This is a genomic window from Marseilla massiliensis (assembly GCF_023336985.1).
In the GTDB taxonomy this organism is placed as follows: domain Bacteria; phylum Bacteroidota; class Bacteroidia; order Bacteroidales; family Bacteroidaceae; genus Prevotella; species Prevotella intestinigallinarum.
This window is the reverse complement of sequence record NZ_JAMBLP010000011.1, coordinates 57,672-115,342: the sequence shown is the minus strand read 5'-3', so window position 1 is coordinate 115,342 and position 57,671 is coordinate 57,672. Positions and strand designations below refer to the sequence as shown.

The window sequence follows — 57,671 nt, the reverse complement described above, 5'->3', positions numbered from 1 at the left end:
GACTATTCGCTAAGCGTTGAGTGTGTAGGACGTTACAATGTCACTGGTTTTGAGTGTATATTTGAGTTGGCTGGCAAGTACCCTACGCTTGGACGTTTTGTGTATAATGGCAGAGATTGGTATGTACAAAATGAGAGGGTAACTCGTGTGGTTCCATCAATTGGCAACAAATATTGCAAGTATGATGATGGCCGTGTGTATTCGAAAGATGGCACCGTGTTGTATTTTTCACCGATATCCTATTATGAGGCTGGTACATACTCATATTTGGCTAAGGATGGAACCCGTACAATTTATGCAAATTGTTATGAAGGGATGCTCATGTCTGGCAAGTTGATCATTCCTGAGTCTGTTGATTCAATTGGTGACAGGGCTTTTGCCTATATTAAGTGGAACCTGCCAACGAGATATAGTAGGGAGTGGTATGCGCCTGAACCATCCTTGGTGTGTATGGCGTCAGTACCTCCGCGATTGGGAGACGATGTGTTCTTGACTGATGGCGACCCTCAGGCAGTCTATGTTCCTCTGGAGAGTATCGGTCTTTACGAGCAGGCTGAGGGTTGGAAGGAGCTTTCAATAAATCAAATAATATATGCAGATATTAAAGACTTGCAAGGTGATCCAGGTGATTTGTCTGTTGTTGACGGTGGCGAGGCATACACCCTTCAATCTTCCAAGCCCATCTCCCGCGTCGTGTGCTACAGCGTGGGCGGGCAAATGCTGAGAGACGTGCCCGTGATGGCAGAAACAGCTGTAATCGCAAAGAGCGAAATCCCTGGCCCGTACATGCTCGTGCGCATATACTTTGATGACGGAACGGGGCAAGTGGTGAAACTAAGTCGTTGAACGACAGTATGGATGTTGCCCACAGGCGATTTATGTGATGAAATAATAGATGAAATAATAGCTGAATGTAAAACTTAAACCAATTTGTTTATGAAAACCAGACACTTAGTGCGAATTGTGGCTGTGGCACTATTCGCAAGTTTATTTACCGCTTGCAGCAATGACGATGCTGTCAGGGGAGTGGTAGAGATCGGAAAAATGGATGGCGTGGATTTAAGCCAGTCACAGTGCCGAACGACATTAAACGGCGAGGAGGTGGCAATAAAAGGCGTGGAATTTGCCTGCGACGGCGCCGGTGGGGCGGTGACCATGACAATAAGCGGGCTCACTGCCGAATTGGCGAAGAGTTTCACCGTAGACATCGATGCCGTGCCCGGCGAAAGGACTGTCGGCTTCACCGGCAAGAGCGATGCGCCGGGATACGAGATGACCGTGAGAGGCACATACACCCCCGCCGAGAAATATGTGACCGACGGCTATGTGGTCTTGGACATTGCCTATGCGCCGAAAGGCATTGAGACGGGCCGTACATTTGTGTTCAAGACGGGCGAGGGATTTCTCAACGTGACCAAAGACATCTTGGGAACTACAAAGTATGACGGTATTGTTTACCCCAACGAGATGACCATAAGAAACGCATTGGTAAGCATAGGCAATATCTTGGAACCAAGCACGACGAGATAGGCATGAGGTTTAACGAAGACCTCACGCTCGACATCTGGATAAAGCCCGCCGGCGGCGATGAACCGGCGCATTGGATGACAACGAGATACTGGTTTACGGAAAATGACGGCGAGCTGATACTGGAACTTACCGACGAGCAATGCGACGCCTTCTGCGAGGCGTGGACGGGCATACCGCAAGGGCCTTATACCCCGATATTCATCTTTGGCCTCGACGACCGCGTGCCGTTGGCCATGTTTTATGAAATGGACGGCGGGCGATTGAGCATAGGCATTGCAAACACGCAGAATGCGGCTGCGCTCTCAATGTTTGCCGACGGCTTTGGGAGGACATGGCCCGAAAGCCAGGCCAAGACCGAGCTTATGGTGGCCAGGGACGCCATGTGGAATGCCATACGCGACGGGCAGCAAGTGGAGATAGCCATGACATCCGAGCCCGGAGATTGACGTGGGTTGCCGGCCCTGTTGGCGTTAGTCAGGGCCGATTGCCTCCCCTTGGCGCAGACTGTGGCGCAGGCAGCCGTGCATCCGATTTTTGCGTTGATTTAAATCAATAAATTGTGAGGGCGTCGAAAAAACATGCCCCGCAATTTTGTTTTCCTTTATATATATTGTATCTTTGCGCTACCATTGCGACAATGGTACTGTTATTCATTAGGTTAGTAGTTAATAGATTTAAGGTAAAGATTATGTTATTAGATTTTCATGACGACGGTTGTGCCTTTGTGGGCATTGATATTCAATGACTTCAACGGCATCCGTCCGAGGGAATAGCGCGGGGTGAGTGATTCATACCGCGCTGTTTCATTATGGGCTCGCCCCGCGCCGGCATGCGTTTGCCGTAACGATGCGGAGCACAGCCTTTTGCCGCTCTGCCTGCGGGTCGGCAAGGGGCCTTGGCCGGTACGTCGGCATAAAACGGCTATTTTGAACTAACAGAACTTAAAATGCCCCGTTTTAGTATGTTTTTTATTTAATAAAGACAGAAAGATGCCGCTATTTACGGAAATGTGATTAAATTTGCAGCTAAAAATAAAAATAAATACCGAATGAGTAAGAACATTGGTCATCTGTGCCTGCTGTTCGCGGCGGCAACATTACTTGTGTCGTGCTTAGACACCGACTATACCGATGATGTGACGCTTTATGATGATATTGCCATTACCCAGTTTCAGATAACAAGCGCTAAGATAACCAAGCACACCACTTCCTCGACGGGGGAGGACTCCACGTATGTGGTCGACGACCAGAGCGTGGCCGACTATCCGTTTTACATCGACCAGCTCAAGGGCGAGATTTACAATGTAGACTCGCTGCCCGTGGGGGTCGACGCCACCAAGCTGCTCTGCGGCGTTTATACCAAGAACAACGCCATGGTGTATATCGAGAACGCCGCCCGCGACTCGATGAAGTCGCTCTCGTCGACCGACAGCACCGACTTCAGCAAGCCCCGCTACCTGAGGGCATACGCCTCTGACGCCCGCTCGTACCGCCTGTACAAGGTGACGGTGAACATTCACCGCGAGGTGGCCGACGAGTTCCGCTGGACGCGGATGGCCGACAACGCCTCGCTCGCAGCCATGGGCGGCATGCGCCTTGTGGGGCTTGGCGGCAGGATGGTGCTCTTCGGGCTTGAGGGCGGCTCGACGGTGGTCTACACCACAGAGGCCTCCGACGGCAACACGTGGACTGCTACGGGGGCGGCCTTCGGTCCCGACGCTTATAATAATGTGGCGGTGAAGGGCGACACGCTCTTCGTGCTCGACGGCGGCACGCTGCGCCGCACCACCGACGGCACTGCCTTCGAGGCCGTGGCGGCACAGGGGGCACCGCAGCGGCTCGTGGGGGCCAGCACTACAGAGCTCTATGGCATCGACGCCAGCGGCGCGATGGTGGTATCGGCCGACGGTGGGCGCTCATGGCGCAACGACGCCACCGACGCTCCCGGCACGCTGCTGCCCGCGCAAGACATGACATCGTGCACGGCGCCCTACGGCTATGTCGACAGCACCGACTACGTGATGCTCGCCGGCAACCGCTCGATAGAGGCCTACCCCGACGACTCTACGGCCGTGGTTTGGCGCAAGATAGTGGAATACTCGAATGGCAGCGAGCAGGGCAAGTGGGTGTACATGGACCAGGACAGCCGCAACAACTACCTGCTGCCGAGGCTCGCCGGCCTCACCGTCATTGCCTACGGCGACAGCGAGCTGGCCTTTGGCGGCGCCGGCATAGGCGGGTGCAAGGAGCAGCCGTTCTCGCGGATATACGAGAGCCGCGACGGTGGCATCACATGGAAGGCAAACTCTTCGTATGCCTACCCCGATGCGTTTGACACCTCGGCCACGGCCTTTGCCGCGGCAACCGACGCCGACGGGCATATATGGATAGTGTGCGCAGGCACCGGCCAGGTGTGGCGCGGACGGCTCAACAGCATGGGCTGGCAGCAGTGACGGGAGGGGCCGATGAAGAAGCTGCTCGTCATAGCCATGGCCATGGCCGCCGCCATCACGGCGGGGGCGCAGACCGACCCCGAATACAGGGCCGAGATAGGCGGCGGGGTGGGGCTGCTCTCTTACCAGGGCGACTTCAACGGCAGCATCCTGGCCAACAACCAAGTGGCCGGCGGCCTGGTGGCCAAATATCGGTTCAACCCACGCATGGCCCTGGGGCTCGACATTACATACGGCAAGCTGAAGGGGTCGTCGGCCGATGTGAGCACGTGGTATCCCGGGCTGCAAGACTCGGTGGTGTCGTTCAGCAACACGCTGGTCGACGCCGGGCTGCGGTTTGAATACAACTTCTGGCCCTACGGCACCGGCCGCGAATACTTCGGGGCAAAGCGGCTCACGCCATACGTGGCCATAGGCCTCGGGCTGACATACGCCAAGACACCGTCGGGAAGCGTGGTGACGGGCAACCTGCCAATAGGCGTTGGCGTTAAGTACAAGGTGGCCACAAGGCTCAACCTGGCCCTGGAATGGGCCATACACTTCTCGCTGAGCGACAAGCTCGACGGCACCGACGACCCCTACGGCATCGACAGCAGCGGGATGTTCAAGAATACCGACAGCTACAGCATGTTGCGGCTATCGCTCACCTACGACGTGTGGGCAAAATGCCGGACATGTCATAACGATAGATATTGACTCTATGACAGAACAATTGGATATGAAACGCATACCACGCCACATTGCCATCATCATGGACGGCAATGGACGGTGGGCCTCGGAACGGGGGCGCCAGCGCAGCTACGGCCACCAGGCCGGGGTGGAGTCGGTGCGCCGCATAACGTCGGAGTGTGTGCGGCTCGGCGTTGAATACCTCACGCTTTACACCTTCTCGACCGAGAACTGGAACCGTCCTGCCGACGAGGTGGCGGCCCTGATGGGGCTGGTGCTGTCGTCGCTCGAAGACGAGATATTCATGAAGAACAACGTACGCTTCCGCGTCATAGGCGACATAGGGCGGCTGCCGCAGGAGGTGCAGGACAAGCTCAGGCAGACCGAGGAGCACACGGCGGCCAACACGGCCATGACCATGGTGGTGGCGCTGAGCTACTCGGCACGGTGGGAGCTGGCCAAGGCCGCACGGCAGATTGCCGTCGACGCCATCGAGGGGCGCATAGATCCGGCGAGCATCACCGACACCGACATAGAGGCGAGGCTCGAGACGCGTTTCATGCCCGATCCCGACCTGCTGATACGCACAGGGGGCGAGTTGCGCATATCCAACTTCCTGCTGTGGCAGATTGCATATTCAGAACTGTATTTCTGCGATACCTACTGGCCCGACTTCGACGAGGCGGCCCTGCGCCAGGCCATTGCCAGTTACCAGGGACGGCAGCGCCGGTTCGGCAAGACCGAGGCTCAGGTTGAAGGGGATGAACATTGAACGAAACTCATACATTATCATATTTGGGATGGAATATATGAAGAGGATGCTTGGGCTGCTTGCCGCGGCTTTGTTGGCTGGGTTATACGCCACGGCACAGGACAAGATTGTCAAACCGGAGATATCGTACGCCGGCACACCGCGCTCGTGCGAGATAGGAGGGCTCACCGTCAAGGGGGTAGAGGGCTACGAGGACTATGTCCTCACGGGCATCTCGGGCCTGTCTGTGGGCCAGCGCGTGACAGTGCCCGGCTCGGAGATAACTGAGGCGGTGAAGCGCTATTGGAGGCACGGCCTGTTCTCGGATGTTTCCGTCACGGTCGACTCCATTGTGGGCTCCAAGGTCTACCTGTGCTTCAACCTGTCGGTCAGACCCAGGGTGAGCACCATCAACTACAACGGCTTGAAGAAGTCGGAGCGCGAAGACCTCGAGGCACGGCTGGGCATCATGCCCGGAAGCCAGATCACGCCTAACGTGATAGACAGGGCTAAGATACTGGCCAAGAAGTATTTCGACGAGAAGGGATACAAGAACGCCGAGATAGACATACAGCAGCGCGACGACGTTGCTGCCAAGAACCAGGTGATACTCGACATCAATGTCGACAAGAAAGACAAGATGAAGGTGCGCCACATCTACCTCGTGGGCAACAAGAACCTGTCGGACAAGAAGATAAAGGGCAGCCTCTTCACCAAGGGTGCCTTCGCCAAGACGCACGAGGCTGGCAAGCTGTCGTCGTTCCTCAAGTCGAAGAAGTTTACCGAAGAACGCTACGAGGCCGACAAGCAGAACCTCATCGACAAGTACAACGAGCTGGGATACCGCGACATGGTCATCGTCAAGGACAGCGTGTGGAACCACGACCACAACCATGTAAACATCTACGTCGAGATTGACGAGGGGCAGAAATACTACATACGCAACATAACATGGGTGGGCAACACCGTGGTGTCTACCGACAACCTCAACATGCTGCTCGGCATGAAGAAGGGCGATGTGTACAACCAGAAGCGCCTGAAGAAGCGCCTCGAGGAAGACGAAGACGCCGTGGGCAACTACTATTGGAACAACGGCTACCTGTTCTATCAGCTTACGCCGACCGAGGTCAACGTGGTGGGCGACTCCATCGACCTTGAGATGAGGATATCCGAGGGGCAGCAGGCCCACATCAGCAGCGTGCGCATATTCGGCAACGACCGCCTCTACGAGGAAGTGGTGCGCCGCGAGCTGCGCACAAAGCCCGGCGACCTGTTCTCGAAAGACGCCCTGATGCGTTCGGCGCGAGAGATTGCGTCGATGGGATTCTTTGACCCGGAGAAGGTCAACCCCGACATAAAGCCCAACATCGAAGACGGTACGGTGGACATCAACTGGGAGCTCGAGCAGAAGTCTAACGACCAGGTGGAGTTCTCGCTGGGATGGGGACAGACGGGTGTGATAGGCCGTGTGTCGCTCAAGCTCAACAACTTCTCGATGCGCAACCTCTTCGGCAAGAACAAGATGCACCGTGGTATCATGCCGATAGGCGACGGCGAGCAGCTGGCGCTCAGCGCACAGACCAACGGTACTTACTACCAGTCGTACAGCATAAGCTATTCGGCGCCGTGGTTCGGGGGCAAGCGCCCCAACGCGTTCAACGTGGGAGCGTTCTACTCGAAGCAGACCGACGTGAACAGCAACTACTACAACAACAGCTGGATGAACTATTACAACTACTACGGCAGCTACAACAACTATTATTACAACAACTACGAGAGCTACCTCGACGATGACAAGTATGTGCAGCTGGTGGGCTTCTCGGTGGGATGGGGCAAGCGCCTGCGCTGGCCCGACGACTACTTCCAGCTGTCGGTGTCGCTGGCATACCAGCGCTACATGCTCAAGGACTGGCAGTACTTCATCATTACCAACGGCAACTGCAACAACATCAACCTCGGCGTGACCCTGTCGCGAACGAGCACCGACAACCAGCTCTTCCCGCGCCGCGGGTCGGAGTTCCTGGCCTCGGTGACGCTCACGCCGCCATGGTCGCTGTGGGACGGCAAAGACTATGAGCACCTGGCCACCGACGCCAACTCGGCCACGTTCCAGAGCGAGCAGGAAGACAAGTACAGGTGGATTGAGTACCACAAGTGGAAGTTCAAGTTCCGCAACTATACGGCCCTCACCAGCGGCCAGAAGTGCTTCGTGCTCATGTCGCGCGTTGAGTTCGGATTGCTCGGGTCGTACAACCGCTTCAAGAAGTCGCCGTTCGAGACCTTCTACATGGGAGGCGACGGCATGAGCGGATACTCGTCGGGATATGCACAGGAGACCATAGGCCTGCGTGGTTACGAGAACGGTTCGCTAACGCCATACTCGGCGCCGGGCTACGCATACGACCGCTTCACGCTCGAGCTGCGCTACCCGTTCATGCTCGGCAACACCACCATCTACGGACTGGCGTTCCTCGAGGGCGGCAATGCGTGGTACGACACCAAGAAGTTCAACCCGTTTGACATGAAGCGCTCGGCAGGCGCCGGCGTGCGCATCTTCCTGCCGATGGTCGGCCTGATGGGCATCGACTGGGCCTACGGCTTCGACGAGGCCCTGTCTACCGGCACCAAGGGCGGCAGCCAGTTCCACTTCGTGCTCGGCCAGGAGTTCTGACGCACGGGGCCTCGCGCCCCTTGGCTACAGCATATATCATAACAGCAAAAAGAAATGGAGGAAAGGAGATTCTTATGAGGAAAGTATTGGTGATGATGGCCATGATGCTATCGGCCGTGGCCGCGAGCGCGCAGAAGTTCGCGCTTGTCGACATGGAATACATACTTAAGAACATACCTGCCTACGAGCGCGCCAACGAGCAGCTCAACCAGGTGTCGAAGAAGTGGCAGGCAGAGGTCGAGGCACTATCGACCGAGGCGCAGACCATGTACAAGAACTACCAGAACGAGGTGGTGTTCCTGTCGCAGGAGCAGAAAAAGGAGCGGCAGGATGCCATCATGGAGAAAGAGAAGCAGGCTGCCGAGCTCAAGCGCAAATACTTCGGCCCCGACGGCGAGCTGTTCAAGAAGCGCACGAGCCTCATGACGCCCATACAGGAGGAGGTATACAATGCGGTGAAAGACATTGCCGACCTGCGCGGCTACCAGCTCGTGCTCGACAGGGCAAGCGACACGGGCATCATCTTTGGCAGCCCGAAGATAGACATAAGCAACGAGGTGCTGCAGAAGCTGGGCTATTCATACTGATGCGGCCCACGTGTGCAGCAGGCCTGTCGACGGCCGTCCCGAACGTCCCCTGTGGCGGTGTCCGGGGCGACCGGTTACGGCATTTGCACGGACAAACATAATTAACAACAATAAAAAGGACAAAGAACAATGAAAAAGTTATTCTTGGCGCTCATGATGTTTGCGCCATTGGCTTCATTCGCACAGAAGTTCGGACACGTTAACTCACAGGAGATAATACAGGCGATGCCCGAGTACAACAAGGCCAAGACAGAGGTAGACGCCCTGCAGAAGCAGTATGAGGACGACCTGAAGAGCATGCAGGACGAGCTCACCCGCAAGTCGCAGGCTTACGACTCCACACGCACCACGCTGCCCGAGAACATCCGCCAGCGCCGTGAGATGGAGTTGCAGGAGATGTACCAGAAGATACAGCAGAGCTACCAGGACAACCAGCAGGCTCTGGCCAAGGCTTCGCAGGAGAAGATGCAGGTAATCACCACCAAGGTGGTCGACGCCATCAAGCAGGTGGGCCAGGCCGGTGGATATGTCTACATCATGGACGTTGCCGGCGGCATACCTTACATCAGCACCACGCTGAGCACCGACGTCACTGCCGACGTGAAGGCCAAGCTCGGCTTGAAGTGACGCCGCCACGGCCGGCCCTCGCCCTTGCGGCAGACTGCCGGCAGCGGCCAGGCGCCCCGGTGCCCGGCCATGTGGCAGCCATCAGCCCCTTGGCGTGGCGCCACATATTATTTTCTGACAACTACGGGATAGCGCAACGCCCTCAGCGGCTGTTGCGCGCCCTTGTTTAAAAAGGGTAGTGACACATGACGATTATTTTCAAGACTGCATTGCGGTCGGCGCTCATGGCGCTGTTGGCAGCCCTGCCGCTCTGTGCGGGCGCCCAGGTAGAGGTAGACACGCTGGCCGTCGACTCAATGGTAGTGGTGACCGACGATGGCCACGAGCACCGGCCGGTGCTGCGCTTCGGCTACGTGAGCTATGAGACGGCCCTCAAGGCCATGCCCGACTATGCCACGGCAAGCAAGCGGCTGGCCGAGCTCAAGGCTAAGTACGACGATGAGGCCCGTCGCGTGGCCGACGAGTTCAACGCCAAGTACGAGGAGTTCCTCGACGGCCAGGCTGGCTATCCGGCCACCATCCTGCACAAGAGGCAGGGTGAGCTGCAGGAGCTGCTCGAGCGCAACGTGGCGTTCAGGCAGGAGAGCCGCCGTCTCATCGAGTCGGCCGAGAAAGACATCTTCGCCCCGCTCCACCGGCGGCTGCGCGCGGCCATACGCACCGTGGGGCGCCAAAACGGCTACGCCTTCGTAATCAACATCGACGGCAACGCCTGTCCTTTCATCGACAGCTCCATGGGTGACAACGTGACCCTGATGGTGATTGATATGCTAAAGTGAGCCCTTGGCGCGCATGAGCCGCGCCCGGGGCATGGAGGACCCACAGACATGGACAAACTGAATGCCGCCCCCGGCCCCATAGGCATATTCGATTCGGGCTACGGCGGGCTTACCATATTGCACGGAATACGCAAGCTGCTGCCGTGCTACGACTATCTTTACCTTGGCGACAATGCGCGCGCGCCATACGGGCCGCGCTCGTTCGACGTCGTCTACGAGTTCACGCGCCAGGCCGTGGTAAGGCTGTTTGAGCTCGGGTGCCACCTCGTCATACTGGGATGCAACACGGCATCGGCCAAGGCGCTGCGCACAATACAGCAGAACGACCTGCCTGGCATAGACCCCGACAGGCGCGTGCTGGGCATCATCAGGCCCACGGCCGAGGTCATTGGCTCGCTCACCGAGACGCGCCACGTGGGCATCTTGGCCACCGAGGGCACCATCAAGAGCCACAGCTACGACCTCGAGATACACAAGCTCTTCCCGGACATCAGTGTGTCGGGCGTGGCCTGCCCCTTCTGGGTGCCGCTCGTGGAGTACAACGAGGCCGACAGCCCGGGCGCCGACTATTTCGTAAAGAAGCGTATCGACCAGCTCATGGCGCTCGATGCCGACATCGATGCCGTCATACTCGGATGCACCCATTACCCCCTGCTCATGCCAAAGATTGTGAAATACGTGAACCCCGGGGTGCGCATAGTGGCCCAGGGCGAGTATGTGGCCTCGAGCCTGCGCGACTATTTCGTGCGCCATCCCGAGATGGAGCGCAAGTGTACGAGAAACGGCAGCGTCCACTACCTCACCACCGAGAACGCCGACAAGTTCCGCGATTCGGCCCGGGTGTTCCTGCACGAGCATGTCGACGTAGAGACAATAGTGCTGCCTTAGGCCCCCGGTGGCCGCAGGCAGCGCGGATTAGTAGCTGTTCAAAATTAACCGATACAATAGACCTTGCAGGTGTCCTCTATATCTTTGCCACCATCTTGTGTGCTCTTTCGGGCCGCATACCAAAGTCTCATCGGTCGCGTAGCCCGCTACGCTCTCTCTCTTCGGACTTTGGCATGCATCTCCAAAATAGCGCACAATTTGATGGCAATTAATTTTGAACACCTACTTATCCACAAATGTTACTGATATGTTAGCATATACTTATGTAGACAAGGGGCGCTTCGAGCTTCTCGACAAGCCGCGCCCCACCATCGCCGAAGACCGCGACGCCATAGTCCGAGTCACCCTTGCCAGCATTTGCACGAGCGACCTGCACATAAAGCACGGCAGCGTGCCGCGTGCCGTGCCTGGCATCACCGTGGGCCACGAGATGGTGGGTGTGGTCGAAGAGGTGGGCACGGGCGTCTCGTCTGTTGCCCCCGGCGACCGCGTGGTGGTCAATGTCGAGACGTTTTGCGGCCATTGCTATTTCTGCCGCCACGGCTATGTGAACAACTGCACCGACCCCAACGGGGGGTGGGCCTTGGGCTGCCGCATCGACGGAGGGCAGGCCGGGTATGTCAGGGTGCCTTATGCCGACTGCGGGCTTACGCCCATACCGCCGTCGGTGACCGACGAGCAGGCCCTGTTCGTGGGCGACGTGCTGGCCACGGGCTTTTGGGCTGTGCGCATATCCGAGCTGCGGCCGTCAGACACGGTGCTCATAATCGGTGCCGGGCCCACGGGCATCTGCACTCTGCTGTGCGCCCTGCTGAAGGGCCCGAGGCGCATAGTGGTGTGCGAGAACGATCCTGTGCGCCGCCGTTTTGTGGCTTCGCGGTGGCCCCATGTGGTGGTCACCGACTCTGCCTCGTGCCAAGCTTGCGTGCTGGCAGAGAGCGAGCATGGCGGTGCCGACGTGGTGTTTGAGGTGGCCGGCGGCGCCGACACGTTCCGGCTGGCCTGGCAGTGTGCCCGGCCCAACGCCGTGGTCACTGTCGTGGCGCTTTACGACGGGCCGCAGGTGCTGCCCCTGCCCGAGATGTACGGCAAGAACCTCACGTTCAAGACGGGTGGCGTCGACGGCTGCGACTGTGCCGAGATACTGCGTCTCATTGCCGAAGGGCAGCTCGATGCCACGCCGCTTATCACCCACCGCTTTGCGCTGAGCGACATAGGGCGGGCCTACAGCCTGTTTGAGAGCCATGCCGACGGGGTGATGAAGGTGGCCGTCGACTGTTCGCGCTGAGTGCCGCCATTAGGTCGCACCAGGCGACTGGCTTTTGGCCTGTCGGTGTCGGCCTGTGCCATACGGGCCATCCGGACTTCCCGAATGGCCCGTGCTATTAACCGTTGCGCCCCGTTTCGCATTGCGAAACGGGGCGCAACGGTTTCTCTTTTCCCGCCTGCCGGACTTGTGCATGGGTGGCGCAGTGGTTCGGGCGAGCTATTGTCTGCCGTATGCAGCGCCAGGCTATGGCTGTCATCTTTTTGGCAAGTTGTGTTCGAAAGATTTGAGCTCCATGTCTCTCTCGTTCATCTTGAAGTCAACCATCCCTGTGCCGAAGAAGTGCATCCCGGCCGCCATCATTCCGTTGTGTACTGCCATTAAGGTGTATTTATTGCGCGACTCGATGGCCTTGGTGCGGTCCATGTCGTAGTCGGCGCACAGGTTGAGGTCTTGTATCTGCAGTGGCAGTCCGTGGAACAGGTCGCCCATTATCATTACCCTCCCTGCAATGTAGACAGTGTGGCCCGGCGTGTGGCCCGGTGCTGCCATGGGCTTGACACCGAGCGGCAGCTTGTCGCCGTAGCCGAAGCGGTGGAGCCTGTTCCCGTAGGCCCCTACGGCCTTAATGGCCGTGCTGCCTTTGCCGCCGGCCCCGGCCCAGTAGGCATATTCGGCCTCGGGCACGTAGAGCTGCGCCCGGCTGAATGCAGCCTTGCCGTTGTCGGTAAGGCCCCCTGTGTGGTCGTTGTGGAAATGGGTTATGAATATGTAGTCTATGCTTTCCGGCTTTATTCCCAGGCTTTTCAGCCTATCCATGAGCACCCCTCCGTTGGCCTTGCCCACGCCGGTGTCGAAGAGAGCCCTCTTGCCTTGCGTCTCTATGATGAAGCAGCTCACCGACGACGGCACGCTGCCCTCGGGCGACAGTTTTTCAACCTCGGCCGAGTCGCCCTTGCCGTAGAACAGCCTGTTGGGCATTTTCTTCTCCGTGGCATTGTCGCGTATTGACACCAGGGCCATGGTCGAGTCGATGTTGATGCGCACGAAAGGCGACATCACCGCAGTCTGCCGACTGTTGTCGCCACTGTTGCCTCCGTCGCCCTTTTGGTGGTTGCCGCAAGCGGCCATTATTGCGGCCACGGCCGCTGCAGCGATTAGTCTGATGGTTGTGGTTGTCTTGCTCATGAGTTGTTGTTGTTTTATGTTGTCGGTTGGTGTGCCATGCCCGTGGGTGGCGGCGCTCACAGCAGTCTGCGGGCGAAGTAGTGCACCGGGTACCACACGGCGATGAAGCCCACGGCGAGCACGGTGACGAATATCAGCGCCACGTCTTCCGGGTGTACGCTCACGGGGTAGGCGTCGATGATGAACGAGCCGCTCGAGCGGCCCAGCCCCACCAGTCCGTAGGTTTGCTGCAGCCAGCACAGCAGCAGTCCGACGGCAATGCCGAGCACTGCCCCTATGGCCGAAATCATTCGGCCCTCGAATAGGAATATGCGCACAATCTGCTTGTCGGATGCCCCGAGGTTGCGCAGCGTGGCCACGTCGGCCTTCTTGTCGATGATGAGCATCGACAGGCTCCCGATGATGTTGAAGCACGCCACGGCCAGTATGAACGTGAGGAAGATGTAGGCAATGAGCTTCTCAATCTTCATTATCCTGAACGTGTCTTCCTGTTGCTCGAATCGGTCTTTCACCGTATACTTGCCTCCGGCCATCTGCCTTATCTTCTCCTTTGCGGCATCGAAGTCGGTGCCGGGCTTGAGCCTTAGCTCGAGGGCCGACACCATGCCCTGCTGCCCGAACAGGTTGCGGGCAAAGCCTATCGACGTCACAATGTAGCTCTTGTCATACTTGGCTTGCTTTACGCTGAAGAGCACCCCCGGCGAGTAAAGCTCGTCTTCCACAAACCCGTCGGTGGGGTTGGCCATGTTGAGCTGCCCCTCGCGCTTCGGGGCGTAAATCTTGAGCGGCTGGTCGTATCGGTATCCCGTGCCCAGCGTCTCGGCCAGGCGTATGCCCGGTATGCCGTAGTTCAGGCCGGCGGCGTGCAGCTCATACTCGCCCTCGCCCACAAGTATCTCGCGTATGTGTGTCAGGCTGTCGAAGTTGTCGTCAACCCCCTTTATTGTCACCATGGCCTGGCGGTCGCCGTAGATGGCCAGTGCCATGTCTTCAACGGTCTCAGTGGCCACCTCCACCTCGGGCAGGTGCCTTATCCGGGTTAGCACGGGGTCGTCGGCAGGAGCCGTCTTGCCCACTGCGGGCGTCACCTTAAGCTGCGGGTCGAAGGCCGTGAACAGCGATGCCACCAGGTCGTGGAAGCCGTTGAACACGCTCAGCGTCACCACCAGGGCCATCGTGGCCACGGCCACGCCCACCACGCTCACCCCGCTTATCACGTTGATGGCGTGGGTGCTTTTCTTTGAGAACAGGTATCGGCGCGCTATGTAGAATGGGAAATTCATTGTTGCTTTGTTCCAGAATTAAACTTGATTATGTCGCTCCATCTTATTGTACCGTCTACAGTGTTTTCGTGAGATTGTATGTTCGTTGTCCAAACATAATTGCAAAATCCCTGTATGTTGTGTTCTTGTACCTTGAATAAGGTATTTTGTTGCGGGCTTCTTCGTTTGCGCAGGTCTGTCCGTTGATGAATCTCATTATCTGTTGCCCTACGGCCTGGCCCAATCCCACGGGCACGGCGTTGCCAATCTGTTTGTATATGGTTTCCAGGCGCCCGTTGAAAGTCCATGAGTCGGGAAATTGCTGTATCCTTGCATATTCTTTTATCGACAGCGGCCTTAGCTGTGTGGGGTGGCACAGCAGTGTGGCGGGCATGGTCGGACTGGTGACAAGCGTTGGCGATGGCTCGTCGAATTTGAGCCGCCTTAGAAATCCTGTCTTGCCCCCGGACAGGAAGTATGCCTTGCCCATGGCCTGCATGGCCATGTCTTCAGGCAGGTTGCGCCAGTTTTGGCCTTCTTTCAGTATTTTCATGTACGGCAGGCTCCGTTTGCGCAGCTCGGTGTATTGCAGGTCTGTGCGGTGTTCCATGTCGCCGATGCAGCTGCGCAGCGTGTTCCACTTCTTTGTGCCGAACTCACCGTTTTCCGAGTGCGTGGGGCTCGGTATGGGCACCCTTTCGCCCCGGTGCCCTATCACCACTATTCGCTCGCGCTTTTCCGGCACACCGTAGTTTGCGGCGTTGAGCAGCGCGTGGCTTATGCTGTAGCCCAGTTTTCTGAATTCGGCTACCATAAAGTGGAACGCATTGCCTTTGACATCCTTTATCGGTTCGTATTCGGCATATTCTGCAGGCACGCTGTTTAGTTTGGCCGACTGCAGCCCCCTGACGTTTTCCATTATGAAAAACTCTGGCATGATGTCTCTGACCACACGCAGGTATTGCAGCATCACGTTGCCCCTGAAGTCGGCAAATCCCTTTTGCTTGCCCGCTGTCGAGAATGCCTGGCATGGCGGGCCGCCGATTACGAGCGTCACGTCTTGCCTGCCAATGCCGGCAGCAGCCAGAATCTCGTCGGTGGGCACGTCGTTGATGTCTCTTTCTATTACGGGTATGCTTGTGTTGGCCCTTATTGTCTGGGCGGCCCATTTGTCTTTCTCCACGCACACCCGTATTTTGAACCCGGCCTTTTCAATGCCGAGGTCGAGCCCCATGGCCCCCGAAAACAGCGATATGGTGTTGTAGGCCGTCATTTCTTGAGCAGCTCGTCGATGTGTTCGATGTAGTCGAGCGAGTCGTCGAGGAAGAAGCGCAGCTCGGGCACTATGCGCAGCTGGTGGCGCACGCGTGTGCCGAGCTCATAGCGTATGGTTTTCTCGTTTGAGCGTATGTTGGCCAGGATTTCCTCGCCGCGCTCGCTCGGGAATATGCTTACGTAAGCCGTGCATACGCTGAGGTCGGGCGAAATCCTTGCCCGTGTCACCGATACCATCACGCCGTGGGTGGCCCGTGTCTGTTGCTGGAATATGAGGCTGAGCTCTTTTTGCAGTAGCCGGGCCACTTTGTTTTGTCTTGTCTCTTGCATATTATGTTATGTCTTGTTGCGTAGTTTAGACTACAAAGTTACAGCAAATAGGGCGAAACACAAAAATAAACTCCCTTTTTTTTGTTATTTCGGCATATTTGCTGTATCTTTGCAAGCTGAAAAACAGATTGCCCTGATAGTTCAATGGATAGAACAACTCTCTCCTAAAGAGTAGATCCGAGTTCGATTCTCGGTCGGGGTACTCTTGTTTTCGTCTCCCAACAGTTTTTTCGACGCCGTGCCCCGGGTGCCCCCGCATTCGGGTAGTTAAGGTTGTTGCCTTGCAGCAGGGCTTGGCCTGTAGTGCCGATGTATTCGCAGCTTTTGCGGCAATCATCTTGTCGGCAAGCATTTTCTTTTGGCTTTTCTTGCCTGTTTAATATTTATGTATATATTTGCAAGACCTAAATCCTTTTGTTCCATCAATATAAGAGTGCTTATGATCAAAACATTTACCCATTCGTGGACGTCGTTCCACAGTCGGGCCATCTTGCTTTTTCTGGCATCGGTTCTATCCCTGTCGGCATCGGCGCAGAGCCAGCAGCAGAAAAAAGCCATCAAAGCCCAGTCGCGCTTAGTGCTCTTGCAGCGAACACAGCAGCTTGTCACGCCAACCGAGGAGCAGCGCAAGCTCATCCGCCGGCGTGCCCAACGCCTGAAACTCCCCCTCGACACGGTGGTCGCAGGGCGCAGCGTCAGGCTCGACGGCTTTTGGCCCGATGGGCGTCCGCGCTATCTTGCCACATTTTCCCGCGCTTCGGCGCAACTAATGCACACTGCAGACCTCTGGCAAGGCAACAGTATATACGACCTCGAAGGCGAGGGCATTACGCTTTTCCAATGGGACGGCGGCATGCCCTTGGCAAGCCACAGGGAGTTTGGCGGCCGCGTCATGGCGATGGAGCCAAACATAGAGGCAATCGACCATAGCACATCTGTTGCTTCAACGATGGTGGCATCGGGCGTAGACCCACGAGCCCACGGCATGGCTCCCCGCGCACTCCTCAAGGCCTACGACTGGGACAACGACCTGTACGAGATTGCCGGCGTGATGGCCGATGGCAACTTGCTTGCCAACGCCTCCTACGGGGCATTGTGCGGATGGGTATTTGGGGATTATGGCCCGGGCCCGGGATATTACTGGGTAGGCCTCGACAGCCAAACGGAAGACCCTGCCTTTGGCGCCTATACGGAACGCGACCAGCTCTTCGACCAGCTCACGCTCCTTTCGCCATATTACATTCATGTGCTCGCCGCCGGCAATGCCAACGGCGACGGCCCGGGGCCGAGAGACGACCGCTACGTGTTCGACACGGTAAAGCAGCGGTGGGTGGCCTCAACCAAAGAGCGCAGCCGCAATGGCGGGGAGCATGGATTCGATTGCATACCGACGGGGTCGCTCTCGAAGAACGCCCTTGTCGTCGGGGCGGTGTCGAAAGAGAATGCCCTCGGGGGCACGTGGGCCCCGGCCGACTTCTCGAGTACCGGCCCCACCAACGACGGTCGCATAAAGCCGGATATCTCCGCCATAGGCACAAGCGTATTCATGGCCACGTCTTATGGCGACAAGGCGTATGGCTTCAACGGCGGAACCTCGTTTGCAGCCCCCATAGTGACCGGTTCGCTGGGTCTTCTTCAAGAGTTCTACAGCCGCCGGAATCAAGGACAGTTCATGCGTGCCGCCACGCTTCGCGCCCTTGTCATTGGTACCGCCGAGGAGGCCGGTGATGCAGCGGGGCCCGACTATAAGATGGGGTGGGGCATACTCAACACCCTCGCCGCAGCCAACGCAATTGCCGACGACCTGAAGCGTAGCCTTATCCTCGAGGAAACACTTGCCGAAGGGCAAGGCTTTGAAAAGAAAGTGACCGCACGCGGCGGCGAACCTCTCCGGGTGACCATAGCCTGGGCCGATGCCGCTTCAGACAAGCTGACCAGTATTGACGAGGTAAACGACCGTACGGCAATGCTCGTCAACGACCTCGACTTGCGCATCATTGCCCCCGACGGGGTGACGCTGCTTCCATGGCATCTCGATGTCAACAACCCGGCTGCACCTGCCACGCGCGCCGACAACAACGTCGACAATGTAGAGCAAGTCGTTGTCGACAATCCCATCGCCGGCGGGCAATACACTATAAGGATTACTCACAAGGGGCAGCTGCTAACCTCGCAGATAGAGGAGGAGGGCGGCGACGGAGATGCATATCACGTATCCCTTGTTCCTGTCGAATCACAAGACTTCTCGCTCGTGGCAACGGGCATAGATGCCGTAGGCAGCGATGTCGGCATTGTGGCGTTGAAGCCCGGCGTCGACCCCGACGGCTTTACCGCGTCGACCCCTGTGACGGTCGAGGTGGCCAATATGGGGCATGAGGCTGTGGGGCAGGTAGTGGTCAACCTGACCGTCGAGGCCGAGGATGCCGACATTGCCGCGCAGACTCTGCGCAGTGAGGCCTTCGGGCTGGCTGTCGGCGAGAAGAAAACGCTGACTTTCATGGCCGACCTCAGCATGGGTTTCGTAAGATTCAAGCTCAAGGCTACCGTTGAGGCAGAGGCCGACGAGGTCGTTTCCAATAATTTCGCTGCCCTTACGACCATGGGAACGGCCGTAGACATGTGCCCCCCTGCTGCTGAGTGCCTTTTCGACTTTGAGAAACCGCTCGACCAAAGCGGCTGGACCGTCGTGGATGTCAATGGTGACAAGTCGACCTGGACAACAGAAAGCAATACCCTCATGGCCTACAACGGTGAGGAATATGCGCTCAACTACCCCAACTTCACGCGGGGGGCCAGCGACTGGCTCATCAGTTGCCCTGTACGTGTAACTCCCGGGCAGACCTACAGGCTGTCGTTCTGGTCACGCCGCTTCGACAAAGCTGCCGAGCAGCTCCTCGTTGCACTTGGCACAGAGGCCAAGCCTGCGTCTATGACCAAGCAACTGGCTAAGGTCAACGTAGAAAGCGACAAGAAATATGGCCGTACGGTAGTGGCCTTCACACCTGAGAGCAACCTCGTCTACATCGGGTTCAACCATGCCGACGGCGGAAGGGGAAAGGCGTTTGCAGTCGGTCTCGATGACATTCGCCTCGAACACGCTGCCTCAAAGCCCGACCCGGCTTTTGAGACGAATGACAGGAAAGTCTCCCGATATGACGATGTGCACCTCGTCAACACCACTTACTCAGACCCGTCACACCCCGTGACGCGATGGGAGTGGAGCTTCTCGCCCTCAACTGTGACGTTTGTCGATGGGAATGCCGGGAGCATGTCGCCGACAGTGCGTTTTACAGCCGACGGGAAATACTCGATAACCCTCGTCGCAACCAATGACATGGGGTCGAGAACATTCACCCGGACAGACTATTGCGAGGCTTATACACAGCCGATAAAGGCCGATTTTGAGGCTGCAGCGCGCGTCATCACGGCCGGCGAAGCGGTTTCGCTTAAAAACACTACCACAGGATTCCCGGCCGCCGACACTTACGCTTGGACTGTCACGCCAGCAGACGGTGTTGCTTTCGAGAACGGTGGCGCCACCGTGCGCGATCCTTTGATACGCTTCAGCCTGCCGGGCAAGTATACCGTCGCGATGACAGCAACCGGCCGCAGCGGGTCGAATACGGTGACAAAGCAAGACTTCATCACCGTCAACGATAACCACGCGATGGTGCGCAACCTCACCGGAAGCCTTGATGCCGAGACAGGGATGGTCACGCTCTCATGGGTGAAACCCCTACTTCAGCCTATCTACAAGGAAGATTTCGAGGAATATGGCGCAGCCGGCTTCCCGGCAGACATACGCGTAATAGACGCCAACAACGACGGGAACACCTTCAAGATAAATACTCAGCAAGCTTATGAGGGTAGGGCGTCACTGTGTTGTTACAACTATGATTTCAACGCCAGGGAAGCCGTCGACATGGATGATTGGGCGGTGTTGCCGAAGATGCCAGCCGGTGCTGAAGAGCTGAAGCTGGCGATGAAGAAAGGCTACGAACGCTTCGATGTCTATGTGGTAGAGGCAGACGGCGACAGGCAACCCACGGCAGGTGACTTGGAGAAAGGCCACAAGATTTTGTCGGGCGACGGCGACGATACATCATGGGACTGGTCAAGCCAGACGATCGACCTCGCGCCATACACAAGCAAAGACTTCTATATCGCCTTCCATCATAGGTCGACAGCAAAAGACGCCTATGCGCTGGGCTTTATGGTTGACGACGTCACCATTGGCTATCGTGACGAATTGGCTGTCGCTTCTTCAGCAAAAGCGGGCAGGCATGGAAACCATGCCGCCATTCCAACTACGCTGTCGGAGAAACTCATCTTCCACATGGAGAAGGCCAAAGGCCACGGCGCCACGGCGCAGCGCTTTGAAAAGGCCGCCGTGAAGGCGGTGCGGAGCATGGCGGATAATCCTGTGCTTATCGGCTATGACGTCAAGCATGGCGGTTCGACGATATTCACTACCAACGATATCCATGCAACCCGCTATCAGGTAACCCACAGCGGAGAAGACGGCCGCTATTATGTCGCTGCGCTTTATGCCGACGGCCACCGCTCCGAAGCGGCCATGGTCGATGTAGTGGCTACCGGTATGGCGGCCTTGCCCGAGAAGAGCGCCCTCAGATGGGAGCAGACAGGCAGCCGCAAGTATCGTGTGTCGGTGGAAGGCCGCGTCATCGAGAAGCTGGAAATATGGAATCCAGAAGGGCAAAAGGTATGTCAGCTATCTCCCGGGGCCGAAGTGGCGCAGGCAGACTTGACAGCCCTTGCGTCAGGGGTCTATGTCATACGTATTACTACAGATCAAGGGGCAGCCATTGTCTTCAAGCAGACTGTCCGTTAATATTCCTTTCCTAAAACCAATTTAGTTATGAAGCATTTTATCAAGAAAACAGTTCTTATGCTGCTTGGCACTATGATGGCCGTAGTGGCATCGGCGCAAGACTTCTCTAAGCGCGAAGCTTCGCTCTCGAACTTGGTAAGCCTTTCAGTCACACGGAGTGACGGTGGTGACAACCAGACTGCCTTCCCCGTGGCGAGTGATGAAATCATCAGCGAAGAAAATCCTCCTGCCGGCACCGTCGTTGACAACCTCACGCGCTCTGGTTTTGGACTTTATTCGGATGGGTTGAGCATCAAGCCCAATTTCCAGGAAGCAAAGAAGGCCGAGATTATTCTCGGAGAAGACGGCAACATCTACATCAAGCGTTTCTTCTCTAAAATATTCACCTTCTCATATCTGAAGCTGACGCACCTTGAAGGCGACCGCTATGTGGCCCATACGCCGCAGCTGATGTATGTCAAATACGATGGCACGAAGCTGTATGCATCGCGGCTTGTCCTCACGCCTGTCAATAATAATCTTACGTGGGCGCTTGAATACAGCGACGATGGTAAAACTGTCAATGGCGACGTGTTCTTTACATACAAGGACGGTGTGCTGACTATGGAGGGTGAAGGGGAATATCCTAACACGGTGTTGCCCAAGATGATCATTGGCGAGGTGGAACAGACGGGCGATTGGGACGGCTACGGTGATACCGATCTCGTATTTGAGCCATTCGACGAAGAAAAGACCGTTCTGCCAGAAGGCGTGGAGCCCCAGAAATTCATACTCACCTATCAAAACCAATTGATGGAGAACCGTGCGGTCAACATCAAGGCTTATCTGACGGACAAGGATTTCTATTTCATCAATCCCTTCTGGGAAAGCGTCAAAAAGGAAAGAGATGAATCCCAGTGGATTCACGGAACGATAGAAAACGGGCGTGTCATCCTTAAGTCACAGTATGTAGGCTACAACCGGGGCGATAATGCGTATACCTTTTTTGTTCCTTCCACGGTGACAGTTGAGACGGACGAGGATTCGGGAGAGAAATACTACAGGCATCGCGTAGCTCCACTCTTGGAAATGGAACTCGACCTCGCAAGTCAGAGGGTCTCGGCGACAACCAACGCCGGCTTTTCTATTAACGAGGGTAAAAGGCTTATCTACCCCTTCGAGCTCTACGCCGGGCCTGTTATCCAGGCCGTGCCAGATGTTGCGCTTACGCCAAAGGCCCCCGTTATCCATGAATCGGAATTTGACGAAGATTTTGGAATCGGCGTCATGTTTGATGTAGACATGAAGAGCGAAGAGGGTGAATTCATGGCACCCGAAAAGCTTTACTTCAATGTCTTGATGGGTGAGGGCAATACTCCTGTAGTCTTCACGGTAACAGATGACAATGGCGAAAACGAACAGCGCGTCATCGACGTTCCTTATGGAATGAACGACAGGGAGAATTTTTACTATAAAAACGAAATGCAAATCTTTTATGTAGAGGCCAGTGAGCCACAGCGAGTAGGCATCCAAATGGTCTACAAGGGTGGAAACACATCTACTAAGTCGGCAATCACGTGGCTTGAAGACGCGGCGGGAATAGAATCGCTGACCAGTGACGGAAAGGCTGAATTCTTCGATCTCAACGGCAATGCTGTCAAGAATCCCAAGAAGGGTGTCTACCTGATGCGCTCCAAGGGTAAGGATGGAAAGACCGTGGTGAAGAAGGTTGTCCGTTGAGGAAAGGCTTTGCAGCATCGTGATGGCGGGGATAAGCGTCGCCGCACGATAGACATGATGTAGCGCGATTGCCAGTAAGGTGTCATTACTTTACGGCAATCGCGCTTATTGTTGTTGCAGGCTTGTTTGCATAGGGCTCTTTCTCGGGGGCGTTGCCCAGTGCAAGGGGGTAAGGGGCCATGTCGGGCAGCCCCTCAATTGTTTGCTCTGCAAATCTTGGAGCGTCGCTTTCTGTACTCAGTTGCATTCTTGCCTGTGTCGACGGCCTGGTTGACGCATTGTTGCCCGGCCCTGGGGCAGGCGCCGTTTGCTTGCCGTTTTACGGCAACGATGCTTCCGGCGTGGCTTTGCAATTCGCAAGGGCGCCTTGCCGTAGCCCGGAGTGTCGCTGCCGGGCTTGTATGCCACATAGAGATACAGCCGAGTTACCTCATGGCGTATGCTGCCGTTTACGGCTCGGCAGGCATATTCCAAGGCGTTGTCGGCAGCCCCTTCTTCATAAGCCGCACAGGCAGCCCAGCAAGCCGCTTGGGGTAGAGGTGCGTCGTTTTTGGCGTGGCTTCGTCGCTTCCGGGTGTGGTGAGCTATGCAGGGTTGGCGTACAGCAGCGCAGTATGATATGCGCACCATGAAAAATAGAGCCATTTAGTTTGTTGGTATGAGAAATAAAGGCTATCTTTGCAAAATGCAAGCACACCGCAACCATGCTGTCACCCGAAGCCGGTTTGGCAGCGTTGAACAGTTCCTGACACAGGGGCATGCGGCGGCGTTGCGCTTGCAGGGCTTATGTTTCAAAATGAAAGTGGTGTGGCGCGTATTTCGCTTCATCAATAACCTGCTGACTTAAAAATGCATCAAGATGTAGTATTTATGGCTGTTTTATTGTCATTTTGCAATAATATGGGCATAAAAGGCCTCTTGTCCAACTTTTTTATTGGAAAACATTTTGCCGTTTCGCTAAAGTTTGCTTACTTTGCATTTTGATAACCGTGGCGCTTCGGCTTTCGTCGTGGCCCGATATGGTCACCGTCCGGCGATGCGCCTGCTTTGATATTGTTTATAACAAAAGATACGAAAGACTTATGGCAGAAAAATTGGAAGTAAAGGAACTCGACCAGGTGGTGGTGAGGTTCTCAGGTGATTCCGGCGACGGCATGCAGCTGGCCGGCAACATCTTCTCCACGGTGTCGGCCACTGTGGGCAACGGCATATCCACGTTTCCCGACTACCCGGCCGACATACGCGCCCCGCAAGGCTCGCTCACGGGCGTGTCGGGTTTTCAGGTGCACATCGGAGCGGGCCGTGTCTACACCCCGGGCGACAAGTGCGACGTGCTTGTGGCCATGAATGCCGCAGCCCTGAAGACACAGTATCGCTTTGCAAAGCCGCAGGCCACGATCATCATCGACACCGACAGCTTCGGCCCGAAAGACCTTGAGAAGGCCAAGTTTGCCACCGACGACTACCTCGGCGAGATGGGCATCGACCCCGACCGCGTGGTGGCCTGCCCGATGACGCAGATGGTTAAGACCTGCCTGGCCGACAGCGGCATGGACAACAAGAGCATGCTCAAGTGCCGCAACATGTTTGCCCTGGGCATAGTCTGCTGGCTGTTCAACCGCGACCTGAGCTTTGTCGAGGCTTTCCTGCGCGAGAAGTTCGACAAGAAGCCGCTCATTGCCGAGAGCAACGTCAAGGTGGTGAACGCCGGCTTCGACTACGCCGCCAACACCCACCAGAGCGTGCCGGCCACCTACCGCATCGACTCCAGGCACAAGGTGCCGGGCCGCTACATGGACATCACCGGCAACAAGGCCACTGCCTATGGCCTCATTGCCGCCGCCGAGCGCGCTGGGCTGAAGCTCTTCCTGGGCTCTTACCCCATCACGCCTGCCACCGACATATTGCACGAGCTGGCCAAGCACAAGTCGTGCGGGGTCATCACGGTGCAGTGCGAAGACGAGATATCGGGCTGCGCCAGTGCCATCGGGGCTTCGTTTGCCGGAGCGCTGGCCGCCACTTCCACCTCGGGCCCGGGTATATGCCTCAAGTCGGAGGCCATGAACCTGGCCGTCATCGACGAGCTGCCGCTCGTGATTGTCGACGTGCAGCGCGGTGGCCCATCCACCGGACTGCCCACCAAGAGCGAGCAGACCGACCTGTTGCAGGTGCTCTTCGGCCGCAACGGCGAGAGCCCCATGCCGGTGATAGCGGCCACAAGCCCCACCAACTGCTTCGACGCTGCCTACGCCGCCGCCAAGATTGCCCTCGAGCACCTCACGCCCGTGGTGCTGCTCACCGACGCCTTTGTGGCCAACGGCTCCGGCGCATGGCGACTGCCCGACATCGCACAGCTGCCAGAGATACACCCCCACTACGCCCCGGCCGAGCAGAAAGGCCACTACACCCCATACAGGCGCGACCCCGAGTCGGGCGTGCGCTACTGGGCTGTGCCTGGGCAGGAGGGATTTGAGCACATCCTCGGCGGACTGGAGAAGGACGGCGATACCGGTGCCATATCCACCGACCCCGAAAACCACGACAAGATGTGCCGCCTCAGGGCCATGAAGGTGTTCAAGATACCCGTGCCCGACGTAGAGGTGCAGGGCGACGCCGACGACGCCGAACTGCTCATCGTGGGCTTCGGTGGCACCTTCGGCCATCTATATTCGGCCATGGAGGAGCTCAGGGCCATGGGCAACAAGGTGGCGCTGGCACACTTCAGCTACATCAACCCGCTGCCGCGCAACACCGACGAGGTGCTCATGCGCTACAAGAAGGTGGTGGTGGCCGAGCAAAACCTCGGTCAGTTTGCCGCCTACCTGCGCATGAAGGTCGACAACTTCGTGCCCTACCAGTTCAACCAGGTCAAGGGCCAGCCGTTTGTCGTGGCCGAGCTTGTGAAGGCGTTCAGTAAGATAATTAAGAATTAAGAGTTAAAAATTAAGAGAATATGCCTTGCGAAAATCTCATTGAAGACCTTAGCTACGCCTTTGCCTTGCGTATAGTCGGGGCTTTAAGATGAAATATGACACGCATGGTTCTTAGCGAAGCAGTATTCTTTGATATTCATCTCTGATTTTTTTAATTTTTAATCTTTAACTTTTAACAATATGGAATATTTACCAAACGATTATAAGAAGGGGCAACCGAGGTGGTGTCCCGGTTGCGGCGACCATTTCTTCCTGGCTTCGCTGCACAAGGCAATGGCCGAGCTTGGCGTGCCGCCTTACGAGACTGCAGTGATATCTGGCATCGGGTGCTCAAGCCGACTGCCGTATTATGTCAACACCTATGCGATGCAGACCGTCCACGGGCGTGCCGCTGCCATTGCCACGGGGGCCAAGGTGGCCAACCAGAAGCTGGCCGTGTGGCAGGTGAGCGGCGACGGCGACGGCCTCGCCATCGGCGGCAACCACTTCATCCACGCCATGCGCCGCAATGTCGACATCAACATCATATTGCTCAACAACCGCATCTACGGCCTAACCAAGGGCCAGTATTCGCCCACATCGCCGCGCGGGTTCGTGTCGAAGTCGAGCCCATACGGCACGGTGGAAGACCCGTTCCGCCCCGCCGAGCTGTGCTTCGGAGCCCGCGGCCATTTCTTCGCACGCTCCGTGGCCACCGATGCGCCCGAGACGGTGGACATACTCAAGGCGGCCTACCGCCACAAGGGTGCCGCAGTGTGCGAGATACTGCAAAACTGCGTCATCTTCAACAACGGCACGTTCGAGAGTGTCTACACCAAGGATGGCCGCAAGAAAAACGCCATCTACGTGCGCCACGGCCAACCGCTGCTCTTCGGCGAGAACAATGAGTACGGCCTCATGCAGCAGGGCTTCGGCCTTAAGGTGGTGAAGCTCGGCGAGAACGGCGTGACAGAGAAAGACATCCTCGTGCACGACGCCCACTGCATGGACGACACGCTGCAGCTCAAGCTGGCCATGATGGACAACGAGCACGGCTTCCCCGTGGCCCTCGGCATCATACGCGACGTTGAGGCCCCGGCCTACGACGATGCCGTAAACCGGCAGATAGAGGAGGTGAGCGCCAAGAAGAAGTACCACAACTTCATGGAGCTGCTCGAGACCAACGACATCTGGGAGGTGAAGTGACACTGCGCCTTCGCCCGGCGTGGGCCCTCAGCGTGGGGCGCCGTCGTGGCAGGAGGGGCTTTGGCACCATTCAATACGGGCCGTTTCACATTGTGAGACGGCCCGTTTCGTGTTCCTGTCTCGTTGCAGTGGCAAATGGCGGCGCACGATGGCGGTTGCCCTCGGTGACTTAGTGCGGGCCCTGGCTTTGCGGCCGGTGGCCTGCCGGTGGCTTAGTCCCGTTGCCGCAGGGCAGGCCTGGCCAGAAAGCCGTTGCGGGTTTTCGGCGTGCTGCCGGCGTCATTCAATGCTCGATATGGTCACGTCGTCAAACTCGTCCATGTAGTCTATGAGGCGTTCGTTGTGATTGCCGCGCTTCACCTTTATTTCGATGCTCGCCTCAAATATCTCGCCTTGCGACGTCCGCCGGTCGCGCAGCTCATAAGAGTAAAGTTCTATGCAGTCGTCCTTTATCTGGTCTACAACCCTCTTGACGCTTTCTTTGGTGGTAGCGGTGAATGTCAGTTGCACTGTGGTGGTGCCGACGGTCGGTATGAATGAGTTTATCACTTCCAGCCCTACAAGCACCAAGGCCGTGGCTATGGCGGCCGCAACATACATGCCTGTGCCACAGGCCAGCCCTATGGCCGCCGTCACCCATATCCCGGCAGCTGTGGTAAGGCCGCGCACCACGTTTTTTTGGAATATTATGGTTCCTGCCCCGAGGAATCCAATGCCTGATACCACCTGTGCCGCCACCCTTGACGAGTCTTTTGTGTCAATTCCAAATCCGTATTGCGACACTATGCAGAAGAGCGCACTGCCCAGCGCCACCAGGAAGTGCGTGCGGAACCCCGCCTCCTTTGAGCGGTATTCGCGTTCAATCCCGATTATTCCTCCCAGCAAAAGGGCTATGAAAAGCCTTAGCGTTATTTCCAATGTCATATCCATATTGTGTGTGTGTTGTTTAGTTTGTTGGGCTTTCTGTGCCCGGTTGCCGTTGTTTGGCAATCCCTTTTTGGTGCAACGCACAATCAGGCTGTGGCATAGGTGGTATGTTCCCGTGCCATTTGCCATCGCGCTGCCGCCATCCGTTGTCGTCGGTTCTTGTCGGCAGTGTTGCCCGTCGTGTCGTTTTAAAGTGCTTAATGGGGTTGGCCCGTCTTGCCGACAGGCCAACCCCTGTTTGTCAAATCCCGTTTTGTCTGTTGCGCCGGGGCCGTTGTCCGTGTGCACCGGCCGTCTTTCGGCCCACGTTTGCGGCTAAAAGTCTTTTTGCCGGTGCCCCTTCCGGCTCATGGCCCCATGTTTGCGCCATGTCCCTCGGCTGGCGTCCTTGCCCCAGGCCGGTTGCGCCTCAGCCTTTGCCTTGGCGGGCAAGCTCGGCGGTCAGTTCCCTCATGCCCTCCGACGCTCCTTTCATTATGTGCATGAACCGTCGCCCGCCGCCCGCCATCACTGGCTTGGGGTCTATGAGGTAGATTGGCGCCGAGGGCCTGACATACTGCACCAGGCCTGCTGCGGGATATACGTTGAGCGACGTGCCGATGATGATGAATATGTCGGCCGCGGCCGCCTCCTTCGCCGCCGGTTCAATCATGGGCACCGCCTCGCCGAAGAACACTATGAACGGGCGCAGCAGCGAACCGTCGGCAGCCAGCGTGCCGGGCTTCACCTCGCAGTTGTCGGCCGTCAGCGTCTGTATGTATCGCGGGTCGTAGGGGTCGCGGCTGGAGCACACCTTCATCAGTTCGCCGTGCAGGTGGATTACCTTTGTCGAGCCCGCCTGCTCGTGCAGGTTGTCAACGTTCTGCGTCACCACCGTCACGTCGTAGTCGTTTTCCAGTGCGGCCACCAGCCTGTGGCCCTCGTTGGGCTTGGCGGCGGCGAGCTGCCTGCGCCGTTCGTTGTAGAATTTCGTCACCAGTGCCGGGTCGGCCTCCCAGCCCTCGTGCGACGCCACCTGCTGCACCGGATACTCCTCCCACAAGCCTCCGGCGTCGCGAAAAGTCTTCAGTCCGCTCTCGGCCGACATGCCGGCCCCTGTCAGCACCACAATCTTCTTCATGTCCATGTCGTTTTTGTCGTTTGTCGCAGCGCGGCCGCGCATCGCCACCGATGGTAGGCTGTGGCTGCCTGCACTCCTTAACAATGCACAAAAATAGTAATTTTTCGCGAAATATGTCCATCGAATCGGATAAAATAAGTATCTTTGCACGCTTTCAAAAACATTGCACACATATAATAAGTATAAAATGGACAAACTAAGCTACGCTTTGGGCTTGGGCATAGGGCGCCAGTTGGCGCAGATGGGCGCAAGCAACATGAACATAGACGACTTCGCTGCGGCAATCAAGGACGTGATAGCCGGCGGCGACCTGAAGATGACCAACCGCGAGGCACAGGCCATCGTGCAGGACTACTTCGCCAAGCAAGAGGAGAAGCTCAACGCCGAGCGCGCCGAGCAGGGCAAGGCCGCCAAGGCCGAAGGCGAGAAATACCTGGCCGACAACGCCAAGAAAGACGGCGTGGTGGTGCTGCCCAGCGGCCTTCAGTATATGGTCATAAAGGAGGGCACGGGCCGCAAGCCCAAGGCAACCGACAGCGTGAAGTGCCACTACGAGGGTTTCCTCACCGACGGCACCCTGTTCGACAGCAGCCTTCAGCGCGGCGAGCCGGCAGTGTTCGGCCTGCAGCAGGTGATAGCCGGATGGACCGAGGGCCTGCAGCTCATGCAGGAGGGCGCCAAGTACCGCTTCTTCATACCCTACAAGCTGGGCTACGGCGAGTCGGGGGCGGGCCAGTCCATACCGCCATACTCGGCCCTGGTGTTCGACGTAGAGCTCATCAAGGTGATGTAATCCCAATGTGGAAAGAAGAAAACGAAACAAACATAAATCAATGAAAAAGCTAACAGTTGTAGCCTCTATGGCTATCGCAGCCGCAATGTTGTCTTCTTGCGGCAACTCCACTCCTAAGGCCAGCCTTAAGAGTGACGTCGACTCCATGAGCTATGCCATCGGCGTTGGGCAGGCCCAGGGCCTGAAGGAGTATCTCGTTTACCGCATGGGTGTTGACACCACCTACATGGACGAGTTTGTAAAGGGCCTCAACGAGGGCGCCAGTGCAGGCGACGACAAGAAGAAGGCCGCCTACTATGCAGGCATACAGATTGGCCAGCAGATATCAACCCAGCTGGTTAAGGGCATCAACCATGAGGTGTTTGGCGACGACTCCACCCAGACCGTCTCCATGAAGAACCTCATGGCCGGTTTCATCGGCAGCGTCACGGGCAAGAAAGGCCTCATGACCGTTGAGCAGGCCCAGCAGGTTGCCAACATGAAGATACGCCAGATAAAGGCCAAGAGCATGGAGAAGATATACGGCGACAACAAGAAGAAGGGCGAGCAGTTCCTTGCCGCCAACGCCAAGAAGCCCGGTGTGAAGGTGCTTCCCAGCGGTGTGCAGTACAAGGTGATAAAGGAAGGCACGGGAGCCATGCCGGCCGACACATCAATGGTGAAGGTAAACTATGAGGGCCGCACCATCGACGGCAAGGTGTTCGACAGCTCCTACAAGCGCAACAAGCCCATCGAGCTGCGCTGCAACCAGACCATCAAGGGATGGACCGACGCCCTCGTGCACATGCCCGTAGGCTCCGTGTGGGAGGTTTACATACCCCAGGAACTGGCCTACGGCGAGCGTGAGCAGGTAGACATCAAGCCTTTCTCTGTCCTCGTCTTCAAGATTGAGCTGATATCAATAGGCAAGTAACTTTAATTTAAAATACAGTCAGAGGCGGGTGGTGCATCCGCCTCTGACCTTATTCCTACAAACCGTATGAAGAAAACACTTATGTTGGTGCTTGTCGTGCTGGCAAGCGCATCGTTCAATGTGGCCTATGCCGCAAAGAAAAAGAAGAAAAAGGCAGAAGAGACGGTGCAGCCGGTGCAGCTGGCCAGTCCGTCCGACTCGCTGAGCTATGTGGTGGGCATGGTCATGACCAACGGCCTCATACCCTACCTGCAGCAGGCCGAGGGCGTTGACACGGCCTACATGGCCGACTTCATCCGCGGCTTCAACGAGATGATCAAGTCGGGCGACGACCCCAAGGTCAAGGCCTACTCGGCCGGCATGGGCATAGCCGCACGCCTGAAGGGCCAGATGCTCGAAGGCATGAAGAAAGAGTTTACCGACACGCCCGACACCATCGTGGCCCCGCTCGTTTACCGTGGCTTCACCGATGCGCTGCAGGGCGACACCACGGTGATGAAGGCCGATGAGGCCGAGGCCGCGTTCAAGGCCAAGCGCGAGTACAACAAGGCTGCCAAGGACGAGAAGCTCTACGGCCCCAACCGCGAGGCCGGCAAGCAGTTCCTGGCCGAAAACGCCAAGAAAGACAGCGTGGTTACGCTGCCCAGCGGCCTGCAGTACAAGGTGCTGGTGAAGGGCACGGGCGAGATTCCCGCCAAGAGCGACCGCGTGCAGGTAAACTATGAGGGCCGGCTCATCGACGGGACGGTGTTCGACAGCTCGTCGAAGCATGGCTCAAAGCCTGCCACCTTCCGTGCCGACCAGGTGATAAAGGGATGGACCGAGGCGCTGACCATGATGCCCGTCGGCAGCAAGTGGCAGCTGTTCATACCCCAGGAACTGGCCTACGGCGAGCGCCAGGCAGGCCAGATCAAGCCCTACAGCGCGCTCATCTTCACCGTCGAGCTGGTGGGCATCGACAAGCCCGAAGCCAAGTCGGGCGCCAAGGCCGGTGTCGACGAGGGTGCCAAGGTGAAGAAGGTGGCTCCGAAGGCCAGGAAATGAGCTTTTTGACGCCGGCCATGCCATATAGTGTGGCAGCGGCGTCAACAGGCAGTACCGGCCGGTGGCGGCCTCGCGGCAGAGCGATTTGCGGCGGGCCGCCACCGGCCGGCGGTTGTTTTTGTTCGGGCCATGGTGCCGTCGGCGGCCCCCTTTTCGTACGATTTTACCTTTTTCCGTACGATTATCGCCCCGTTTCCAGCCCCATTGTCAGTATATTTGCATGGAAAACGATAACAAGCAATGTATATGTCAAAGAGCAGAATGTTTACTATGGCGGCCGCGTTGCTCATGGCAGCCACGGCTACGGCGCGCGAAACCTACAACTTCAACGCCGGGTGGCTGATGGGCGACAGCCGCACCAAGGTCACCCTGCCGCGGGCGTGGAACGAAGACGAGGCCTTCAGGGTGTCGGTATACCAGATGAGCGACTCTGTGGTGTGGTACCGCAAAGACTTCAGCCTGCCTGCCGATGCAGCAGGCAAGCGCGTGTTCATAGAGTTTGAGGGGGCCCGCCAGGCAGCCGAGGTGTGGCTCAACGGCCACAGGGTGGGGCTGTCTGAGAACGGCGTCATGGCCTTCGGCTTCGACCTCACGCCATATATTAGGAAAGGCAAAAACCGTATCGAGGTACGCACCGACAACAGCTGGGACTACCGCGAGCAGGCCACGGGCAGCACGTTTCAGTGGAACGCCAAGTCGTTCAACGCCAACTATGGCGGGCTTACGCGCAATGTCAGGCTGCACATCGTGGGCGACGTCTACCAGACGCTGCCACTCTACAGCAGCCTGGGCACCACCGGCACCTACGTATATGCCACGCAATACGACATACCCGGGCGCGAGGCCACCGTCAGCGCCGCCACCGAGGTGCGCAACGACGGCAGCACACCGGCCACGGTAGACTACACCGTGATTGTTGAAGAGATGGACGGCAGCGAGCTGGCGCGCTTCAGCGGCGGGCGCCACACGCTGGGCCCGCACTCCACCCGCACCCTCGTGGCCTCGCAGCGGCTGTCGGGGCTGCACTTCTGGTCGTGGGGCTACGGCTACCTGTATCGCGTGAAGACCGTCGTGGGCACAGACACCGTGGCCACCACCACGGGCTTCCGCAAGACCGAGTTTGCCCGCGGCATGATAATGCTCAACGACAGGGTGATGCAGGTACACGGCTATGCGCAGCGCTCAACCAACGAGTGGCCCGGCGTGGGGTCGGCCGTCCCGGCGTGGCTCAGCGACTACTCCAACTCGCTGCTCGTTGAGAGCGGCGGCAACATGGTGCGCTGGATGCACGTCACGCCGTGGCGGCAGGACGTGGAGTCGTGCGACCGCGTGGGACTGCCTCAGGCCCTGCCGGCAGGCGACGCCGAGAAGACGCCTTCCGGGCGGTGGTGGGAGCAGCGCATGGAACTGATGCGCGACGCCATCATCTACAACCGCAACAGCCCCAGCGTGATGTTCTACGAGTGTGGCAACAGGCGCATCACCGCCGAGCAGATGGCGCTGATGAAGGCGCTGCGCAACGAGTACGACCCTTACGGGGGGCGCGCCATAGGCAGCCGCGAGATGCTCGACCAGCCCGAGGCCGAGTATGGCGGCGAGATGCTCTACGTCAACCGGAGCGACACCAAGCCCATGTGGTCGATGGAATACTGCCGCGACGAGGGTCACCGACTGTACTGGAACTCATGGTCGTACCCGTTCCACAAAGAGGGCGACGGGCCGTTGCACCGCGGCCATCCGGCGCGCGAGTACAACCGCAATGCCGACGAGTTTGCCGCCGAGATGGTGCGCCGGTGGTACGACTACTGGCGCGAGCGCCCCGGCCAGGGCACGAAGTCGAACGCCGGGGGCGTGAAGATAGTGTTCAGCGACACGCAGACCCACGGCCGCTCGGCCGACAACTACCGCGTGAGCGGCGTGGTCGACGCCATGCGCATACCCAAAGACGCGTTCTACGCCCACCAGGTGATGTGGGACTGCTGGGTCGACGACCTCAAGCCGCGCACCCACATAGTGGGCCATTGGAACTATGACAGCGGGCAGGAGGTGCCCACCGTATATGTGGTGTCGAACGCAGCGCGCGTCGACCTGGTGCAGGGCGGCAAGGTGGTGGCGTCGGCCGATGCCCCCGAGAGCCGTTTCCTCTTCACCTTCAAAGGCGTGAGGCACACCGCCGACACGCTGACGGCCATGGGCTACGACGCCGACGGGCGCGAGGTGTCGCGCCACTCGCTCGTAAAGGCGGGCGCGCCGGCGCGGCTGAGGCTGACGCCCATTGTCAACCCCACGGGCTGGAAGGCCGACGGGGCCGATGTGGCCCTGGTGCAGGTAGAGGTGGTCGACGAGGCCGGCCGGCGCTGCCCGCTCGACAACCGCACGGTGAGCTTCAGCGTGAAGGGCCCCGCCGAGTGGCGCGGGGGCATAGCCATGAACAAGCCCTTCGGCACCGTGACCAACCAGCTGGCCCTGAACACCAAGACCATCGACGACCAGGTGGGCAGCAGGGCCTGGGGCGACAAGTCGCTCTTGGGCCTTAACCACGTGCTGGCCGACACACTGCCGGTGGAGTGCGGCGTCAACCGCGTCATGCTGCGCTCGCTGCCCAAGAGCGGCAGGGTGAGGCTTGTGGCGCGCGCCGAGGGCCTGCCCGAGGCCGGGATAGAGCTTGAGACCCAGGCGGTGGGCGTGGTCGGCGGACTGTCGAGGCAGATGCCGTCCGACGGGCTGATGCCTGTGCTCACGCGGGGCGAGACCCCGGCCACGCCGTCGTTCGTCCCGAGCCTGCGCGAGGTGGCCGTGATGAGCGCCGAGGCCGGCAGCAACAGGGCCGACGCCCGCCTCAGCTTCGACCGCAACGAAAACAGCAGCTGGAGCAGCAAGGCGCATGCCGACTCGGCCTGGATAAGCTACCGGCTGGTGGAGCAGGCAGCCATCGATCAGCTGTGCATGAAGATGAAGGGCTTCCGCACCACCTCTTACCCCATAGCTGTGTATGCCGGCGACTCGCTGGTGTGGCGGGGCGTCACGCCCAAGGGGCTGGGCTACGTGCACATCCGGCTGCGCAATTGCCCGCCGGCGCAAACGTACACCATACGCCTCACGGGCATGTCGGAGGCCAAGGACGCCTTTGCCGGTGTCACCGAGCTCGACAGCAGCAACGACGAGAAGGCCGTGCGTGGCAGCCGCTCGCTGAAAATCATCGAGGCCGAGTTTCTGAAGAAGATTGAGTGAGAGCCGCCGCCGGCCCTTGGGCGCAAGCCCGGGGCCGGCCGGCGGATATGCCCGGGGCCGGCCGTTGCCGCCAAAGCGGGAAGCCGCGAAAGGCGCCAAGGTGGCATCCACGGCCGTAGGGCGGCCGCTTTGGCAAAACGCCGGCGAGCCGTAGGGCCGCGCAAGGGCGGCTTTAAGGCTCATAGGTGGCTCATGGGGCGTAAACATGTGGCCCCCGCCTGTACCGCCGGCACTTGTGAGCCGGTGGCAGGCGGGGGCCACACATTATTATATAACGCAGGTTGGCGGCTACCGGGCCGAGCCATGTTTCTCGGCCCACGTCTTGTAGCGCTTGTAAACGTCGAGCCCGTCGGAGTTATACCAGCTGTAGCCCGTGCGCCGCTCATGGCCAATCTCGGCTATGTCGTAGCGCACCACCCCGTCGCGGTCGCTGAAGAAGGGACGGTTGGTGTCTATGGTGTAGAAGCGGGCCCACAGCGGCGGGCAGTCGCTGCCATCGGCACAGGGCACCATGCGGTAGTCGCGCTGCCCGTTGCCGTCTTTGTAGAACTCAAACGTCAGTCCGTGTATCTCGCTCTTGCGAAACCACGCCACGGCCGACTCGACGCACCTGACCACCTCGGCCGACGGGTTGGACAGCGACATGAGGAAGAGCACAATGTCGTCAGACTCCTGCCCGCTGAGCGACACCAGCTCGTAGGCCCGGGCCGGGGCGGGCTGCAGCGTGTGCTCGTCGTACTGCGCGCACCACACCGTAGGGCTGCCGTCCTGCACCACCTGCGTCTTCACTATGCACTCCACTCCCTTGTCGAGCGCCGCCTGCGCCTTGGCCTTGGTGCTGTCGGGCATGAAGGCATAGGGCTCCTTGCCCTTGGCCACGTCGCGCATCACCTTCAGCACGTTCACCATGGCGTCGTCGTTGTAGGTTATGTGGGTGTAGTAGCCTTTGGGGCGTGGGTAGAACTGCGGCCATCCCCCGTTGTCGTATTGCGCCTCAAACAAGTATTCCATGCCGCGCAGAGCCCCTTGGCGGAAGCGCTCCTCGCCCGTGGCGTTGTACAGCCGGCACAGGTATGTTATCTCGGTTGTGGTGGCCTTGTTGTCTATGGTGCTCTCGTTCACGTCGTCCTTGGCCGCCTTGACCTTCGACAGCGCTTCGCCTTCGAGCGGCAGCTGCATGTTTACGTTCTTGGGCCAGCCGCCCGTGGTCTGCTGGTAGAGCAGCACGTTGTCGCCTATGCGCGTGGCCTCGGCGGTCTTGAAGAAACTGTCTTTCAGTTTCGGGGCCATCGACGTCCATTTCTTCACCTTTGCCTTTGGCGCCTTGCCTGCGCCGTCGGTCTGTGCCTGTGCAGTGGCGGTTGCCGCACATATCATGGCCAGGCAACCTAAAATGATTCTCTTCATGACATATAAACTTGTTGTTGGGGGGCGTGCCTGCCCCTCGGATTAGTTTTAGTTATGTGGTGTAAAGGTAGCCTTTTTTTTCAAACGGTGTATGCTGCCGGGCCCGTTTTTGTCGTTTTTTAACCCAAAAGCGCCCTCTTGGCCCTGCAATCAGCTGCCCGGCTGCCCGGCCCTGTGTGGAGGCCGAGGCGTCGGCGCAGGGCTCAGGTTGCAGGCCGTTGCCCGGGGCGCTTTGCCGCGGCGGCCGTATTGCGTTCTGTTTCGGCCCGTATTGGCTTGCCAAACGGCCTGTTCCAGACCGCCAAACGGCCCATTCCGCAATAGGCTGCGGCAACGGCCGCCCGGTGTCGGCGTCAGCTGTCGGCGCGAAGCCGGCGTTATGTGCCGTTCCGCCCACGGCAAGTGCCGCTGCCATGTAGCCGCCGCGCAGGTTTCGGTTTTGCCCCGTTCTGGCAGGCTGCGGGCGCGCCCCGGCCGGAGGTTGGCGGGTGTTGTTTCTTAGCGGAATTGTTTTGGTCTCGACGTCTTATTTTAATTAAACGATTTTATGGTGTAATACGAACATTCAAAAAGGAGGCTTTTGTCAATAAAAAGCGCCTTTTTGATGCAAAAATGTGATTTTTTTCGCCCTTTTTCTTTGATAAATCGGATATAATCACTACTTTTGTAGCGGGTTGATAATTTGTTTTGCCCGTTGCAACTATAGGGCACACTCATGATGTAATTATATAAAGAATATATAAATTTAGGATTAAAGAGTGACATAATGAAAAGAGTTTTACGCTACTTGCTTATCGGGTTTATCATGTTTCCTGTGTGTGCTTCGGCGCAGACACGGATTGGTTACACAAACGGCGATTTCAACCGCACCGACGGAGTGCGCCTGAGCAGCGGCACCACGCAGAGTGCCGCCATCAAGATTCCGGCATCCAAGCTGGCCAAGCTGGCCGGCGCCAAGGTCACCGGCATCAGGAGCGTGTTCGGCACGCGCAGCCTTGACAATGTGACATTCTTTGTCAAGGCCGACCTCGACGGCGAGTCGCTCTACGAGCAGCAACTCAGCGGATTCTCTACTCAGTGGAGAGACTACGACCTTACCACCCCCTTTGAGCTCACGGGCGAGCGCGACCTTTACTTCGGTTTCGAGATAACCTGTTCCGAGGCCTACTCGCCACTGGCTTTCGACCGTTGCTACACCGAGCCGGGCTGCATCTACGGATACCTTGCCGACGGCTGGGCCGACCTCTCGTCGAGCTCTTACGGCAACCTCAACATGCAGCTTCTGGTCGAGGGCGTGCCCTCGTTCACCGACGCAACCGTGCGCATGTTCAATGCCGACGGCTACTACAAGGCCGGCCAGGAGTATTCGTTCCAGGGCCAGCTGTTCAACTTCGGCACCGAGCCCATCACCAGCTTCGAGGTGACCAGCTCTGTGACGGGCGGCCAGGAGAACAGCAACACAGTGTCAGGCGTGAACATCGGCCCGGGCGAGGTGTACAATTTCGACCTCACGAGCATAACCTCGGATAGCGAGGGCTACAAGGACGTGAGAGTGACGGTGGGCAGCGTGAACGGCGCCGATGACGAACTGGCCGACGACAACACGCGCAGCGGCAAGATGTATTTCTATCCGGCCGACATGAAGCGCAGCTACCTTGTGGAGACATTCACCGGGCAGCAGTGCAGCAACTGCGCCGAAGGGCATGCCGTGCTCGAAGAGGCGCTCGAGGAGTCGGGCGAGAGCTTCGTTCAGCTGTCATACCACTCGGGCTACAGCCCCGACGACTTCACCATGCTCGAAGACTACTATTACCAGCAGTTCTTTGGCGTAACGGGAGCCCCGTCGTTCATGGTCAACCGCTATGCCAACCCCAACATCAACCCCTTGACACCGGTGTTCTCGCTCATGTCGCCCACAACAGTCACCAAGGCCTACATACTCGAGAACGTCAGGGCGCAGTCGGAGCAGCAGCCATACGTGGGCGTTGACATCAACACATCGTACGACGAGGCCACGAGGCAGCTCACCGGCACGGTGACGGTCAAGGCATACCGCACCCCCGAAGTGTCTAACCCAAGCCTCATCGTGGGCATCATGCAAGACTCTATCGTGGCGTTCCAGATGCCGTCGTCGTCGGGCCTGGGAGGCGCCAACTATGTTCACCGCCACGCATTCCGCGGAGGGCTCAACGGGCTCTTCGGCGAGAAGATGAACATAACCGAGGGCGAAGAGGTGGTGAAGGAAATATCCTATACGCTGCCCGAGTCGATAACGTCGACCTACGACAACGCGACGTCGATACCCACCGACCTGAAGAACATGCACATCGTGGCCATCGTGGCCAACTATGAGTCGGGCGACGTTACCGACTGCGTGGTGCTCAACTGCGCCGACGCCAAGTTCGGCAGCAGCAGCACGGCGGCAGCCATAGGCGGAGTGACCGCCGCCGACGGCGCGAAGCCTGTGGCACGGCTCACGGGCACGGCCGACGCGCTCAGGGCCGAGGGCAACTTCGACTGCCTGTACATATACAACGTGGGCGGCCGCATGGTAAAGAAGTGCTCGGCCGGCGACACATTCGCACTCACACCGGGCGTATACGTGACACGCGCCGTCAAGGACGGGCAGACAGCAACGGCAAAAGCCGTGGTGGCACGCTGATGACACAAGAAACCGGGCGTTGCGCCGTGGGCACACAACACGGCGCAACGCAAACTATAAAACAAACTCACTAACTAAATACTTTCGCCTATGAACAAGCGATACGCAGCTGCCGTCATGGCGGCATTGGCAATGGCCGGGACTGTGCATGCACAGACTGCCGACCAAAAGTTGCGGTCTTATGAGACCTGGGGAAGCGTCATGGGAGACTTCAACGGTGTCTCGGGCAAGGACGTGACTTATTTCGGGGCCAACGGGCAACCCGTGGCCGAGGTTAATTACGACGCATATCAGGATGGCACGTTCGAGCCGTCAGGATATACATACTATGGCTACGACGACAACGGACGCGTTGTCAAGGAGTGGTCGCAGGAATACAAGATTGGCACGGGCAACGTGATGGAGTGGAAAGACAAAGACTCCATTGTCTACCAGTACAACGATGCCGGCTACCTTGTGTCGGAGCGCAACTACCAGCTGGGCGACTCCACTGCATACGAATACGACGCCGACGGCAACAAGGTGGCCATGGTGAAGTATCTGCCCGACTACCAGGGAGGCTACACCGAGCTGTCGCGCGAGACATACAGAAACTTCGCCGCCCCCAACTGCCCGCAGACCATCGTGGGCGACGGCGCCTATGCGTCGTACAAGTTTACGGCCAGCGCCACCTACGACGCCGAAGGCAACATGTTGGAGAAGCTGACCTACGACGGCGAGACGCGCACCCTCGAGCAGAGGGAGGCCTGGACATACACCGACGGGCAGCTCAGCCTCTACCAGGCGTTCAGCGTCGACGAGGACGGAACGGAGACGCCAACGCGCAAGATTGTATACAAGGTGCTTGGAACCGACCCGTTGCGCATACAGGCAAACGACTCAACGTATTTTGACGGGGAGTGGGGAGAGAAGTCGCTGCCGTCGGTGAGCGAGTATTTCACGCCGCAGCCGGCCAGCGCCCCTGAGCTAAGCATAACGCTCTCTGACGAGAAACCCAACACGGCCGTGCTCACATTCAACGCAACGACAATCGAAGGAGCGTCAAACGTGGCCTACGACGTGTTCCGCCACGGCATCAAGCTGGCGCGCATCATGGCCTCGGAGGCTGTCGACGGAATGATAACCTATGTCGACGAGGGCGTGAAGAACGGCACATACGACTATTTCGTGCAGGCCGTTGACGCCGACATCGAAGACGTGATAGGCGACGGCGAGGTAGGGAACGACCCGCTCAACTCTTACGGACACGGCATGAACTCGTCGCAGCGCATCCGCATGGTGTTCGCTACCGAGCTGCCCGCCCCGACCAACGTGAGGGCAACGAAGGTGGAATACGAGATGGGCGAGTGCTTCGTGACCGTTTCGTGGGACGAGCCCGCAGGCGACGGACAGTACGGCACGCCCACCTACAACCTCTATATCGACGGCTTGAAGTTGCCGGTGAACTCGGAGGCAACCATGTCGGGCCCGGTAATCAAACCGATAACGGGCAACAGCTACCGCATGTCGCTCGGAACAGGGTCGGCTGCCAGCGACCTCTCTGAGAGCGTCTACGTAGAGGCTGTCTACGGCATTGGCTCGGCCAAGAGCGAGACGGTGACCGTGACCAACGACACCTACGACATGACCGGACTCGTGGAGAAGGTCGTGGAGCAGTGGGGCAACGCCCTCGGCGATGTGCCCGAGACGAAGATATCTGCCAAGACCGTCAACTATTACAACGCCGACAACGAGGTGAGCTCGGTGGTGAGCTACGGCGCAAACCTGTCTACGGGCATCTACGAGCCTTCTTACTACGAGGGTGTGATATTCAACGAGAAGGGTCTGCCAGCCAAGAGGTTCCACCAGCAGTACGGACTGTACGACGATTACGACCTGGCATACACCGAGGCCAACGACACCACATATTACAAGTATGACGAGAACGACCGCCTGGTGGAGGAGAAGAGCACCCAGTCGCTCGATTCCATCGTCTATGAGTACGACGCCGACGGCAACATGGTGTCGAAGATGAGGTATGTGCCCGACTCTTACGGCACGCATGGCGGTGTGCCCTATGTGATGGAAGGCTACACCTACAGCGACTTCGTGGCCCCCAACTGCCCGCAGACCATCGTCGGCACGGGTGCCTACGCCTCGTACATGAACTCGTATAAGGTGTACTACGATGAAGACAACAACATCGTGAAGAAAGAGAAGTACGACGAGGGCGGCACGCTCAGGCAGGTGGAGCACTGGACCTACGAGCTAGGCATACTCGCCAAGTATGAGATAAACACCGTCAAGTCGGCCACAGGCGACGACGGCGAGGTGACATACACAGAGAACCCAAGCAAGAAGACCATCTATACCGTGGTGGGCACCAACCCGCTGCGCATCAAGGATGAGCAGATGACATACACTTACGGTGAGTGGGCCGGTTACACATACCACCACGTGACGGAATACTGCAAGCCCGACGCTACAACGGCGCCGAAGCTGGTTGTTGAGCCCGTGGCAGACGAACTCAACACCGTGATGCTGACGTTCGACGCAACAGACGTTGCCGGCGCTTCAAGCGTGGCATACGATGTTTACCGCCACGGCATAAAGGTGGCACGCGTGCCGGCGTCGGAGGCCGTCGACGGCATGGTGACCTATGTCGACAACAATGTGTACAACGGTTCCTACGACTACTTCGTGCAGGCCGTTGACGAGGCTGCCGACCAGAGCGGCGAAGACCCCCTCAACTCTTACGGCTACGGCGAGAGCGTGTCGAACACTGTGCGCGAGCTGTTCGACCTCGACCTGCCCGCACCGTCAAACGTTCGTGTGACAAGCGTTGAATACTCGCTCGACTCTTGCTACGTGACCCTCGAGTGGGACGAGTCGGCAGACAAAGACCGTTACATTTTGGAGCAATACAACGTGTTCGTGGCCGGCGAGAAGTACCCGGTGAACTCTGTTGCCACCAAGGCTGGGGTGGTTGTCAACCCGATAACCGAAAACAAGTACCGCATGTTCCTTGGCATTGGCAACGCGGCAAGCAAGCTGTCGGAAGACATCTACGTGCAGGCCGTATATAAGATGGGCAAGGCCAACAGCGACACCATAGCCGTGACCAACGACCCGAACAGCGGCATTGCCGACGTAGAGGGCGGTTCGTGCATACGCTTCAGCCACGGCGTGATCACAGCCGGCGAGGGCGTGACGTTCGATGTCTACTCTGCCGACGGCAAGGCCGTGGCAGTAGGCTGCGAGGGCTCGCTGTCGATAGGCAACCGTCCTTCGGGCGTCTATGTGGTGAGGAGCCACAGCAACGGCCGCACCACAACCCAGAAGGTGGTGCTCCGCGGCGCCAACTGATGGCAGTGGCCCCGCCGGAGGGACATGACAGACAAAGGAATAAGTGTGTGCCTGCAACGGGGCACACGCTTATTCCGGTTAATACAAAGAAATGAAAGCATGCGGGCTGGGCCCACCGCCGGGCATAGCCTGCTAAAAACAAGCAGTAACAGATGAATAAGATAACAACAGCAATAATGGCCCTGGCCGTGTCTTCGGCGGCCACGGCACAGCAAAAGGTTTACTTGTCCGACGATTTCGACAGTGGCATACCCTCGGGCTATACCACGCTCGACCGCGACGAGAACCCCATCGTGTCGGCCTTGTACAAGAACATAGCCACGTCGGGGAGCTGGGCGGCCAACGAGATAGAGCGCTCTGGCAACCGGGCCGCCTTCAGTTTCTCGCGCAGCACGTTTGAGTTTGCGCAGGACAACTGGCTCATAACGCCGGCCATCACCCTTGATGCCGACGCCGATGCCTACCTCACTTGGACGGCCAAGTCGGTGCATTCCGATTTCCGCGAAGACTACAAGGTGATGGTTTCTGAGGCAGGCACCGACGTCGACGACTTCCACGAGGTGTATTCAGTCAAGCGGGAGGGCTATTCGTGGACAGACCATTCGGTGTCGCTGGCCGACTACGCGGGCAAGACCATCTACGTGGCTTTCGTCTGCACCACATCCAGCGGCTACATACTCGCTGTAGACGATGTGTTTGTGGGCGGGCTCGACGGCCACAGCTACGACGTCAGGAACACGTCGAGCAGGTTCTGCGGCAGCGTGGCCACGGCTCCCGTGAGCGGCGTCATACGCAATGTGGGGCGCAAGGCCGACATCGCAGCCGTCAACTGCATCTATGGCGGAGGCTCGCTGACCATGGAGCCGGGCCAGGCTGAGCTGGCGGCCGAGGGCACGCTGGGCTACAGCTTCGACATGCCTGTCGAGCCGCACAGCGTAAACCGATACTCGATAAGCCTCGACTACACCGACGGCACGAAAGACACTGTCTACACCGACAGCATCATCAGCTCTTACTACAAGCGCACGCTGCTGCTCGACGAGGGCACGGGCAACTGGTGCAACCAGTGCCCCGACATGATGCCTTACCTCACTAAGGTGAAAGAGAAGATGGGGAGCGACGTCATAGTGGTGTCGGCCCACATGGGCTACGACCCCCTCATCTGCAACGAATACGCCAATGGCATAGGCTACTGGCTGCTCAGCTGGCCGTCGTTCATATACAACCGCGACCGCGACTTGAAGTGCACAGACAGTTACCACACCGACGGCTACCTTGAGAAAGCCATGCTTGAGCCTACCACGGCCATGGTCAACGCCACGGCAGAGATTGAGGACGGCAAGGTGAAGGTGGCCGCACAGGTGCAGTTTGCCGAAGACTGCGACAACTCGCTCGACGACTACCGCGTGGGCTTCGCCATCATTGACAATGAGTATTCGCAGGGCGACATAGCCCAGTCGAACAATTGCACCACCTTCGGAGGCGGCGAGTACATGTACTTGCCCGTGGCCATACCGGGCGAGCTCATGCGCTACCACGACATGCCAATAGAGGGCTCGACAGCCGCCAACGGCATCTCCGGCTGCCTGCCCGTTGACATCAAGGCCGGCACTACATACGATGTTAGCTGCGAGCTCACCATACCCGAAGACCGCGTCTACGGCGACGACAGCCTCAGTGTGCTGGCGTTTGTCATCAAGCACCCGCTGCGCACGGTGCTCAACGCCACCCGTTGCGACTTCGTGGTGTCGACAGGAGTGGCTGAAGCCGTGGCCGACGGCAGCCAGGTAGGCGTCGAAGCGTCTGCCGATGGCGTTGTCAGCGTGACGCTGCCCGCCGGAAAGGCCGGCGCCACAGTGCGTGTCTACAGCCTCGACGGCCGCCTTGTCAAGTCGGCAGCCACAACGTCGGGCGCCGTGAGCATAGACTGCGGCTCGCTGAAGGGGTGTTATCTCGTCAACGTGGGCGTTGAAGGGAAGACCGTGGTTAAAAAGATTGTATTTTAAAACCTAACAGTGTTATTTATAAATGAAAAGAGTTTATTTTCCGATTTGCCTTTCCTTGCTTAGCATGAATGGCTTGGTGGCGGCGGCGCAGGACGCCCAGCCCGCTACCAGAACGGTGGTAATGTACGGCGGGCCTAACCAGATTCTGACCAATGTGTCGTCCAACGGCAAGTGGGCCTGCGGCGCACAGACCGATGGGTCGAGCGACCCCATCGGATTCATCTGGAATCTCGAGTCGAACGAAATCACCACCCTTGGTGTCAACACGGCTGCCTACGCCGTGTCGGACAACGGTGTCGTAGTTGGAACATTCCTCGACTCTGAGGCTTCGGGCAACGGCGCGCCTGTCGAGGCTGCCGGATATTGGGTTGACGGACAGTGGCATCACCTCGAGAACTCCAACGACACGTTCACGGGCATCGGCTCGGGCAGCAGTGCCATGAGCATCAGCGCCGACGGCCGCTACATAGGCGGTGCCATCTACTCGGCCGGCGGAGTGATGACGCCGGTGGTGTGGAAAGACTACAAGCTCATGGGCGCGCTCGGCGACGGGCACACGGGCTCAGTGCAGGCCGTGGCCAACGACGGCTCTATGTTTGGCGGATGGGCGTATACAGCGCAGTATAGCGACACGCGCCAGCCTGTGCTTTGGGATGCCAACGGCATAAAGCAGATATTCCCCGGCAGCCAGATCAACCAGTTCCAGGGCGTTTGGGACTTCTCGAGCGACTGCACCAAAGCCCTTTGGGTGGGCGTGATGGAAGACGGCGACAGGGAGGCCGCTGTCTGCATACATGACTTCGAGACAGGCACCAACATAAGGGTGAAGCCCCAGTCTGAGCAATATTTCGACTATGTGGTTTACGGAATGAGCGACAGTCTCACCGTGGTGGGCTTCCAGCAGAACGACAACACGGCTGCATTCCCTATCTATTACAAGAACGGCGAGACGATAAAGCTCGAGGCTTACCTCATAGAGAATGGCGCCGACTTTGCCGCCGACGGCATAATTGCCGAGCGCACGGCCGACACTGAGGGCCTTTTCAACATCCTGCAGTGTGTGGATGTGTCGAAAGACGACAGCACTTTCCTGCTGCAGGCTGCCAGCAAAGACCAGTTTGAGATACCCGTCATCGTCAAGCTCAACGCCAATGCGGTCAACCCTACGCCGGCCGGTGTGAAGGCTACGGCCATGAGCGGCCTCAAGGTGGCAAAGGTTGAGTGGAGCTCTCCGCTGTTGAGCGGCGTGGCCGTGAAGGGCTATAATGTATACCGCGACGGCGAGAAGGTCAACACCGAGCTCGTTGACACCACGGTTTACTATGACAACACGGTGGCCGCAGGCGCAGAGTACACCTACAGCGTCGAGGCCGAGTTTGAGGGCGGCCAGGTTTCTGCCAAGTCCGAAGGCGTTTCGGTGGCTGTGCCGTCAGACGCTGCCAACGCTCCCACCGACCTGTATGCCCGCATGAGGGGTGCCAACGACGTGCTCATGACCTGGAGCGCGCCCCAGACCAAGAATCCCGTGCTGAGATACTTCGACGACAGCCAGGAAATCAACGGCGGCTTCGGCGGCGGCAACGTTTCGTTCGAGGCTGCGGTTCGCTTCGACAAGAGCGACATGCAGCAGTATGCCGGCTACAACATCACGTCGGTAAGCTTCTGCCCGAAGGAAGAGGTTGAGTCGTTTGCCATCAACATCTATTCGGGCGAGACCCTTGTCTACACCCAGCCCGTAAGCCAGGAGTTGCAGTACGGCCGTGTCAACAGCGTCAAGCTCGACAACCCGCTGGCTGTTCCGCAAGACGGCGACCTCTACATTGCCATCGAGGCCGACGTGGCAAGCACGGCTACCAGCAGCAACGTAGTAGGCATGATCTACGACAATTGCGTGCCGGGCTACAGCGACCTCATCCGCCGCGTCGACGAGGGCGTGTGGTTCTATTCGCTCAACGACGAGTCGGAGCAGAGCGGAGGCACCGGCTATCCGGTCATCTTCACCATCGGGGCCGAGTTCCAGAGCGCATCGGGCTCTGCCGACGTGAGCAGCGTCAGCCAGTACAACGTCTACCGCGACGGCGCCCTGGTTGGTTCGTCTGATGGGCTCACCTATGTTGACAAGGCTGTGGCCGAAGGCGACCACTCTTACGAGGTCGAGGCTGTGTATGCCAATGGCGACGTGTCGGGCAAGACGGCCGTCGACTTCACTGCCGTGACCAACACCAGCGTGTTCCGTGCGATAGACAATGTGAACATCGACGTGAAGGACATGGACACCAGGACCGTGCTTTTCAGCTGGGATGCACCGCTCGACAACGATGCAACCAACATACAGTACTGTGGCGAGACACCGCAGGGAGGCCTCACGGGTTCCGCCGACCAGCTTTACGGCTACCAGGCCCGTACCACCTACCTGCCCTCAAAGCTGCACAGCTATGGCGGCTACAGCGTGAAGGAGCTGCGCTTCTACCCGATGGCACAGGCCGAGTTTACGTTCTACGTGCTCAAGGACGGCAAGGAGATAGTAAACCAGTTTGTTGAGGAAGTGGTGCCCAACAGGTGGAACACCGTGGTGCTCGACGAGCCCTTCGTGCTTGACGACAAGTCTACTTACGACATCATACTCGACTGCTTCGACGTTGAGGCCAAACAGCCCGCCCTTGCTTACGACAACAACCCGGCTTACAGCGGAGTGTCCGACCTCGTTTCCTACGATGAGGGCGAGACCTTCCAGACCCTTGCCGCCAGCTACGGCACACTGTCTTCGCCGGGCAACTGGCTCATGGGCATGGTGGTCAGCGACTCTGAGGGCCAGCCTATGGCTGTCGACGGCTACCAGGTTCGCGTGAATGCGGCCAACGTGACAGCCGAGCCCATCAGCGAAACGTCGTTCACCTATGAGATGGGCGCCAGCGTAGACCCGTCGTCGACATGCCGCGTCAACGTCGACGTGATTTACACCGTCGGCGGCAAGGTTGAGGGCACGGGCGTGTTCTTCACCATCAACGATGTGGCTAACGGCATTGGCGAGAACGTGATCAACGACATCAAGATCACCCAGGATGGCGACAACTACGTGCGCGTAGAGGGCGATGGCATCCTCGGCATCGATGTCTACAGCCTCGGCGGCTCGCTCGTCGACAGCACCAACGGCAATGTTGTCAATGTGTCGGCCGTGCAGAGTGGCCTTTACATATTGAAGGTAAAGACCACCGATGGCACCAAGACCTACAAGGTACGTGTCAGCAGGTGACCTGATGCCGCTTGCGGCATGACAAAGGCGGGGGCGCATCCGGATGAGGATGCGCCCCCGCTTCGTGTTTGCAGCTTTGCGGCCCGGGTGGCCTCGGCTGTCAGTAAGCCTGGTCGTGCACCCCGCTCACGGCCCTGCCGCTGGGCTCGTTGAGCCCGGCGAAGGCAGCGTCCCATGCCAATGCCTCGGGCGTGCTGCACGCCACGCTCGGCGAGCTGGGCACGGTGAGGGCGGCCGAGCGGCTGGGAAAGTGGCTCTCGAACATCTCTCTGTACATATACTCCTCCTTGCTGCGTGGCGGGTTGACGGCAAAGCGCTCAGCGGCCCGGCTCATCTGGCTGTCGGTCACGGCCGTCTCGGCCATGCCCCTCAGCGTGTCTATCCACGAGTAGCCCACGCCGTCGCTGAACTGTTCCTTCTGCCGCCACGCCACCTCGTCGGGCAGCAGGTCGGCGAAGGCCTCGCGCAGCACGCGCTTCTCTATCTGCCGGCCGGGGCACATCTTGGCCTTGGGGTTCAGCCGCATGGCCACGTCGAGGAACTCTTTGTCGAGGAAGGGCACGCGGCCCTCGACGCCCCACGCCGCCAGGCTCTTGTTGGCCCTGAGGCAGTCGTACTGGTGCAGCCTCGACAGCTTGCGCACGGTCTCCTCGTGGAATGCCCTTGGCGTGGGTGCCTTGTGGAAGTAGAGGTAGCCGCCGAACACCTCGTCGGCCCCTTCGCCCGAGAGCACCATCTTGATGCCCATCGACCGTATGAAGCGGGCCAGCAGGTACATGGGCGTCGAGGCCCTCACCGTGGTCACGTCGTAGGTCTCGGTGAAGTATATCACGTCGCTCAGCGCGTCGATGCCCTCCTGCAGGGTGTAGTTTATCTCGTGGTGTACGGTGCCGATGTGGTCGGCCACGAGCCTTGCCTTGGCCAGGTCGGGCGCGCCCCTGAGGCCCACGGCAAACGAGTGGAGCCTGGGCCACCAGGCCTCGTCGCGGCCTCCGCTCTCCACCCTCGTGGCCGAGAACTTGCGGGCCACGGCGCTGATGACCGACGAGTCGAGCCCGCCCGACAGCAGCACGCCGTAGGGCACGTCGCTCATCAGCTGTCGGCGCACGGCCTGCTCGAGCGCCTGCCTCAGCTCTTCCGTGTCGGCTCCGTTGTCTTTCACGGCGTCGTAGTCGGCCCAGTCGCGCTTGTAGTATTGCGTGGCGTGGCCGTCGCGGCTGTAGTAATAGTGGCCCGGCGGGAAGGCCTCATACTGCTTGCAGAAGCCCTCGAGCGCCTTGAGCTCGCTCGCCACGTATACCGTGCCGTCGTCGTCGGTGCCCATGTAGAGCGGTATCACGCCAATGGGGTCGCGCGCAATCAGGAACTCGTCGGTCTGCTCGTCGTAGAGCGCGAAGGCGAAGATGCCGCTGAGCTCGTCGACGAGCGCCGGGCCCTTGTCGCGCCACAGCGCCAGTATCACCTCACAGTCGCTGCCCGTCATGAAGGCGTAGCGCCCGGCGTAGCGGCGGCGTATGTCGCGGTGGTTGTAAATCTCGCCGTTGACGGCCAGCGCCACCTTGCCGTCGGGGCTCATCAGCGGCTGCCGTCCCGACTCGGGGTCGACGATGGCCAGCCGTTCATGTGCCAGTATGGCCGACCCGCCGCAGTATATGCCGCTCCAGTCGGGTCCGCGGTGACGTATCTTCCTGCTCATCTGCAAGGCCTTCTGCCTCAGTTCCGCCGTCTGTTGGCGGATGTTGAAAATTGCTACTATTCCACACATATTGCTTTGTTTATGGTTTGGTATGAAGTCTGTTGCGGTGCCCGTAGGCTATGTTGCCGGGGCCGGCAGGCCCGCCCTGGCTTACTGGTGTAAGGTGGCGGCCTGCCGGCTCCGGCTTGGTGGGGCGGCGGGGCGTAGGCCCCGCCGCCCGGGGCTTGTCGCGTCTTGTCAGTTGTAGCACGACTCGCCGTGCTCGTATATGTCGAGCCCTTCTTCCTCCATTCGCTTGTCGGCCCTTATGCCTACAAGTGAGTCGACAATCTTGTAGAGAACATAGGTGACCACGGCGCTGAACACTATCGACACGAGCGTGGCCACAACCTGTACCCACAGCTGGTGCCAGTCGCCGTAGAGGGCGCCCTCGGCCCCGGCCTCGCCTGTGACGGCCCTGGTGGCGAACACGCCCGTGAGCAGCGAGCCCACTATGCCGCCTATGCCGTGTACGCCGAAGGCGTCGAGCGCGTCGTCATACTTGAAGTATGGCTTCACCACGGCCACCATCATGAAGCATACCAGGGGCGTGATGACGCCTATGGCAATGGCTCCGCCCAGGCTCACCGAGCCGGCTGCCGGCGTTATGGCCACGAGCCCGGCCACGGCCCCGGTGCATGCGCCCACGGTGGTGGGCTTGTGGTTGACGGCCCAGTCGGCTGCCATCCAGGTCACGGCGGCCACGGCTGCGGCCACGTGGGTGACAAGCAGCGCGTTGGCGGCCAGCCCGTCGGCTGCCAGTCCGCTGCCGGCGTTGAAGCCGAACCATCCAATCCACAGGAACGATGTGCCCATGAACACAAACGTTATGTTGTGGGGCAGTATGGCGTGGCCCCGGCGGTAGTCATCGCGCGGGCCTATCATGAGCGCCATCACCAGCGCCGAGATGCCGGCGTTGATGTGCACCACGGTGCCCCCGGCAAAGTCGATGGCCCCCATCTGCTGCAGGAACCCTCCGCCCCACACCCAGTGGGCCATGGGGAAGTAGGCCAGTATCACCCACAGCACTATGAACACGGCATAGCCACTGAAGCGTATGCGCTCTGCGAAGGCGCCGAGTATGAGCGCCGGCGTTATCAGCGCAAACATGCACTGGAACATTGCGAACACCAGCTCGGGTATGCCGCTGGCCATGGTGGCCGACGTGTCCACGCCTGCCATGAATGCCTTGTCGAAGCCGCCCATCACGGCCCACAGCGGGTTGCCGCTCTCGCTGAAGCCTGTGCCGAAGGCCCACGAATAGCCGAAGGCCACCCACAGTATGCTCACCACGCCCACTATGAACAGTGTCTGCATTATCACGCTGAGCATGTTTTTCTGCCTTACCAGCCCGCCGTAGAACAGGGCTATGCCCGGTATGCTCATCAGCAGCACGAGTATGGTGGCCATTATCATCCAGGCCGTGTTGCCCGTGTCGGGCGTGGGCTCGGCGCCCGCGGCCTCGGCGGCTGCCGCCGCCGTGGCGCCCATGGTTGCCATGGCGGCTGTGGCCATGGCCCTTGCATGCGGTGCATGCGCTTTCATTATAGTTTTCATCGTTGTTTGTTTTTGTGTCTTGTCCTGAATATGTGTTTGCTCTTGTGGCCCGCCGCGCCGGCCGTGGCACGGCTGTCGGCGGCCGACGCCGCGCAGGGCCCGCCAAACGGGCCGTATTGCGGCCCGATACGGGTCGTTTCGCGCCCTGAAACGGGCCGTTTGGTGGTGCAGGACGGGCCGTTTGGCGCGCGCCCCCTGCCGCCGGGCGTCAGCTTTCCTGCTCGGCGTTGTACAGTGCCACGTCGCCGTGCTCGCCAGTGCGTATGCGTATGGCGTCTTCTACGGGGTAGACGAATATGCGGCCGTCGCCAATCTCGCCAGTGCGGGCGGCGCTGAGTATGGCCTTGACGGTCTTGTCAACGTTTTTGTCTCTGACCACCAGCGATATCATGGTGCGCTCAATGGAGCTCGTGTCGTAGACCACGCCACGGTAAATCCTGCCCTGCCTTGACTTGCCTATGCCTCTCACGTCGTAGTACGACAGCCATTCGATGTCGGCGTCGAGCAGGGCAGCCTTCACGTCTTCAAACCGCGATTTCCTTATTATGGCTTCGATTTTTCTCATGTCTGGCTCTCCTTTTTATTTAATTGTTACCTGTTTGAGTTTCACTTTGCAAAGTTCACGCTGCAAAATTACTACAAAATGCAACTTGATAAGCCTTAAATCGAACAATATGTACTTCTATTTTGCATTGTGCTTACACTTGGCTTGCTATAGGCCGCGGTTGGTTTCAGATTGTAAACGCATAGCGGCAATATGGCGACAATTTAAAAGTCTCCTGTCTAAAGTAGATTTAAAACGTCATTTGTAGCAGCGGTTTCCTTCCGAAATATCGTATCTTTGCAGCGTGAAATGAGCCGCATGGTGTGGCCCGTAGATAAAAGAAAGGAAGCAAGCTATGGCAAAGACGGTCAGATTTACCAAGATGCAGGGCGCAGGCAACGACTATATATATGTAGACACCCTGCTCAACGACGTTGCCGACCCGGCCGCGGCCGCCGTGGCATGGAGCTCGCCCCACACGGGCATAGGGGCCGACGGGCTGGTGCTCATAGGCTGCTCCCGCGTGCCCGAGGCCGACTTCACCATGCGCATATTCAACGCCGACGGCTCCGAGGCGCTCATGTGCGGCAACGCCTCGCGCTGCGTGGGCAAGTACCTTTATGAGAAGGGCATCACCGACAGCACCACCATACGGCTGCTCACGCTCTCGGGCGTCAAGACACTCAGGCTGCACCTCAGGCACGACAACACCGTCGAGAGCGTCACCGTCGACATGGGGGCGCCCGTGCTTGCCGACGCCGGCCTGCTGTCGGCCCCGGGCGGGAGCATGGTCAACGGTAGCGTGGCGGCCGGCGGGCGCGAGTTCTGCGGCACGTTCGTGTCGATGGGCAACCCCCATTTCGTGGTCTTCGCCGACTCGGTCGACGGCCTCGACCTGGCCCGATGGGGCGCGCTGCTCGAGCGCTCGGCCCTGTTTCCGCAGCGGTGCAACATCGAGTTCGCACAGGTGCTGGCCGACGGGCTCATCAGGGCGCGCGTGTGGGAGCGGGGCAGCGGCGTGACCATGGCCTGCGGCACGGGCGCCTGCGCCACCGCGGTGGCCGCCTCGCTCACCGGCAGGGCCCCCAGGGCCTCGCGCATTGTCATGGACGGCGGCGAGCTGGGCGTCGACTGGGCCGGTGACGACGGCCACGTCTACCTCACAGGGCCTGCGGAGTTTGTCTTCGAGGGCGAGGTGCAGGTGGCCGGATGAGGGCCCGCGGCAATATCGATCACAACTTCAACAATCATAAAAAAAGACAGGACTTATGGCATTGGTAAACGAACATTTCCTCAAGTTGCCGAACAACTACTTGTTCGCCGACATTTCCAAGAAGGTGAACGCCTTCAAGGTGCAGCACCCCACGGCAGGCGTCATCAGCCTGGGCATAGGCGACGTCACGCGGCCGCTGTGCCCGGCGGTGGTCGAGGCCATACACAAGGCTGCCGACGAGATGGGCACCGAGGGCGGGTTCCACGGCTATGGGCCCGAGCAGGGCTACGCCTTCCTGCGCGAGGCCATAGTGAAGAACGACTTCCTGCCGCGCGGCATACACCTCGACCCGTCGGAGATATTCGTCAACGACGGCGCAAAGAGCGACACGGGCAACATACAGGAGCTGGTGAGGTGGGACAACAGCATCGGCGTGACCGACCCCATCTATCCCGTATACATAGACTCTAACGTGATGATAGGGCGCGCGGGGGTGGTCAACGACGGCCGGTGGAGCAACGTGGTGTACATGCCGTGCACGGCCGGCAACGGCTTCGTGCCGCAGCTGCCCGACCGACGCGTGGACATCATCTACCTCTGTTACCCCAACAACCCCACGGGCACCGTGCTGTCGAAAGACGAGCTGCGCAAGTGGGTGAACTACGCCCTGCGCAACGATACGCTCATTTTCTTCGACGCGGCCTACGAGGCTTACATACAGAACCCCGACATACCGCACTCCATCTACGAGATAAAGGGCGCGCGCAAGGTGGCCATCGAGTTCCACAGCTACTCAAAGACGGCCGGCTTCACCGGCGTGCGCTGCGGCTACACCGTGGTGCCCAAGGAGGTGACCGCGGCCACGCTCGAGGGCGAGCGCATCTCGCTGCACAAGCTGTGGTACAGGCGCCAGTGCACCAAGTTCAACGGGGCGAGCTACATAAGCCAGCGCGCGGCCGAGGCAACATACACGCCCGAGGGACGCGAGCAGGTGCGACAGACCATTGGCTACTACATGGAGAACGCAAGGCTGATGCGCAATGCGCTCACGGCACTGGGCCTGAGGGTCGACGGGGGCGAGGACGCGCCTTACCTGTGGGTGCAGACACCCGACGGCGAGGGCAGCTGGCGGTTCTTCGAGCAGATGCTCTACAACGCCCACGTGGTGTGCACCCCCGGCGTGGGATTCGGCCCGAGCGGCGAGGGCTACGTGCGACTGACGGCCTTCGGCGACCGCGACAGCTGCCTCGAGGCGCTCGACCGGATAGGCCGGTGGCTCGGATAGCAAACCAACACGACACAAGATAACCAACACTTAAAAACGAGACGACAATGAGAAAGGCAAGAAAAATGGGCATCGCGGCGGTCATGCTTACCGCCGGTGCCGCAGTGGCGAGTGCGCAAGACAGAGTGGAAGCCTCGGCTTCGGCCGACTTCGTGAGCCAGTATGTGTGGCGTGGTCAGGACCTTGGCGGCATCAGTGTGCAGCCATCTCTGGGCCTTTCGTGGCGCGGGCTTTCGCTGACGGCATGGGGAAACGTGGGCTTCGACTCGGGCGACACCAAGGAGCTCGACCTCACCCTGGGCTACAGCGTGGGCGGATTCAACGTGGGAGTGACCGACTACTGGTTCAACAGCGGGCCCGACAAGCGCTATTTCTACTACGGGGCACACTCCACTGCCCATGTCTTCGAGGCCAACGTGGGCTACGACTTCGGGCCCTTGGCACTGCAGTGGTACACAAACTTTGCCGGAAACGACTACAAGCCGGGCGACGACGGCAGCCAGAAACACGCTTATTCGTCGTATGTCGAACTGTCGGCCCCGTTCCGCCTCGGGGGCATGGAGTGGCTGGCCGCCGTGGGGGCGGTGCCCTATGAGGCATCGGCAATCTACGCCGACGTCGACGGGTTTGCCGTGACAAACGTGTCGCTGCGGGCCACCAAGGAGGTGGCGGTGACGCCGCGGTTCACCGTGCCGCTCTTCGCGTCGGTCAGTGCCAACCCCGCCACGCAGAAGGCTTACTTCGCCTGCGGTTTCACGCTGCGCCCCTGACGTGAGGCAGGCAACTAACGTATAACACAAAAAACATAATATCTATGGACAACCTCAGATTCCAAGTCGTGGCAGAGGCTTTCAAGAAGAAGCCCCTGGAAGTGAAAGCGCCGGCTGAACGGCCCTACGAGTATTTCGGGAAATATGTGTTCAACCGGGAGAAAATGTACAAGTACCTGCCCAAGGACGTCTACGAGAAACTGACAGACGTCATTGACAACGGGGCCAGGCTCGACCGCTCGATAGCCGACGCCGTGGCCGCAGGCATCAAGCAGTGGGCCACCGAGATGGGCGTGACGCACTATACGCACTGGTTCCAGCCGCTGACTGAAGGCACGGCCGAGAAGCACGACTCGTTCATCGAGCACGATTTCAAGGGTGGCATGGTCGAGGAGTTCTCGGGAAAGCTGCTCGTGCAGCAGGAGCCCGACGCCAGTTCGTTTCCCAGCGGGGGCATTCGCAACACCTTCGAGGCGCGGGGCTACTCTGCATGGGACCCCACGTCGCCTGTCTTCATCATGGACGACACGCTCTGCATACCCACCATCTTCATATCCTACACGGGCGAGGCGCTCGACTACAAGGCCCCGCTGCTGCGCACGCTGCATGCCGTTAGCGTGGCCGCCACCGACGTTTGCCACTACTTCTACCCCGACGTCAAGAAGGTGCAGAGCAACCTCGGGTGGGAGCAGGAGTACTTCCTGGTAGACGAGGGCCTTTACTCGGCGCGCCCCGACCTGCTGCTTACGGGGCGGACGCTAATGGGCCACGACTCGGCAAAGAACCAACAGATGGACGACCACTACTTCGGCGCCATACCGGATCGCGTGCAGGCCTTCATGAAAGACCTCGAGATACAGGCGCTCGAGCTCGGAATACCGTGCAAGACGCGCCACAACGAGGTGGCACCCAACCAGTTTGAGGTGGCGCCGATATTCGAGGAGACCAACCTGGCCGTAGACCACAACATGCTGCTCATGTCGCTCATGAAGAAGGTGGCGCGCAAGCACGGCTTCCGCGTGCTGCTCCACGAGAAGCCGTTTGCCGGCATCAACGGCTCGGGCAAGCACAACAACTGGAGCCTCTCGACCGACACCGGGGTGCTGCTGCACGCTCCAGGCAAGACACCGGTAGACAACTTGCGATTCGTGGTGTTCATCGTCGAGACGCTGATGGGCGTCTACCGCCACAACGGACTTATCAAGGCGAGCATCATGAGCGCGGGCAATGCCCACCGGCTCGGGGCCAACGAGGCGCCGCCGGCCATCATCTCGTCGTTCCTCGGCACGCAGCTCAGCGAACTGCTCGACCACATCGAGATGTCTGACAAGGACGACCTCTTTGCCATGGCAGGCAAGCAGGGCATGAAGCTCGACATTCCCGAGATACCCGAGCTGCTCATAGACAACACCGACCGCAACCGCACGAGCCCCTTTGCCTTTACCGGCAACCGCTTTGAGTTCCGCGCCGTGGGCTCCGAGGCCAACTGTGCCAGCGCCATGATTGCCCTGAACTCGGCCGTGGCCGAGGCGCTGACAGACTTCAAGAGGCGTGTCGACGCGCTCGTGGAGGGCGGCGAGGAGCTGACAAGGGCCATCGTCGACGTGCTCAGGGAGGACATCAGGGCGTGCAAGCCCATACGCTTCGACGGCAACGGTTACTCGGAAGAGTGGGTTGAGGAGGCTCGCCGCCGGGGCCTCGACACCGAGGGCAGCTGCCCGGTGATATTCGACCGCTACCTCGACGGGTCGAGCGTGGAGATGTTCGAGAGGCTCGGTGTGATGACGAAAAAGGAACTTGAGGCGCGCAACGAGGTGAAGTGGGAGACTTACACCAAGAAAATACAGATCGAGGCGCGCGTGATGGGCGACCTGTCGATGAACCACATCATACCCGTGGCCACCCACTACCAGAGCCAGTTGCTCAAGAACGTGGCCAACATGCGCAGCGTGTTCGACGCCGGTAAGGCCGACAGCCTGTCTGTGCGCAACGTGAAGCTCATAGAAGAGATAGCCGAGCGCACCCAGGTGATAGAGCGGGGAGTAGACGAACTCATCAATGCGCGCAAGGTGGCAAACAAGATTGAGGATGCCAGGGCTAAGGCAGTGGCCTACCACGACACCGTGGCGCCCAAGATGGAGGCCATACGCTACCAGATAGACAAGCTCGAGCTGCTTGTGGAAGACGACCTCTGGACGCTGCCAAAGTACCGCGAACTGTTGTTCATCAGGTGACGTGGCCCGTGCGGGCCTGCGTTTCCTGCCGATGATAATGCCGGCCTGAGGCCTGCCGCGGCCTGTTTGCGGCGGCCTGCCGGATGTGCGCAAGCAATCTATTTCTTTTTTGGTTGTTTGAAGTTTGTGACGGGAGACCATAGTGATATGGCCTCCCGTTTTCTGTGTCATACGGCAGCGGGCTCACCGCCGGCGTGGCGTTGCCTGTCGCGCATGATGGCGGCCATGTTGCTGTGTGCCCAGTCTACCAGTTCGTCGAGTATGGGCAGCAGCGAGCGTGCGCGCTCCGTCAGCCCGTATTCCACGCGCGGAGGCACCTCGGCATACACCTGCCTGACTACCAGCCCATCTTCTTCGAGCGTGCGCAGCGTGGCTGTGAGCATCTTCTGGGATATGTCTGGCAAGGCGCGGCGCAGCGTGTTGAATCGCAGCGTGCCCCTTTGGCTGAGTGTAAACAGCACCAGCATGGGCCACTTGCAGCTTATTCGGGACAGTACGTTGCGTATGGGGCAGTCGGGAAACAGTTCTTCCCTTACTCTTGTATGTTGCATTTCTTGACTCGTTTTGTTATGGGCTACAAAAGTAACCAATATTCCCCGATGCACCAAAGGTGCATAGTTAAATGAAGTTGAGAAGACAAAGGCATTCGGAGGTAGATGGAGTTAGC

The 57,671-nt window shown here is 58.9% G+C and carries 40 protein-coding genes and 1 tRNA gene (1 of these 41 only partly in view); 30 read left to right on the top strand and 11 right to left on the bottom strand.

The window, feature by feature from the left end:
* The 12 genes from M3089_RS09295 to M3089_RS09240 all read left to right on the top strand — a co-directional run.
* The coding region annotated (locus tag M3089_RS09295) for a hypothetical protein (protein ID WP_249083604.1) crosses the window boundary (this coding region is incomplete at its 5' end): on the top strand, positions 1-846 show 846 of its 981 nt. The annotated region extends 135 nt beyond the left edge of the window.
* Positions 847-936: 90 nt separating this feature from the next.
* Positions 937-1,530, top strand: coding sequence for a hypothetical protein (locus tag M3089_RS09290; protein WP_249083596.1), 594 nt, complete (start codon positions 937-939; stop codon positions 1,528-1,530).
* Positions 1,531-1,532: 2 nt separating this feature from the next.
* Entirely contained in the window at positions 1,533-1,976 is a 444-nt protein-coding gene (locus M3089_RS09285) for a hypothetical protein (protein ID WP_249083594.1), read from the top strand.
* 602 nt (positions 1,977-2,578) lie between these two features.
* The gene (locus tag M3089_RS09280) at positions 2,579-3,982 is read left to right on the top strand and encodes a DUF6242 domain-containing protein (RefSeq protein ID WP_249083586.1); all 1,404 of its coding nucleotides are present in this window, start codon (positions 2,579-2,581) and stop codon (positions 3,980-3,982) included.
* Positions 3,983-3,994: 12 nt separating this feature from the next.
* Positions 3,995-4,678, top strand: a complete 684-nt coding sequence (gene porG, locus M3089_RS09275; protein WP_249083585.1) for a type IX secretion system protein PorG — start codon at positions 3,995-3,997, stop codon at positions 4,676-4,678.
* Positions 4,679-4,682: 4 nt separating this feature from the next.
* The gene (locus M3089_RS09270; RefSeq protein ID WP_249083583.1) at positions 4,683-5,423 is read left to right on the top strand and encodes an isoprenyl transferase; all 741 of its coding nucleotides are present in this window, start codon (positions 4,683-4,685) and stop codon (positions 5,421-5,423) included.
* 28 nt (positions 5,424-5,451) lie between these two features.
* Positions 5,452-8,073, top strand: coding sequence for a BamA/OMP85 family outer membrane protein (locus M3089_RS09265; RefSeq protein ID WP_205110355.1), 2,622 nt, complete (start codon positions 5,452-5,454; stop codon positions 8,071-8,073).
* Between the two features lie 74 nt (positions 8,074-8,147).
* Entirely contained in the window at positions 8,148-8,660 is a 513-nt protein-coding gene (locus tag M3089_RS09260) for an OmpH family outer membrane protein (protein ID WP_249083581.1), read from the top strand.
* 129 nt (positions 8,661-8,789) lie between these two features.
* The gene (locus tag M3089_RS09255) at positions 8,790-9,287 is read left to right on the top strand and encodes an OmpH family outer membrane protein (protein WP_205110359.1); all 498 of its coding nucleotides are present in this window, start codon (positions 8,790-8,792) and stop codon (positions 9,285-9,287) included.
* 185 nt (positions 9,288-9,472) lie between these two features.
* On the top strand, positions 9,473-10,066 hold the full coding sequence (locus M3089_RS09250) for an OmpH family outer membrane protein (RefSeq protein ID WP_249083579.1): 594 nt from the start codon (positions 9,473-9,475) through the stop codon (positions 10,064-10,066).
* Positions 10,067-10,114: 48 nt separating this feature from the next.
* Complete coding sequence (murI, locus tag M3089_RS09245; RefSeq protein WP_205110363.1) at positions 10,115-10,954, top strand: glutamate racemase; 840 nt, start codon at positions 10,115-10,117, stop codon at positions 10,952-10,954.
* A 247-nt stretch (positions 10,955-11,201) separates the two neighbouring features.
* Positions 11,202-12,242, top strand: a complete 1,041-nt coding sequence (locus M3089_RS09240; RefSeq protein WP_249083577.1) for an alcohol dehydrogenase — start codon at positions 11,202-11,204, stop codon at positions 12,240-12,242.
* Between the two features lie 234 nt (positions 12,243-12,476).
* On the opposite strand, the gene M3089_RS09235 is transcribed toward M3089_RS09240, so the two are convergent.
* Genes M3089_RS09235 through rbfA form a run of 4 tightly spaced genes read right to left on the bottom strand, consistent with a single transcriptional unit; the run spans position 12,477 to position 16,276 of the window.
* Positions 12,477-13,409 carry an MBL fold metallo-hydrolase gene (locus M3089_RS09235; protein ID WP_249083575.1) on the bottom strand — a complete coding sequence of 311 codons (933 nt, stop codon included), beginning with the start codon at positions 13,407-13,409 and terminating at the stop codon, positions 12,477-12,479.
* A 56-nt stretch (positions 13,410-13,465) separates the two neighbouring features.
* Positions 13,466-14,692 carry an FtsX-like permease family protein gene (locus tag M3089_RS09230; protein ID WP_249083573.1) on the bottom strand — a complete coding sequence of 409 codons (1,227 nt, stop codon included), beginning with the start codon at positions 14,690-14,692 and terminating at the stop codon, positions 13,466-13,468.
* 55 nt (positions 14,693-14,747) lie between these two features.
* The gene (locus M3089_RS09225) at positions 14,748-15,944 is read right to left on the bottom strand and encodes a DNA cytosine methyltransferase (RefSeq protein ID WP_249083571.1); all 1,197 of its coding nucleotides are present in this window, start codon (positions 15,942-15,944) and stop codon (positions 14,748-14,750) included.
* Positions 15,941-16,276 (bottom strand): 30S ribosome-binding factor RbfA, encoded by a 336-nt coding sequence (gene rbfA / locus M3089_RS09220; protein ID WP_249083569.1) that lies wholly within the window; start codon positions 16,274-16,276, stop codon positions 15,941-15,943. Before rbfA ends, M3089_RS09225 begins: the two co-directional genes overlap by 4 nt.
* Before the next feature lie 130 nt (positions 16,277-16,406).
* On the opposite strand from rbfA, the gene M3089_RS09215 reads away from it, so the two are divergent.
* The 6 genes from M3089_RS09215 to M3089_RS09190 all read left to right on the top strand — a co-directional run bounded on the left by M3089_RS09215 (position 16,407) and on the right by M3089_RS09190 (position 26,965).
* Positions 16,407-16,478 (top strand) — tRNA-Arg (locus tag M3089_RS09215).
* A gap of 237 nt (positions 16,479-16,715) precedes the next feature.
* The gene (locus M3089_RS09210; protein ID WP_249083567.1) at positions 16,716-21,128 is read left to right on the top strand and encodes a choice-of-anchor J domain-containing protein; all 4,413 of its coding nucleotides are present in this window, start codon (positions 16,716-16,718) and stop codon (positions 21,126-21,128) included.
* Between the two features lie 27 nt (positions 21,129-21,155).
* On the top strand, positions 21,156-22,847 hold the full coding sequence (locus tag M3089_RS09205; protein ID WP_249083565.1) for a hypothetical protein: 1,692 nt from the start codon (positions 21,156-21,158) through the stop codon (positions 22,845-22,847).
* A gap of 658 nt (positions 22,848-23,505) precedes the next feature.
* Positions 23,506-23,694, top strand: coding sequence for a hypothetical protein (locus M3089_RS09200; RefSeq protein WP_249083562.1), 189 nt, complete (start codon positions 23,506-23,508; stop codon positions 23,692-23,694).
* A gap of 235 nt (positions 23,695-23,929) precedes the next feature.
* Complete coding sequence (locus tag M3089_RS09195; RefSeq protein ID WP_205110381.1) at positions 23,930-25,780, top strand: 2-oxoacid:acceptor oxidoreductase subunit alpha; 1,851 nt, start codon at positions 23,930-23,932, stop codon at positions 25,778-25,780.
* A gap of 180 nt (positions 25,781-25,960) precedes the next feature.
* On the top strand, positions 25,961-26,965 hold the full coding sequence (locus M3089_RS09190; RefSeq protein ID WP_205110383.1) for a 2-oxoacid:ferredoxin oxidoreductase subunit beta: 1,005 nt from the start codon (positions 25,961-25,963) through the stop codon (positions 26,963-26,965).
* Between the two features lie 279 nt (positions 26,966-27,244).
* On the opposite strand, the gene M3089_RS09185 is transcribed toward M3089_RS09190, so the two are convergent.
* Both M3089_RS09185 and M3089_RS09180 read right to left on the bottom strand, forming a co-directional pair.
* Entirely contained in the window at positions 27,245-27,895 is a 651-nt protein-coding gene (locus M3089_RS09185; RefSeq protein WP_205110385.1) for an MgtC/SapB family protein, read from the bottom strand.
* A gap of 406 nt (positions 27,896-28,301) precedes the next feature.
* On the bottom strand, positions 28,302-29,012 hold the full coding sequence (locus M3089_RS09180) for a Sir2 family NAD-dependent protein deacetylase (RefSeq protein WP_249083560.1): 711 nt from the start codon (positions 29,010-29,012) through the stop codon (positions 28,302-28,304).
* 187 nt (positions 29,013-29,199) lie between these two features.
* Here M3089_RS09180 and M3089_RS09175 point away from each other — a divergent pair, with 187 nt between their 5' ends.
* The 4 genes from M3089_RS09175 to M3089_RS09160 all read left to right on the top strand — a co-directional run bounded on the left by M3089_RS09175 (position 29,200) and on the right by M3089_RS09160 (position 34,993).
* Entirely contained in the window at positions 29,200-29,805 is a 606-nt protein-coding gene (locus M3089_RS09175) for an FKBP-type peptidyl-prolyl cis-trans isomerase (protein ID WP_249083552.1), read from the top strand.
* 40 nt (positions 29,806-29,845) lie between these two features.
* A complete protein-coding gene (locus M3089_RS09170; protein ID WP_205110389.1) occupies positions 29,846-30,718 on the top strand; it encodes an FKBP-type peptidyl-prolyl cis-trans isomerase in 873 nt (290 codons plus the stop codon).
* A 66-nt stretch (positions 30,719-30,784) separates the two neighbouring features.
* Positions 30,785-31,762 carry an FKBP-type peptidyl-prolyl cis-trans isomerase gene (locus M3089_RS09165; RefSeq protein WP_249083549.1) on the top strand — a complete coding sequence of 326 codons (978 nt, stop codon included), beginning with the start codon at positions 30,785-30,787 and terminating at the stop codon, positions 31,760-31,762.
* 246 nt (positions 31,763-32,008) lie between these two features.
* Entirely contained in the window at positions 32,009-34,993 is a 2,985-nt protein-coding gene (locus M3089_RS09160; protein ID WP_249083547.1) for a sugar-binding domain-containing protein, read from the top strand.
* Positions 34,994-35,281: 288 nt separating this feature from the next.
* Here the strand turns inward: M3089_RS09160 and pelA are convergent, their stop codons facing one another.
* The gene (gene pelA / locus M3089_RS09155; RefSeq protein WP_205110395.1) at positions 35,282-36,400 is read right to left on the bottom strand and encodes a pectate lyase; all 1,119 of its coding nucleotides are present in this window, start codon (positions 36,398-36,400) and stop codon (positions 35,282-35,284) included.
* Between the two features lie 766 nt (positions 36,401-37,166).
* Between pelA and M3089_RS09150 the strand changes: the two genes are divergently transcribed.
* The 4 genes from M3089_RS09150 to M3089_RS09135 all read left to right on the top strand — a co-directional run bounded on the left by M3089_RS09150 (position 37,167) and on the right by M3089_RS09135 (position 47,666).
* Positions 37,167-39,062 carry an Omp28-related outer membrane protein gene (locus M3089_RS09150; protein WP_249083545.1) on the top strand — a complete coding sequence of 632 codons (1,896 nt, stop codon included), beginning with the start codon at positions 37,167-37,169 and terminating at the stop codon, positions 39,060-39,062.
* Between the two features lie 90 nt (positions 39,063-39,152).
* Positions 39,153-42,407 (top strand): T9SS type A sorting domain-containing protein, encoded by a 3,255-nt coding sequence (locus M3089_RS09145; protein ID WP_249083543.1) that lies wholly within the window; start codon positions 39,153-39,155, stop codon positions 42,405-42,407.
* Between the two features lie 152 nt (positions 42,408-42,559).
* Positions 42,560-44,413 carry a T9SS-dependent choice-of-anchor J family protein gene (locus M3089_RS09140; RefSeq protein ID WP_249083541.1) on the top strand — a complete coding sequence of 618 codons (1,854 nt, stop codon included), beginning with the start codon at positions 42,560-42,562 and terminating at the stop codon, positions 44,411-44,413.
* Positions 44,414-44,435: 22 nt separating this feature from the next.
* Positions 44,436-47,666: a hypothetical protein gene (locus M3089_RS09135; protein WP_249083538.1), complete on the top strand. Its 3,231-nt coding sequence runs from the start codon at positions 44,436-44,438 to the stop codon at positions 47,664-47,666.
* A 100-nt stretch (positions 47,667-47,766) separates the two neighbouring features.
* Here the strand turns inward: M3089_RS09135 and asnB are convergent, their stop codons facing one another.
* The 3 genes from asnB to M3089_RS09120 form a co-directional block, all read right to left on the bottom strand.
* The gene (gene asnB, locus M3089_RS09130) at positions 47,767-49,431 is read right to left on the bottom strand and encodes an asparagine synthase B (RefSeq protein WP_249083536.1); all 1,665 of its coding nucleotides are present in this window, start codon (positions 49,429-49,431) and stop codon (positions 47,767-47,769) included.
* 168 nt (positions 49,432-49,599) lie between these two features.
* A complete protein-coding gene (locus M3089_RS09125) occupies positions 49,600-50,892 on the bottom strand; it encodes an ammonium transporter (RefSeq protein ID WP_249083610.1) in 1,293 nt (430 codons plus the stop codon).
* A 274-nt stretch (positions 50,893-51,166) separates the two neighbouring features.
* Positions 51,167-51,523 carry a P-II family nitrogen regulator gene (locus tag M3089_RS09120; protein ID WP_205110407.1) on the bottom strand — a complete coding sequence of 119 codons (357 nt, stop codon included), beginning with the start codon at positions 51,521-51,523 and terminating at the stop codon, positions 51,167-51,169.
* A 334-nt stretch (positions 51,524-51,857) separates the two neighbouring features.
* Between M3089_RS09120 and dapF the strand changes: the two genes are divergently transcribed.
* Genes dapF through M3089_RS09100 form a run of 4 tightly spaced genes read left to right on the top strand, consistent with a single transcriptional unit; the run spans position 51,858 to position 57,004 of the window.
* On the top strand, positions 51,858-52,715 hold the full coding sequence (gene dapF / locus M3089_RS09115; RefSeq protein WP_249083535.1) for a diaminopimelate epimerase: 858 nt from the start codon (positions 51,858-51,860) through the stop codon (positions 52,713-52,715).
* Between the two features lie 55 nt (positions 52,716-52,770).
* A complete protein-coding gene (locus M3089_RS09110; RefSeq protein WP_249083533.1) occupies positions 52,771-54,000 on the top strand; it encodes an LL-diaminopimelate aminotransferase in 1,230 nt (409 codons plus the stop codon).
* Between the two features lie 47 nt (positions 54,001-54,047).
* Complete coding sequence (locus M3089_RS09105) at positions 54,048-54,770, top strand: TorF family putative porin (RefSeq protein WP_394802274.1); 723 nt, start codon at positions 54,048-54,050, stop codon at positions 54,768-54,770.
* Between the two features lie 44 nt (positions 54,771-54,814).
* Positions 54,815-57,004 carry a glutamine synthetase III family protein gene (locus M3089_RS09100; RefSeq protein ID WP_205110415.1) on the top strand — a complete coding sequence of 730 codons (2,190 nt, stop codon included), beginning with the start codon at positions 54,815-54,817 and terminating at the stop codon, positions 57,002-57,004.
* Between the two features lie 167 nt (positions 57,005-57,171).
* On the opposite strand, the gene M3089_RS09095 is transcribed toward M3089_RS09100, so the two are convergent.
* The gene (locus M3089_RS09095) at positions 57,172-57,555 is read right to left on the bottom strand and encodes a winged helix-turn-helix transcriptional regulator (protein WP_249083531.1); all 384 of its coding nucleotides are present in this window, start codon (positions 57,553-57,555) and stop codon (positions 57,172-57,174) included.
* Positions 57,556-57,671 lie beyond the last annotated feature (116 nt).

Excerpts from the sequence above, each read along its gene's own strand:
- M3089_RS09140 (WP_249083541.1), top strand. The coding sequence starts at position 42,560 with ATGAATAAGATAACAACAGCAATAATGGCCCTGGCCGTGTCTTCGGCG.
- M3089_RS09240 (WP_249083577.1), top strand. The coding sequence starts at position 11,202 with ATGTTAGCATATACTTATGTAGACAAGGGGCGCTTCGAGCTTCTCGAC.
- M3089_RS09105 (WP_394802274.1), top strand. The coding sequence starts at position 54,048 with ATGAGAAAGGCAAGAAAAATGGGCATCGCGGCGGTCATGCTTACCGCC.
- M3089_RS09135 (WP_249083538.1), top strand. The coding sequence starts at position 44,436 with ATGAAAAGAGTTTATTTTCCGATTTGCCTTTCCTTGCTTAGCATGAAT.
- M3089_RS09270 (WP_249083583.1), top strand. The coding sequence starts at position 4,683 with ATGACAGAACAATTGGATATGAAACGCATACCACGCCACATTGCCATC.
- porG (WP_249083585.1), top strand. The coding sequence starts at position 3,995 with ATGAAGAAGCTGCTCGTCATAGCCATGGCCATGGCCGCCGCCATCACG.
- M3089_RS09210 (WP_249083567.1), top strand. The coding sequence starts at position 16,716 with ATGATCAAAACATTTACCCATTCGTGGACGTCGTTCCACAGTCGGGCC.
- M3089_RS09100 (WP_205110415.1), top strand. The coding sequence starts at position 54,815 with ATGGACAACCTCAGATTCCAAGTCGTGGCAGAGGCTTTCAAGAAGAAG.
- M3089_RS09195 (WP_205110381.1), top strand. The coding sequence starts at position 23,930 with ATGGCAGAAAAATTGGAAGTAAAGGAACTCGACCAGGTGGTGGTGAGG.
- M3089_RS09160 (WP_249083547.1), top strand. The coding sequence starts at position 32,009 with ATGTCAAAGAGCAGAATGTTTACTATGGCGGCCGCGTTGCTCATGGCA.
- murI (WP_205110363.1), top strand. The coding sequence starts at position 10,115 with ATGGACAAACTGAATGCCGCCCCCGGCCCCATAGGCATATTCGATTCG.
- M3089_RS09230 (WP_249083573.1), bottom strand. The coding sequence starts at position 14,692 with ATGAATTTCCCATTCTACATAGCGCGCCGATACCTGTTCTCAAAGAAA.
- M3089_RS09190 (WP_205110383.1), top strand. The coding sequence starts at position 25,961 with ATGGAATATTTACCAAACGATTATAAGAAGGGGCAACCGAGGTGGTGT.
- rbfA (WP_249083569.1), bottom strand. The coding sequence starts at position 16,276 with ATGCAAGAGACAAGACAAAACAAAGTGGCCCGGCTACTGCAAAAAGAG.
- asnB (WP_249083536.1), bottom strand. The coding sequence starts at position 49,431 with ATGTGTGGAATAGTAGCAATTTTCAACATCCGCCAACAGACGGCGGAA.
- M3089_RS09120 (WP_205110407.1), bottom strand. The coding sequence starts at position 51,523 with ATGAGAAAAATCGAAGCCATAATAAGGAAATCGCGGTTTGAAGACGTG.
- M3089_RS09200 (WP_249083562.1), top strand. The coding sequence starts at position 23,506 with ATGAGAAATAAAGGCTATCTTTGCAAAATGCAAGCACACCGCAACCAT.
- M3089_RS09290 (WP_249083596.1), top strand. The coding sequence starts at position 937 with ATGAAAACCAGACACTTAGTGCGAATTGTGGCTGTGGCACTATTCGCA.
- M3089_RS09180 (WP_249083560.1), bottom strand. The coding sequence starts at position 29,012 with ATGAAGAAGATTGTGGTGCTGACAGGGGCCGGCATGTCGGCCGAGAGC.
- M3089_RS09235 (WP_249083575.1), bottom strand. The coding sequence starts at position 13,409 with ATGAGCAAGACAACCACAACCATCAGACTAATCGCTGCAGCGGCCGTG.
- M3089_RS09280 (WP_249083586.1), top strand. The coding sequence starts at position 2,579 with ATGAGTAAGAACATTGGTCATCTGTGCCTGCTGTTCGCGGCGGCAACA.
- M3089_RS09185 (WP_205110385.1), bottom strand. The coding sequence starts at position 27,895 with ATGGATATGACATTGGAAATAACGCTAAGGCTTTTCATAGCCCTTTTG.
- M3089_RS09250 (WP_249083579.1), top strand. The coding sequence starts at position 9,473 with ATGACGATTATTTTCAAGACTGCATTGCGGTCGGCGCTCATGGCGCTG.
- M3089_RS09125 (WP_249083610.1), bottom strand. The coding sequence starts at position 50,892 with ATGGGCGCCACGGCGGCGGCAGCCGCCGAGGCCGCGGGCGCCGAGCCC.
- M3089_RS09150 (WP_249083545.1), top strand. The coding sequence starts at position 37,167 with ATGAAAAGAGTTTTACGCTACTTGCTTATCGGGTTTATCATGTTTCCT.
- M3089_RS09265 (WP_205110355.1), top strand. The coding sequence starts at position 5,452 with ATGGAATATATGAAGAGGATGCTTGGGCTGCTTGCCGCGGCTTTGTTG.
- M3089_RS09255 (WP_205110359.1), top strand. The coding sequence starts at position 8,790 with ATGAAAAAGTTATTCTTGGCGCTCATGATGTTTGCGCCATTGGCTTCA.
- M3089_RS09260 (WP_249083581.1), top strand. The coding sequence starts at position 8,148 with ATGAGGAAAGTATTGGTGATGATGGCCATGATGCTATCGGCCGTGGCC.
- M3089_RS09145 (WP_249083543.1), top strand. The coding sequence starts at position 39,153 with ATGAACAAGCGATACGCAGCTGCCGTCATGGCGGCATTGGCAATGGCC.
- dapF (WP_249083535.1), top strand. The coding sequence starts at position 51,858 with ATGGCAAAGACGGTCAGATTTACCAAGATGCAGGGCGCAGGCAACGAC.
- M3089_RS09225 (WP_249083571.1), bottom strand. The coding sequence starts at position 15,944 with ATGACGGCCTACAACACCATATCGCTGTTTTCGGGGGCCATGGGGCTC.
- pelA (WP_205110395.1), bottom strand. The coding sequence starts at position 36,400 with ATGAAGAGAATCATTTTAGGTTGCCTGGCCATGATATGTGCGGCAACC.
- M3089_RS09285 (WP_249083594.1), top strand. The coding sequence starts at position 1,533 with ATGAGGTTTAACGAAGACCTCACGCTCGACATCTGGATAAAGCCCGCC.
- M3089_RS09175 (WP_249083552.1), top strand. The coding sequence starts at position 29,200 with ATGGACAAACTAAGCTACGCTTTGGGCTTGGGCATAGGGCGCCAGTTG.
- M3089_RS09170 (WP_205110389.1), top strand. The coding sequence starts at position 29,846 with ATGAAAAAGCTAACAGTTGTAGCCTCTATGGCTATCGCAGCCGCAATG.
- M3089_RS09095 (WP_249083531.1), bottom strand. The coding sequence starts at position 57,555 with ATGCAACATACAAGAGTAAGGGAAGAACTGTTTCCCGACTGCCCCATA.
- M3089_RS09165 (WP_249083549.1), top strand. The coding sequence starts at position 30,785 with ATGAAGAAAACACTTATGTTGGTGCTTGTCGTGCTGGCAAGCGCATCG.
- M3089_RS09205 (WP_249083565.1), top strand. The coding sequence starts at position 21,156 with ATGAAGCATTTTATCAAGAAAACAGTTCTTATGCTGCTTGGCACTATG.
- M3089_RS09110 (WP_249083533.1), top strand. The coding sequence starts at position 52,771 with ATGGCATTGGTAAACGAACATTTCCTCAAGTTGCCGAACAACTACTTG.